General features: G+C 39.8%; 30 protein-coding genes (1 of these 30 running past the window's edge). 18 read left to right on the forward strand and 12 right to left on the reverse strand.

From position 1 onward, the window contains the following. On the reverse strand, window positions 1–451 hold the start of the coding sequence (locus FN809_RS06525; protein ID WP_142532684.1) for a SusC/RagA family TonB-linked outer membrane protein. It extends 2591 nt beyond the left edge of the window; only the first 451 of its 3042 coding nucleotides appear in the window; the start codon lies at window positions 449–451; its stop codon lies beyond the left edge, outside the window. A gap of 770 nt (window positions 452–1221) precedes the next feature. Between FN809_RS06525 and FN809_RS06530 the strand changes: the two genes are divergently transcribed. Then, window positions 1222–4035 carry a helix-turn-helix and ligand-binding sensor domain-containing protein gene (locus FN809_RS06530; RefSeq protein WP_185957474.1) on the forward strand — a complete coding sequence of 938 codons (2814 nt, stop codon included), beginning with the start codon at window positions 1222–1224 and terminating at the stop codon, window positions 4033–4035. Between the two features lie 148 nt (window positions 4036–4183). After that, window positions 4184–4666 carry a hypothetical protein gene (locus tag FN809_RS06535; RefSeq protein WP_142532686.1) on the forward strand — a complete coding sequence of 161 codons (483 nt, stop codon included), beginning with the start codon at window positions 4184–4186 and terminating at the stop codon, window positions 4664–4666. Window positions 4667–4906: 240 nt separating this feature from the next. Here the strand turns inward: FN809_RS06535 and FN809_RS06540 are convergent, their stop codons facing one another. From FN809_RS06540 to FN809_RS06580, 9 genes are all read right to left on the reverse strand, one after another. Next, on the reverse strand, window positions 4907–6100 hold the full coding sequence (locus FN809_RS06540) for a hypothetical protein (protein WP_142532687.1): 1194 nt from the start codon (window positions 6098–6100) through the stop codon (window positions 4907–4909). Then, complete coding sequence (gene mobA / locus FN809_RS06545; RefSeq protein WP_142532688.1) at window positions 6082–6690, reverse strand: molybdenum cofactor guanylyltransferase; 609 nt, start codon at window positions 6688–6690, stop codon at window positions 6082–6084. Before mobA ends, FN809_RS06540 begins: the two co-directional genes overlap by 19 nt. A gap of 20 nt (window positions 6691–6710) precedes the next feature. After that, window positions 6711–7226: a nucleoside-triphosphatase gene (locus FN809_RS06550; protein ID WP_142532689.1), complete on the reverse strand. Its 516-nt coding sequence runs from the start codon at window positions 7224–7226 to the stop codon at window positions 6711–6713. A gap of 13 nt (window positions 7227–7239) precedes the next feature. Further along, window positions 7240–7923: a respiratory nitrate reductase subunit gamma gene (gene narI / locus FN809_RS06555; protein WP_142532690.1), complete on the reverse strand. Its 684-nt coding sequence runs from the start codon at window positions 7921–7923 to the stop codon at window positions 7240–7242. 212 nt (window positions 7924–8135) lie between these two features. Further along, the gene (gene narJ, locus FN809_RS06560; protein WP_142532691.1) at window positions 8136–8732 is read right to left on the reverse strand and encodes a nitrate reductase molybdenum cofactor assembly chaperone; all 597 of its coding nucleotides are present in this window, start codon (window positions 8730–8732) and stop codon (window positions 8136–8138) included. Window position 8733: 1 nt separating this feature from the next. Continuing rightward, window positions 8734–10230 carry a nitrate reductase subunit beta gene (gene narH / locus FN809_RS06565; protein ID WP_142532692.1) on the reverse strand — a complete coding sequence of 499 codons (1497 nt, stop codon included), beginning with the start codon at window positions 10228–10230 and terminating at the stop codon, window positions 8734–8736. A 4-nt stretch (window positions 10231–10234) separates the two neighbouring features. Continuing rightward, on the reverse strand, window positions 10235–13846 hold the full coding sequence (locus tag FN809_RS06570; protein WP_142532693.1) for a nitrate reductase subunit alpha: 3612 nt from the start codon (window positions 13844–13846) through the stop codon (window positions 10235–10237). Window positions 13847–13957: 111 nt separating this feature from the next. After that, window positions 13958–14818, reverse strand: a complete 861-nt coding sequence (locus tag FN809_RS06575) for a cytochrome c (RefSeq protein ID WP_142532694.1) — start codon at window positions 14816–14818, stop codon at window positions 13958–13960. 206 nt (window positions 14819–15024) lie between these two features. Further along, window positions 15025–16317 carry an MFS transporter gene (locus FN809_RS06580; RefSeq protein WP_142532695.1) on the reverse strand — a complete coding sequence of 431 codons (1293 nt, stop codon included), beginning with the start codon at window positions 16315–16317 and terminating at the stop codon, window positions 15025–15027. 724 nt (window positions 16318–17041) lie between these two features. Here FN809_RS06580 and FN809_RS06585 point away from each other — a divergent pair. The 5 genes from FN809_RS06585 to FN809_RS06605 all read left to right on the forward strand — a co-directional run bounded on the left by FN809_RS06585 (window position 17042) and on the right by FN809_RS06605 (window position 22811). After that, on the forward strand, window positions 17042–18061 hold the full coding sequence (locus tag FN809_RS06585; protein ID WP_142532696.1) for a right-handed parallel beta-helix repeat-containing protein: 1020 nt from the start codon (window positions 17042–17044) through the stop codon (window positions 18059–18061). 17 nt (window positions 18062–18078) lie between these two features. After that, window positions 18079–19386 (forward strand): T9SS type A sorting domain-containing protein, encoded by a 1308-nt coding sequence (locus FN809_RS06590; protein ID WP_142532697.1) that lies wholly within the window; start codon window positions 18079–18081, stop codon window positions 19384–19386. Window positions 19387–19508: 122 nt separating this feature from the next. Continuing rightward, window positions 19509–20003 carry a DUF6252 family protein gene (locus tag FN809_RS06595; protein ID WP_142532698.1) on the forward strand — a complete coding sequence of 165 codons (495 nt, stop codon included), beginning with the start codon at window positions 19509–19511 and terminating at the stop codon, window positions 20001–20003. 155 nt (window positions 20004–20158) lie between these two features. Further along, entirely contained in the window at window positions 20159–21109 is a 951-nt protein-coding gene (locus tag FN809_RS06600) for a CsgG/HfaB family protein (protein WP_142532699.1), read from the forward strand. A gap of 25 nt (window positions 21110–21134) precedes the next feature. Beyond that, on the forward strand, window positions 21135–22811 hold the full coding sequence (locus FN809_RS06605; protein ID WP_142532700.1) for a hypothetical protein: 1677 nt from the start codon (window positions 21135–21137) through the stop codon (window positions 22809–22811). 153 nt (window positions 22812–22964) lie between these two features. On the opposite strand, the gene FN809_RS06610 is transcribed toward FN809_RS06605, so the two are convergent. Further along, complete coding sequence (locus FN809_RS06610; RefSeq protein ID WP_142532701.1) at window positions 22965–23507, reverse strand: RNA polymerase sigma factor; 543 nt, start codon at window positions 23505–23507, stop codon at window positions 22965–22967. Between the two features lie 185 nt (window positions 23508–23692). Here FN809_RS06610 and FN809_RS06615 point away from each other — a divergent pair, with 185 nt between their 5' ends. From FN809_RS06615 to FN809_RS06650, 8 genes are all read left to right on the forward strand, one after another. Next, a complete protein-coding gene (locus FN809_RS06615) occupies window positions 23693–24847 on the forward strand; it encodes a FecR family protein (protein WP_142532702.1) in 1155 nt (384 codons plus the stop codon). A gap of 103 nt (window positions 24848–24950) precedes the next feature. Further along, on the forward strand, window positions 24951–28283 hold the full coding sequence (locus FN809_RS06620) for a SusC/RagA family TonB-linked outer membrane protein (protein WP_142532703.1): 3333 nt from the start codon (window positions 24951–24953) through the stop codon (window positions 28281–28283). Between the two features lie 11 nt (window positions 28284–28294). After that, window positions 28295–29782, forward strand: coding sequence for a RagB/SusD family nutrient uptake outer membrane protein (locus tag FN809_RS06625; RefSeq protein ID WP_185957475.1), 1488 nt, complete (start codon window positions 28295–28297; stop codon window positions 29780–29782). An 80-nt stretch (window positions 29783–29862) separates the two neighbouring features. After that, on the forward strand, window positions 29863–30633 hold the full coding sequence (locus tag FN809_RS06630; RefSeq protein ID WP_142532705.1) for a DUF4843 domain-containing protein: 771 nt from the start codon (window positions 29863–29865) through the stop codon (window positions 30631–30633). Window positions 30634–30651: 18 nt separating this feature from the next. Continuing rightward, window positions 30652–32223, forward strand: a complete 1572-nt coding sequence (locus tag FN809_RS06635) for a PKD-like domain-containing protein (protein ID WP_142532706.1) — start codon at window positions 30652–30654, stop codon at window positions 32221–32223. A gap of 182 nt (window positions 32224–32405) precedes the next feature. Next, on the forward strand, window positions 32406–33815 hold the full coding sequence (locus tag FN809_RS06640) for a TlpA family protein disulfide reductase (protein WP_142532707.1): 1410 nt from the start codon (window positions 32406–32408) through the stop codon (window positions 33813–33815). A gap of 161 nt (window positions 33816–33976) precedes the next feature. Beyond that, window positions 33977–35767 carry a protein-disulfide reductase DsbD domain-containing protein gene (locus FN809_RS06645; protein ID WP_142532708.1) on the forward strand — a complete coding sequence of 597 codons (1791 nt, stop codon included), beginning with the start codon at window positions 33977–33979 and terminating at the stop codon, window positions 35765–35767. Next, window positions 35764–36606 (forward strand): S1 family peptidase, encoded by an 843-nt coding sequence (locus FN809_RS06650; protein ID WP_142532709.1) that lies wholly within the window; start codon window positions 35764–35766, stop codon window positions 36604–36606. The genes FN809_RS06645 and FN809_RS06650 overlap by 4 nt, the downstream gene beginning before the upstream one ends. 486 nt (window positions 36607–37092) lie before the next feature. Here FN809_RS06650 and FN809_RS06655 read toward each other — a convergent pair whose 3' ends face one another. Beyond that, on the reverse strand, window positions 37093–38964 hold the full coding sequence (locus FN809_RS06655; RefSeq protein ID WP_185957476.1) for an ATP-binding protein: 1872 nt from the start codon (window positions 38962–38964) through the stop codon (window positions 37093–37095). A gap of 660 nt (window positions 38965–39624) precedes the next feature. Between FN809_RS06655 and FN809_RS06660 the strand changes: the two genes are divergently transcribed. The 3 genes from FN809_RS06660 (at window position 39625) to FN809_RS06670 (ending at window position 42213) form a co-directional block, all read left to right on the forward strand. Then, window positions 39625–41040: a sensor histidine kinase gene (locus FN809_RS06660; protein ID WP_185957477.1), complete on the forward strand. Its 1416-nt coding sequence runs from the start codon at window positions 39625–39627 to the stop codon at window positions 41038–41040. Next, window positions 41037–41687 (forward strand): response regulator transcription factor, encoded by a 651-nt coding sequence (locus FN809_RS06665; RefSeq protein WP_142532712.1) that lies wholly within the window; start codon window positions 41037–41039, stop codon window positions 41685–41687. Before FN809_RS06660 ends, FN809_RS06665 begins: the two co-directional genes overlap by 4 nt. Window positions 41688–41787: 100 nt before the next feature. Then, window positions 41788–42213: a response regulator gene (locus tag FN809_RS06670; RefSeq protein WP_142532713.1), complete on the forward strand. Its 426-nt coding sequence runs from the start codon at window positions 41788–41790 to the stop codon at window positions 42211–42213. The last annotated feature ends 194 nt before the right edge of the window (window positions 42214–42407 follow it).

Genomic DNA, 42407 nt, shown 5'->3' on the forward strand with positions numbered 1-42407 from the left:
TTACGATTTGAACTCCTGCCACTTTGCCCTGCAACGATTGCATGGCCTGGCCGGATGGAGTTTTTACAATTTCATCGGCTTTTACCGTAGTGATGGATGATGTAAGGTCTTTCACTTTTTGTGTACCGTACCCTACCACAACCACCTCATCCATCATCTCAAGCGATTGTTCTAAAATTACATTAATAGTAGTTTGGCCGTTAACGGGTATCTCCTGGTTGTTAAAGCCGATAAAACTAAATACTAATGTTGCGTTGGTGGGCGCGCTTAGATTATAATTACCGTCAATATCGGTAATGGTTCCTTGCGTGGTTCCTTGTATGGCAATGGATACGCCGGGTATTCCCATATTATCTGTATCCGTTACCCTGCCCTGCACAGTTATGAGTTGCTGTGCACTTAGCATGGTGGACACTAACAATAGGGAAAGAACATAAATCGTTTTCTTCATGATGCTAGATTTTAAAATTATTTGCATGAAACAAATTTAGAGGAACGAAGTAGGCATGTCAATTAAATCACCACACTACAAACTCTCATTGTTAAAAAATGCAAAATGGGGTGTGCATAACTACCTCATCTCTTCATCTGTGTATGTTGTATGGCGTTTATAAATAGGGTGTTATGGTTTTGGTGATATGATATTTGATTATTAATATAAACAAAAAAATTGATGTTGATGAGGTGATTTTTTAGCCAAATAGGGAATAATTATTGGACATTTACCCAGTAGGTACAAAAAGAGTTAAATTTATAATGGTATAGTTAAAGCTTAATGTTTACACAAAAAGGAATATCTACAACGAATACAAGTGGAATATTCGACCCTGACGGGGCTTTGTTTAGGAGTAGTAATTTTTTATAAATAGGTGAATCCTTCGATACATGGGCAGTGGAACAGTAAAGGAATAATAGCCGACTATATTTTAAGTGTATATCACAGAAAGCACCTCTTTTGTTTGTATAATCTTGGTATGTGGCTTCTATTTTCAACTAACTCCATATAAATGATTTATCTATAGATATATTTATAATAGAAACCTACCATTCCAGGGGAGTCGAATATTGATACGCCAAAATAAAGATTATGACCAATGCATGTTGACATATTTAATTCGTAAGCGATGTAAGCCACTGCCTTTGCTATTATTATTTGGAGCATTATACTTATATTACAAACAAAATTTAACGTCCATTGCTAAACAACAAAAATATTCCTTCATGATTAAGCAAGTTACAGTCATACTCCTATTACTGCATGTATGCATGTTGTCGTGGGCCAATTCGGGTATTCTTAATTTTACCAAAAAGGAATACCGTGCGGCCAGTCAAAACTGGTCGGTAGCCTTCGATAGCAATAATATTGCTTATTTTGGTAACGGTACAGGCTTGCTTGAGTTTGATGGATTGGCCTGGCACTTGCATCCATCGGCCAACAACACAATAATAAGGACGGTGGCCAAGGGGGATTCTAACCGAATTTTTACGGCCGGATATCGCGAGCTGGGCTACTGGGAACGGGATAGTTATAATACACTCCAGTATCAATCTCTTACTTCGCTGGTAGATAGTCACTTCAGTTCTAATGAAGAGTTCTGGAATATTTTGGTTAGCGGCGATAAAGTATATTTTCAATCCTTTTCGGGGATATATATATACCAAGCGGGTACTTTCAGGGTAATTAAACCGGGCGGTTTTATTAATTATGCCACTACATCCGGAGGAGATGTGTATGTAGCCATTCAAGATAGGGGTATTTATAAAGTAATTGAAAATCAGCTAATGCCATTTGTAGAGACCGCATTTTTTGTAAACAAGAACGTTCGTTTTTTTGCGGAGAGTACAAAGGCAGGCTATTTTTTACTAGGTACAGAATCTAATGGTTTGTTTATTTACAACAGCCTGAATGGAAAAATAACAGTGTATGCCGCTCATTTAAAAAATTATTTTATTGAGAATAAAATTAATCGAGGTTTGCTTACCCCATCCGGCATAGTTGTATTGGGCACTATTTTAAATGGTATAATTGCTATTGATACAGATCAACAATTAGTTTTTGCGCACAATAAAGATGATGGTTTGCAAAGTAATACGGTATTGGGTATGGCACAAGATGCAGAAGAAAATATATGGCTTGCGCTGGACAGAGGTATTGATTTTGTGAGTTTTCCGGACAAAAAAGCGTATCGGATTGTACCAATCGAAAAATTGGGAGCTGTTTATACTGCCGCCCTTTTCAACGGAGACCTGTATATAGGTACTAATCAAGGGCTTTATAAAAAGTCCTGGCCCGGCCACGAAACTGATTTTACTTTAATACCCAACACACAAACTCAGGTATGGGATTGTAAGTTGTTGGGGGATCGGCTATTTGTGGGCCACAATTCAGGTACTTTTGTTATTGACGACCAATCCGTTAAAATGATATCTGAACAGGCTGGAGGATACAGCATTATCCCACATCCTACTCAAAAAGACAAGTTAATTCAAAGTACTTATGCACATTTGGAGTTGTATAGCTATGAAAAAGGTGCGTGGGAGTTTTCCAATACCATCAAGGGTTTCAATAATCTGATACGTTTTATTGAATTCGATCATCAAAATAATTTATGGGCCAGTCATCTTTACGATGGATTATATAAATTGCGGCTCAATAGTACATTGGACAGCGTTGTGAATGTGCAAGCCTATACTATCCATCAACAGGATGCAACGAATAAGATTAATGCAAGGGTATTTAAAATTGAGGGACGTTTGGTATTTACGACCGGCGACCTGCTTTATACCTATAATGATTTAAACGATTCCATCATACCCTATACCTTCCTAAATGAGCAATTGGGCGAATTTACCTCATCCTATAGGATCGTTAAAGGGCCGGATCATCGCTATTGGTTTATAAGTAATAGTAAAATTGGCTGTTTCGAGATTACACCCGGAAATGTGCGTTTAATAAAAGAGTACCCTGTCCGCCTTTTTGATAACCTCCTGGTTCCGCATCACGAAAATCTGGCGGTGCTGGATGATAAAAATGTGCTGGTTTGTTTGGAAAACGGCTATGCCCTATTAAATACCGACTCCTCAACCGGGGATGACCATATAGGTAAATATTCACCCTGGTTAAAGCATGTAAAAATTCAGAATAAGAATGGCAAAACCCGGATACTTCCCACCCAAAACGATATCGTAACCTTACCCTATAATTTTAATAACATACAGGTACAATATGCTTTTCCTATATTAAATGACGAGCCGGTAGAATTACAATATAAAATATCTGGTCTTCAAAATAACTGGTCAACGCTTACCGATAAGTCTACTTTGGAGATTAACCGCATTCCACAAGGCGATTACAGGCTAAGTGTAAAGGTAGTTAACCTTTGGGATAAATCGTCGCAGGTACATCATTTAGCATTAAGGGTAAAACCACCCTGGTACCAATCGTTCCCGGCCTTGGTAATTTATGCGGCCATTCTGCTTATTCTGGCTTTTGTATCAAAGAAGATTACCGTGCGTAAGGTAAAACTAAAAGAGAGCCATGCCCGCGAAGAAAAAGAGAGAGAGATTATAAAATTGCGCAATGAAAATTTGATGTCGGAATTAAGTTTTAAAAGCCAGCAACTAGCCAATTCTACAATGGGCATCATTAAAAAAAATGAATTTTTAATTTCACTCAAGAAAAAAATCAGACACCAAAAGGAAAATCTGGGTAATCGCTATCCGGATAAATACTATCAGGATTTAATATCCAAAATAGATCAAAATATTTCGGGTGATGACGATTGGCAGCTTTTTGATACTAATTTTCAACAGGCACATAAAGAGTTCTTCACCGAAATGAAAAAAGCCTACTCAAATTTAACGTCGAATGATTTACGCCTGTGTGCCTTTTTACGTATGAACTTAACATCGAAGGAGATTGCACCATTGTTAGGTATTTCGGTACGCGGGGTAGAGAACCATCGTTACCGACTGCGCAAAAAACTTGGGTTGGCTTCAGACGAGAATCTGACAGATTATATTTTGATGAAATAGTAGGGTTGATATACAAAAAATAAGAAGTGTTTTATCGTTGCCCTGCATATCACCACTTATCTTTTCATTCATTGTATATTTAATTTCTAAACTTAATGTGTACTTTCATGCCTTTAAAAAACTATGAAGATCTTAAATTAAGCATAGCATGAAACAATCTCAATTATCTCAAAAGGCAAATGATTTTTTTAAAAGTTTGACGATTATTTATTTTGCCATGTTAATGGGGCCAATTATTTTTTTATTCCTGGTGTTGTTTTTAAAATTATCAGGAGGACAAATTATTACGGACAAGTTTTCCTCCTCCTACGGCGTGATGGTTTTTCTTATCTCGTTTATTAGTGTCAATGGTGGAAGATATTTGTATAAGCGCCTTGTGTTACAGGCACAATCAAAAATGAACATTGGTGAAAAACTTAATGCTTACCAGACAAGTGTAATCATCAATTTAGCGTTCATTGAAGGAGCAGTGCTATTTTCAATTGTAGTATTTTTCTTAACCAGTCAAGTTTACTTTTTGTTGTTCACTTTAGTTTTGATTATGATTTTTTTGACCATAAAGCCCACCAGGCAAAGAGCTATAAAGGATTTAAAAATCAATTCAGAACAAATGGCTAAAGCTAGCTTTTGAATTTTAGCACCAAATAGTGCGAAATGGCAAGTGGTAAAAATAAAATGAATCAACTTTATGTTGAATCTTCCCGTACAATTTATCCCAACAACGAGGAATATCCTCACTTTTTAATGTGATTCTCCATTATTTTTCGTTTGCCTTAGTTTTATTGGCCTTGGTGGCTGCGAATAATTATGATAGGCGGAGTGTTGGAGAGGATTTTTGCAAATAACGGCTAGGTAAACCGGACGCTTCAATTTATTTATTGCTATCAATAGACCGCACCATGTGTTGATGCCAGCTATCTACATGTCGCAGGCTTAAGGCTATGGAGCGTGCCGGGTTTTTGATGAACTGGCCTGGTGAGGCTAAATTGCTCATTACCAAAGGAAGTATTCCAAAGGCATGATTAACAGATAAATATAGCTGGCGAAACCCGGATCGAAAGAATAGCTGTTGCATCAAGGGGGCTCGCAGTTCCGTGCTTAAGGCCGAAAACCCGGTAACCACTACCAGGGCACGCAATATCATAACAACTCCACCGGCCAGTGCTGTAAAGCGGCCTTCAATGCCACTTCCCGAAGTCTGGCCAAAGAACCAGGCTAATGCTAAAATCACCAGTAATTGCATCCAAAACAGCCATTTTTTTAATCTGTTTATGGCAAAGCGATAACGCCATACAATAAAAACAAACCAGAGCAAAGTTAAAATCAAGGCAGGCCAAAGGGTAAGTTGCCCCAATGCATATAATAAAAGGGGGATTACGACCACCAGAATACCCAAGAACAGCGTGGAATAGTTTAGCTCGTAAACAGGTTGCTCCCAGTGATGTTTTTCGGATTCGGTAAATTTGGCTACGCCATTGTATTGCTCCTTTCGGGCCTGCCTGCCCAGCACGTAGCCTGTAAATGCCGCCACTGCACCCAATACTGCATATCCAATAAACAGGCTTAATACAGCCCGTGCGGCTCCTAAGTTTATCAGCCCGATTTTTTGTGTAGCAAACAGAAACATCTCCTCATATATTTTAAAAATATCGAGCCCGAACATGAGGAATAAACGTACAGTTTTATGAATCAATGCTCCTACCAGGGCAAACATGCCTGCCATCAGGTAGCCCGTCAGGTTGCGTCCCATGATGCGAATAGTAAAATCCATAATAAAGCCCTCTAAGGCTATGGCCACCATGGGACCCAGGATAACGGCGCTGGGCGATATGGATTTCATAAGTGCCGTGATGAGTCCCGCACGCCAGATAATTCCGTATTTGGGCCATATCTGAAAAAAACCAATGACCAGCATGATGGAAATCAGGGTGAGGAAGGTGCCCGACAAAGGGATGCGTAAGTTGTGCAGAAAGCTGCCTGCAATAATTTCTATTCCCGCCCATAAACCTGCCAGCACCGAAGCTTTTATCCATTTGTCGTTTACTGTTATCGATCCTTTTGCCATAACTCGCGCATTGTTTTTAGTGTTCCGGGGGTGTTTACGTTGGTAAACGTATGAGGGCTGTAAAGCGGATGATGTATATTGATATGGACTTTGTTTACTGAAGCCAAGGAGGCCATCATTTTCAATTTTAAACTCTTTTGTTTTATCTGCTTTTCTATCAGTGGAAGTATGTTTTTATGATACACCGCGCACAGTAGCTGAAGCTGATTATCCGCGTCAACAGGTACTGTAATCATAGCATCATTTTCCATCGCTTGCCCCACGAGTTGTAGTAATAAGGAGGACGAAATGAGGGGCATGTCGCATGATACTACGATATTTAAGGGGGTGGTAGAGGCTTTTATTGCCGAGTATATACCTCCCAAAGGGCCGCAGTTGATATATTCGTCGGGTATCTGCGGCCAATGAATGTTAGGATAGGTACTGCTACCGGTGCTCAATAATAGGTTGGGCGTTAAGGCAGATAGCTTTTCGATCATCCGTGTAAGCATAGATTCCCCATTTAAACTTGCTTCTGCTTTGTTAAATCCCATGCGTCGGCTTTGTCCTCCTGCCAAAACAATACCCGTTATATCTGCCTTTGAAATCATAGGTGCAAATTAAGTAATTATCACCATAAACCATCTATCTGTTTAAAGGCTTTTAGGGGATCGTTAAAATCATGGGGATAAAAAACTGCCTTCGGCTCGATATTCCATTTTTCAAGTATTGCCTTAAGATGCTTTTTTTTACACGTAAATATTATCGGTAGAGGAGACTTAATAAGTTGCGTAAAACTTTTGGCCCAGAGCTCCTCCATAAGTTCGTAGCTGCCTATTTCATCAATAATTCCAATGTGGGGTGGGGTTTTAAGAAGCGTATTAATCCAGTTATTGCCAACTTCTACAGCATTAGTAAATAGCTTAAAGTGATGTGGTCTCTGATGGAAAGAGTCCACACGCTCCATTAAGTTTACTTTCTGATGGGTCTGTATATTTTTTATGGAATAGATATCGCTTTTCAGATCGTGTGCCGACACAAAACCTGCAACAATCCTACGTTTGGTTTCCAGTAAGTTGATAAGCTGGAGCAAAAAACTTGTTTTGCCACTCCCTTTTTCGCCGGCAATTATAAATATGGGCTTCATCTCCTGCTGTCGTTCATTTCACCTCTCTCTTTTTTTTAAAATTCCATACCACCAGCTGATAGGGCCGCCACAGGTATTCGAAGGGATACACCAAAAAGTGCATAAAGCGGGTAAACGGTATCATGCCCACCAGCACAAAAGCCGAAATAATGTGTATCTGCACCATTAGCGGAAGCTGTGTTACTGCCGCTGCATCGGGATTGAACACGAAAATAGATTTTAGATAGGGCGTCAGCACCAGGGCAAACCACGACGAGCCCCATCGGAAGAAAAAGGCGGTCCACAAACCGGTCACAACCTGAACCAACAGAATGAGGTAAACAAAAATATCCATACGCGTGGTTACAACATGCAGTCTCTTGGTTTTAAACCTGCGGATAATAAGCATCACAAGGCTAAATAATACAATAAGGCCAAAAGCAAAGGCCGTTATTTCGAGGATATACATACGTACAGGGACCTCGTTCCATGCCAGTACCGAATGGGGCAATAAAAAAGCGATCAAATGCCCAAAGAAAAGGAAAATAATACCCCAGTGAAAAGGCCTGCTCCCAAAATACAGTTGCTTGCTCTCCAAAAACTGGCTCGAAAGCGACGAAACCTGAAAGCCATAATAACGGTATCTGTAAATACTTCCCACCAACAACGAAAGGATAGCCATATATGGCAGCACGATAAAAAAGAATATTCCGTTCATAGTATTTTGGTTTAATCGTTTATTGTAAGATAATTAGGACTTCAATTCAGTCCATATAATATTTTTCAGGAGGCCCATTTGCCAGCACTAAACATCTGTTCGAGATTGAAAATGTTGATAATAAATTATCGTTTACATTACCTGTCCCGCCAAAGCGGGAGTCCGTATCATTTTTCCTAGGTATTTAGCGTTAGTAAATTTTTTAAGCTTCTCTATCCTTTTCCACACTTGGCCAAACATTCAAAACTCTTTGCTTTTTGCTGAGTGCTAAAATTAAATCGTTCAAACTCCGATTCGGGATAGTCATGCTCCATTATTTTTAATAAGGTTTGGAGCATTCCTTTATACACATTGTCGTCTGAACGAAAGGAGTCTATCATTTTTTCCAAAGCGGGTATCATCACCGAATAAACCAGTTCTTCGGCAAATACCTCGTCTTTTAGTTTTGGCAGCAGCGTAAGCATGTTGGGCAAATGGTCGGGGAGCTCGTGCCCACAATCGTTGTCGGCATTTTTTTGTTCCTGCTTCATGTTCACCAAAAAAACGCCCCGGTTATAATCTTCACCATAAAGCACATAGCCAATATCCAAATAACACATGGCCTGCACATCAAAAGTAGCGATATAATACTCTTGTTGGGAGGCGATTGTTTTGTTCTCAACGTGCTCCACAAATGCTTCGAGCTTTGGTGCCATTTCCGGAACGCGATGCGCCACAATCTTTTGCCAATCCTGTATAGCATTCCTCCTGTCGGAGCTAGGATAGCTGAATATTTGGGCCAAAGCCGTATAGTGGTTTAGGTTTGTCATATTATAATCCTCGATTTGGTTTTTTAGTGAATCCGAATCCCGTATTGCCTTTGCGTTCGTGTGTTTCTTCCAGCATCTCAATCGCCTCTTCGCGATGTGCCGGAGGAATTACAAAGCGGTCGCGCAGTTTGGCCAACGATGTCAGGCGGTAGATGTCATCAGCCACCTCAGCCGTCAGGCCGGATTCCAGCAAAGCCTTGTCCACCTCATTCCGATCCAGGTCGCCCACGGTTACGGCACGGCGGTGCATGCGCACGCTCATCAGCTTTTTAAGCACATTGCGGATGGTTCCTGTATTGCCCGCACTAAAAAGGCTGGCCAGGTATTGTAACGGGAGGCGCGAGTTATCCATATCTTCCCAAAGGTAGGAGCTGGCCGTATGGTAATGGTCATTTTCGTTCTTCTGTGCCATGGCAGGAAGTAGTGGCGGAACATAAAACAAGCTGGGCAAGGTACGGAACTCCGGGTGCAAGGGCAGTGCAATGCCCCACTCTTTCACGTATTTATAAACGGGTGATTTTTGAGCTGCCTGAATGCTGGAGTCAGCTATTCCGCATTCTTTGGCTTCGCGTATCACCTCCGGATCGTTGGGATCCAGGTAAATATCTAACTGTTTCTTTTGCAGGTCTTTTTCGTTGCACGAGGCCATCTCCTCCAGTCGGTCGGCATCGTACAGCATCACGCCCAGATAACGTATGCGCCCCACGCACGAGTGCATGCAGGCCGGCGCCTGATCTGTTTCGATGCGGGGATAGCACAGGATACATTTTTCAGATTTGCCCGTGTGCCAGTTAAAATATACTTTTTTGTAGGGACAGGCCGTAACGCACATGCGCCAGCCACGGCAAACCTCCTGATTGACCAACACGATGCCGTCCTCACCTCTTTTGTAAATGGCGCCCGACGGACAGGCTGCCACGCAGGCCGGATTGAGGCAATGGTTGCAGATGCGCGGCACATAAAACATAACCATCCTTTCCAACTGGAACATGGTTTCTTGTTCGGCAGGGCTCAGATCCTTCATGTTCACATCGTTGCGGGCATACTCGGGCGAGCCCCCCAGATCGTCGTCCCAGTTGGGACCCGCCTTGGGCGTTATCTTTTCGCCGGTAATCATCGAGATGGGCTCGGCAGTCGGCTGGTCGTCGCCTTCGGGGGCATCCAGCAGCTTACTGTACTGATAGGTCCATGGCTCGTAGTAGTTGTCCATGGTGGGCAGGTGCGTATTATGGAACAAGGTTTTAAGCCCCTTCGCCTTGCCAGCACCTTTCAGCCGTACGCTGTCCCCTTTCTTTTCCCACCCGCCCTTGTAGGCATCCTGATCTTCCCACTTGTGCGGGTATCCGGTGCCGGGCTTGGTTTCTACGTTGTTCCACCACATATACTCGGCCCCTTTGCGGTCGGTCCAAACGTTTTTGCAGGCAATGGAGCAGGTGTGGCAGCCAATACATTTATCGAGATGGAACACGATGGATATCTGAGATTTTATATTTTTCATGCGTTTAAAATTTGACTTCATCCATTTTCTGTACATATATAAAGGTATCGCGGTTAACGCCTACGGGGCCCCAGTAATTCATACCAAAGGTGAACTGTCCGTAACCGCCCACCAGCAGGTTGGGTTTAAGGTGTACCCTTGTTAAACTGTTATGGCCCCCGGCCCTCCTGTTGCCCCGGCTGGGCGACTTGGGCACCGAATAGGTACGCTCGGGCGAGTGGTACACAATACATATCCCCGGCGGTATGCGCGAACTCACGCAGGCGCGGGTACAATACACGCCGTTATCGTTCAGCACCTCTACCCAGTCGTTATCTTTAACGCCCAGGTCTTCGGCATCCTTTTCGTTCAGCCAGCAAGGCTCCATCCCCCTGCTCAGGGTGAGCATCCGCAGCGTGTCGCCGTAGGTAGAGTGGATATGCCATTTGCCGTGGGGCGTGAGTACGTTAAGGAGCTTGGCCCTGCCCTCTTTAATCGTTTTTCGCAGATCGCCGTACATTTCGGGCCGCGGCGAGGGTTTGTAGGTGGGCAGATGTTCGCCAAAGGAGATATAACCGTCGTGATCGAGATAAAAATGCTGTCGCCCGGTGAGTGTGCGCCACGGAACAAGATGTTCAATGTTTAGGCTATATGCCGAGTAGGCCCTGCCGTTTTCCATCAGCCCCGACCATATTGGCGAGTTGAGCAAGCGGCGTGGTTGTGCCAGCAGATCATTATAGGTACAATTTGATTCATCGTTTCTTGGTCGTAGCTTACTTAAATTCAGGCCGGTATTCTTCTCCATGGCCTCGTACGCCCGTTCGCTCAGCTTACCGTTGGTTAACGACGACAGGCGCAGCACAGCATCAATAGCCTGCACATCTTCTTTAATGGAGGGGTAGCTTCTGTCCCCAATCGTATTAACGTGCGGCTTGTTGGCCAGCAGTTGGTCGTAATAATCCTCACAGTTAAAAGAGGTGCCATGTGCCCCCAAACCGTTTCTCACATTATCGCCCAGGCTTGTAAATTTGTTATATAACTGCGTGTAATCCCTTTCAACCCTTACGATATTGTGCATGGTTTTGCCGGGTACCGGTTCGCATTCCCCGGCCATCCAGTCCTTAATTTCGGTTTGTGCAATCTCACCGCGCGAGTCGTGATTAATGGGTACGTTAACGATATCAAGCGTACTTCCGGGTAGGTGTACCTTGGCCACTTCGCTGGTAACACGGGCTATCTCGCGGAATATCTCCCAGTCGGTCTTTGATTCCCAAACAGGTGGGATAGCCGCCGCAAGGGGATGAATAAAGGAGTGCATGTCGGTGCTGTTCAGGTCGGCCTTTTCGTACCACGAGGCTGCTGGCAGCACGATATCCGAATACAGGGCGGAGGTATCCATCCTGAAATTCAAATCTACCACCAGGTCCATCTTGCCTTGCGGTGCTTCTTCCTTCCATTCTATCTCCTTTACAAATTCTTTGGCCACCTCATCGGCAATCTCGTTATGATGGGTACCCAAATAATGTTTCAGGAAATACTCATGCCCCTTGGCACTCGACATCAGGGCATTGCCCCGCCAGATATACCACACCCGTGGAAAGTTTTCCTCGGCATCGGGGTTGTTAACCGAATATTTGAGTTCGCCCGATTTGAGTTGACCAATGATATAATCCTGAATCCCCTTATCGCCGGTAGCACCAGCTTTTTTAGCTTCTTCGGCAATGTCGAAGGTGTTTTTATTGTACTGCGGAAAAAACGGCATCCACCCGTTGCGCACCGATTTGGCGATGAGGTCGGCGGAGTGTTGCGACGAGAAGTCGTTCTTGGGCACGCTGTTGTAATCGGCCTGGTTGCCATCGTAGCGCCATTGGTTGGAGTGCATATAGTGCCATATGGGCGACTGCTGAAAACGTGGCGGATTTTTCCAGTCTTTGCCCGACATGATAGCGCTCCACGAATCAACGGGAGCCAGTTTTTCCTGTCCCACATAATGGTTCATGCCGCCGCCGTTAACGCCTATGCAGCCGGTAAGCATCAGCGACATGGTGGCAGCCCGATACATTAAATTACTGTGGTACCAGTGGTTGATTCCCGCGCCTATTATCACCATGCACTTGCCCCTGGTGGCTTCTGCGGTGCGGCACCACTCCCGGGCAAACTGAAGCACGGTTCCACCGCTTATTCCGGTGAATATTTCCTGCCAGCCCGGGGTGTAAGCCCTATCGGTATCTGTAAAATCTTCGGGATAATCCCCTGCCATACCCCGTGCCACTCCATACTGCCCCATAATCAAGTCGTAAACAGTGGTGTAAGCTACCTTCCCTTTTTTGGTTTTGAGATAACGGACGGGCACCCCTCTTTTTACTTTTTTATTTTGCTCAAAATGGGTAAACTCCACTTGCAAAACTTCATCGTTCTTGTCGATCAGGGTCAGCAGCGGATTATAACCTTCACCTGTTTCGCCATCCTTATAACGGAGGTTCCAACTCCCTTTCTTATCCTGCCAGCGGTGCCCCGAACTTCCGGGCGGGCAAATAAACTCGTCTGTATCTGCATCGATATTTAAAAATTTCCAATCGCCGTTTTCTATATCGGCATACTTGTCAATACGATTGGCCCTGAGCAACTTGCCCGGTGTATAATTCCCATCCTCTTGCTTAAGCTCTACCAAATAAGGGGAGTCGGTATATTTTTTTGTGTATTCGATAAAATAGGGCACTTGATTTTCGTGATGCGCCTCTTTCAGGATAACGTGGGTTACGGCCATCCAAAACGCGCCGTCCTGTCCGGCATGGAGCGGCACCCACTGATCGGCATATTTGGCCACCATACTAAAGTCGGGCGAAAAAACCACCGTTTTGGTGCCGTTGTGCCGCGACTCTGAAAAAAAATGTACGTCGGGCGTACGCGTCATGCCCAGGTTGGCACCCATTACCGCCACAAACTTGGCGTTGTACCAGTCGGCACTTTCGCCCACATCGGTCTGTTCGCCCCATATCTCGGGGAAGGAATTGGGCAGGTCGCAATACCAGTCGTAAAAGCTCAGGTGTACCCCGCCAAAGAGCTGCAGGAATCTTGAACCCGCGGCAAAGCTCATCATCGACATGGCCGGGATGGGGGAGAAACCCACCACCCGGTCGGGCCCGTATTTTTTGGCGGTATAAATATTGGCTACGCCGATTACTTCGAGCGCTTCGTCCCAGCTGATGCGGCGAAAGCCTCCTTTGCCGCGAGCTTTCTGATAACGTTTTCTTTTCTCCGGATTTTGCTGAATGTTCTTCCAGGCCTCCATAGCATCTCCGGCTTTTTCTTTTTCCTCCCGGAACATATCTATCAAGGCACCCCTTACCATAGGATATTTCACCCGCACCGGACTGTACAGATACCATGAGAAAGAGATTCCGCGCTGACAGCCCCTTGGCTCGTAATGCGGAAGGGAATTCTCCAATAAAGGATAATCCAGCGCCTGCGATTCCCAAACCACGATACCGTCCTTTACATGGATGTTCCAGCTGCAACCGCCTGTACAGTTTACCCCATGGGTACTGCGCACAATTTTGTCGTGCTGCCAGCGGTTCCGATAAAACTCTTCCCAATTGCGGGCTTTAGGCGAAATCATATCTTTGATCCAACTCATTTGTTCCGGTTTTTACAGGTTTAAAAATAATTGGGCACTCTATCCTTTTCTATTTAGGTTTTTACTTTTTTGATTCAAGATTTGAAAATGGCAGTTCTCTTTTTTTACTAATTATTTAGGATATGACGGTACTTGACGGTTGTCGTACAGCAAGTAGATGTGAACCAGAAATATCATGGCCAACACAAATCCAAAAATAGAGAACATTAATCCGGAGCTTGACTTTACGGGGCTCTGACCATAGCGCTTATCTATTTCATAAAGCATTGCAACAAGTGATTCTATTTCGTCGTCGGACAGTTTGTTGTGGCGCAAAGCAACATTCATAACGGGGTAAGGAGGATTGGATAGGATGGCTTTGATACCGGCAGGACCGAGGCGGGTATAGGACTCGGTAAGGTTCAGGCTTAATTTTCCACCACCTAGTATCGCTTCGTAACGTACACTATGGCAGGCAATGCAAGCAGAGGCTCCGTTGGTGAATTTTTCGTGACCTAAAAATAAAGCTTCTCCTTTTTTTATCAATTCATTGGAGTAACTGATAAGAGCCGTGTCGCTGGCAGTTGTGACTATTTGTTTTGTGCTGTCAGTAGCTTGATCGCCACCAGCCAATTCTCTTGCTTCCCCCGAATCAACTTGACGGATATAATCGATGATGTTCATTATTTGAGCATCATTCAAATTATTATCGGGCATGGGCACCTTATTGTATTCATTGTGAAGGGCTACAGCTATTGGGTCGCCATCTTTTACCATTTTTTGCGACGAACGGATAAAGGGTATCAGCCAGTCGGTGTCCCGCCGTTCGTACACTCCACTTAAGTCAGGCCCCACCAACCGTCCTTTACCAATGGTGTGGCAGGCAGCACACGTGGCTTTATAATGTTCTTCTCCGCTGTTTTGCGCTTGCAAAACGGATACAATAAAAGCTAACAGCAGAAATACGGTAAGTGATAAAGAGCTTTTTATCATTTTTTCTGAGATTATAGTTAAACTAAGCTGTATGCGAATTGAAGTAATCTTTTACCAATTTAATGTTTTATTTTGATATGATGATAGCTTGTAAGTAGTTTATAATCATTCTAAAAAACTGCGTATATGGTTTTATATTTGTAATAAAGTACACCGTGTCGTTGGCACCATTTTAATAGTATATTTATTTATTGGATGTGCGCGTATTAAGCCATTTTTAAAACGCTATCGGCCTTAGCCTTGTTTTTAAGCAGTAGGTAAATGATGAACAAATTGATTGCGGCCAATACCACAAAAGCCACAAAGCCCCGTGCATAACCAATATGGCCGTATCCTTCTACAATAGCACCCATTATGGGGGGTAGGGCAAAACCGCCAAAAGCGCCCAATCCACCAATCCATCCTGCGGCACCTCCAACGGCTTTAGGCACATAAACCGGAACAAGTTTAAATACAGCCGCATTGGCTATGCCCATCCCTGATGCAAGTAATAAAACGGCAATCATGCTTATGGTAATGGAATGGCCAAATGATAAGATGGATGAGGCAAGCAGTATGGCAACCATAGATAGCATTGCAACTTTTTCGCCGCCAAGCTTATCTGCAATAGAACCGCCGGGAATACGGATGGCAGAAGCAAAGATGGAGAAGATAGCGGTAAACAAACCGGCTTTTATAGGTTCAAACTCTTGATAAATGCCCCAATAGGTAGGAAACCAAGCTGTTAACGCCAAAAAGCCACCAAAGGTTGTAAAATACAGTGCAACCAATGCCCAGGTATTTTTAATTTTCGCCGAATTAATCAGGCTGTCCTTAACACCTCCTAAAGGAAACATTTCCTGACCTTTTTGTGCAGCTTTTTCTTTTGCATGTTCACCGGACATTCCTTTTCTGCGGTATTGAAAATAATAGGCATCCACAGCGAGTAAACCATAAAGTAGTGTACCCAGCAACAAAAACAGAAACCAGGCAAAGTAGGCCGAAATAAAACCATAATAGCTTAAATAAATAGGAAGTACCACGGAAAAAATACCGGGAGCCAGATTTCCTATACCGGCAAAAGTACCCAAAGCCAAACCCTGCTTATTACGAGGAAACCAGTACGAGGTTTGCCCTATACCTACTGAAAAAGTAGCGATGCCACATCCACTCAAAAAACCAAAAACCAAAATAAGCGGATACAAACCCTCCAAACCATGGGGGTAGTTGGTGGCCAAAAGTAGGGTTACACCACCCAACCCTATCACACTAAGTAACATGAGGATAAAAAAAGGTTTTTTACCTCCCGTAGTATCCACCCAGGCTCCAAAAGGAATACGCAACAACGAACCCGATAGTGCCGGTATGGCAATGAGCAGCCCCAGCATCAGGGGCGTTAAATCCATCGCTTCTTTAAACTTAATGGCGGTAGGTCCGTAAAGTGCCACAGCGGCAAAACCAAAAAAGAAACCCATGGTGGTTCCCGTTAGTCCTCTTTTACTGTTTCCTTTAATTTTCATGATGTTGGCTTTAGATTAGTACATCTAAATTTATAAAATTTAAAGGGGATAGCTCAATGATTTCTAATTTTTTAGAGGGTAAAAAGGAATTTCAAGCAGGCTTTCGGGCTACCCGTCTTCCAATACATCCGGAACGAAACCTTTAGTCTGGCATTTTAATTTATGGGCAATAAGGAAACCCTATACAGAAGCCTGCCTCTTATGTGGTTGGCGACAACAGCCCTAGCAGTATTGGTTGGCATGGGAGTGCCAGTTTTGTGTAGATTGATTCGTGATATATAAAGAAAGGACTTGCTATCAAAGGGGCTTGTATCCTTTCTGTATAGGGCAGGTTTAGTTCTAAAATACGTTATATGTGTCTCTTTTATTTATATAGAATATAAAAAGATGTTAATGTCTTCTAATTGACTAATATTCTTTGTAACTTGTGTCGACCGTCTGAGAAATAGAGCTTTAGAACACCCTGTTTAATTAATATAGGTAAAAACGCAATGGTCAAATTCTCCCGCACCAAGTGTATATTCCATAATATAGGCTGCATCAGGGGAAGTCCCCTTTAATGTAGTTCATCCAAATTCATAAATGGTTTTCATCAGAAAATTTTTAAGGCACCTCACACCCTTTTGTATTGTATCGATATGGTTCCTGCCGGAAAGGTCGATTCTTCCAATATTATTTAACTCTCCCAATAAAGGGTATTGTTTCTTCTTTAAATAAAATCATCATGAAAACACTTTTTACTATTATTATCGTATTATTTTTATTTGCTTCCAGCGAGGCAAAGGTTGTTTACCTGAACAATGAACTCTCCGCACCGGTTATTTCCGAGAATTTATACACCAACTGGGCTGATGCTTATGCCGCTGTTTCTGCCGGCGATACCATTTATGTGTATGGTTCTAACTTTGACCATGGACATGTTAGCATTTCTAAAAGATTAACCATAATTGGTCCAGGTTACTTTTTAGATGAGAACCTCGAAACTCAAGTAGAAAAAAAAATGGCGCTTTTTAATTCGATTTCTCTTGAAACCGGCTCGGATGGTTCTGTATTTATGGGAGTTTCGTTAACAAGCAATGTATATGGTATAAAATTTAATAATATTGTAGAGAATATAACTATAGCAAAATGTTATATCTCTAATATAAGTTTTACAATATACAATGAATATGTTTATAATAACATCATCATAAAAGGATGTTACTTCTATTCTCGATTAGATGCAAATAATAACTACAACGGAGTTTTATCGAATTTGGTTTTTGCTAATAATATTATTAATGGAAGTTTTAGCGTAAATGAAGGATCATCGGGAATAATTTCCAATAATATATTTTTACATAATACATTAAATTTTGGAACATCATCCTCGTTTGAGATTTACAACAATATTTTTCTAAATACCAACACCAATAACTTTACTATCCAACCGCTCCCCGATGCCGCGGTGCATCATAACATCTCCCTGACTGGTGCTTTCGGAAACGACAACAACAACTTTATCGCACCGCTGAGCACACTTTTCAATACCGACGAGAATGCATCTACCGATGCCAAATACCAGTTGTCCCAAAACAGTCCGGCTAAAGGAGCGGGCAGTAATGGTTCAGATATCGGTGCCTTTGGCGGTCCTGTTCCGTATCGCTTATCGGGCTTGCCCAACCTGCCCAATATTTATGAGCTCTCTACCACCGGCCTGGTTTCCGGCGACGTATTGCCCGTTCATATAAAAATCAAACAATAAAAAGAAGGGGCAAACCAATGAAACGATATATATACATATTGTCCTTGTTTTGGGCAATTATAATGCATGTATCCGCACAAAATGTAACCCGGCTCGAATATAGCATCGATGCCTTTGTTGCGGAAGGAAAAGGAACCCCGCTGACTATTACCGGCGATAAAACGGAGGTAAATTCTTCTTTTGACATAGATATTTCCAACCTCGGGACAGGGGTGCACAGCATCTATTTCAGGTCGATGAACCAGAATGGTATTTGGTCCTTTCCCGTTAAAAAATCATTTTATATTGCCGAGGAGCCTATCACAGAGGGTATTGTGGCTATGGAATATTCAATAGATAAGAGGGTAAAAGAGGGGAGCGGTGAGCTGATAATGTTCGACGAAGCCTCCAATTGGATAAACAATAAAATGGATGTTGACATTGCACAGCTCGAAGCGGGCATACACAATATTTATTTTCGTGCCAAAAACAAACTGGGTACCTGGTCGTTGCCGGCAAGCAGGGCTTTTGTGGTGGTTGCACCGGAAACGGCCAAGGTTGAAAAGATTTTCTACCGGTTTTTTAACGAAGCGTACAAGGGAAGCTGGATGACCGCCGATGTTGATCCGGCACAAGGGCAGGTGGATTCAACTTTGGCTACTTCTGTGGCGGCATTGGCATTGGAGCAACAATACTCGGTTGAATTCTTTGCGCAAAATGATGCCGGGGTGCGGGGATTGCCTGCTTTTTATTCGCCCATCGATTTACGGGTGAATAAGGCACCACAAAGGCTGCACAATGCGCTATCCATTACCGTGATAGCCGGCAAATCGGGCGGTATTGCTATGGATACCGTTTTTACCGATGCGGACTTTGTTTATGGCGACAGTCTGGTTTATAAAATTCCGAATGCCGGAAGTATCGGCTTATCCGTCTTTAGTGAATGGACAAGCCCATCGCTGTTAAATATTGCCCCCGGTGAAGAGCACGAGGGCCAATACGACTTTTGGATAAAGGCAACTGACATACCCTGGGAAAGCGACAGCGTTAATGTACTACTGACCGTAACGAGTGCTACCGGGCTTTATTCAAAATCGAGGGATAAACATTTTAGTATTTATCCAAATCCCACAAAATCGTTTGTTACCATTAAACTTCACAGTAACAGCCTGGCAGCCGATGGTTACAATCTGAAACTTTACAACAGTATGGGGCAGTTACTTAAAACAGAATACGTTAACGATCCTGAACACCAATTGCATTTTCAGGATTATGCCAAGGGCTTGTATTATATAGTATTGCAAAACAACGCGTTTAGGGCGAGACAAAAAATTCTACTTAAGTAAAGGATAAAAGATTGTTTGCCCTGCCTATTGGCGGCGTGGAACGTTGTTCTTTGAGCAATGTTCCACGTAGTCAGTAGTTTGGGATAGTTACTTGAGGATAAATTGATTAAAAAAATTAGATTATGAAAAAGGTTAAGTTTATAATTTTAGCAGTTATAATCCTTTTGGGAATTACCATTGTAGGTTGTAAAAAAGATAATGATACCAATCCGGATATCGGTAAGGGTACGATGACAGCAAAGATTGACGGTAAAAATTTTTCTTCCACAAGTGAAGCGTCTGCGCGATATATTGAAGGTGTATTGCTGATTTCCGGGGTTAGCAAAACCGGTCAGATACAGCTATCTGTATATAACACTACAAAGGCAACAGGAAACTTTCAGATTGCAGATGGCAGTACAAATATGGGTATCTATATACACAGTAAAGATGTCAATGAAAATTATTACAGTTATGTGGATAATGGAACCGGAAATATTAAAATTATTGAATTTACCGGCAATGATGTAAAGGGGACCTTCCATTTTACGGCCGGTAATATCAATGGCGGCTCGGTAAATATTACCGACGGAACTTTTGATGTGAAAATTATAGCTACTGATATAAGCTACAATTAACAACCGGGTAATTATCCATTAGGATTTTTGAGCTATAGTGATTCGCAGGATTAATCGATAAAGACGTAAAATATCCTTTTGGATCGATTCGCTTAAATGATGATGTAAAGGACTTATATATTAACGATTTACAAACTTTAAAAAACCAGGAAATCATGAAAAAAACAATAGTATTTATATTAATTTGCTTTTTGTATGTGCCGGTTCATTTTACAAATGCGCAAATCAAATCCGATAAAAGAAGCGATGTGAAGATTCGGATGGAAAAAATAAAAGAGAAATGTAAAGACCTTCCGCTGGACGAACGTATTCGCGTGAGTGTTGCACGGTTTTCGGCCACAGCAAGTAACGCCCCAAGCGTATTGGGCGAGAACATGAGTACCATGTTTACCAATGCATTAAGCCAGGTGAATTGTTTTAACGTACTGGAAGAACAAAAAAACCTGGAGGACATGACAGGCGAAATTGATGCCTCCGGCTCAGAATATTTCGATGCCACAACCGGTATAGAAAAGGGCAAGATGAAGCTGGCACAATTAATTGTAACGGGCGAAGTTACCGAATATAACGACGCATCTACCGGTACAAAGGTGCTGGGTATCGGCGGGTCTGTATCAAAAGCAAGAATAGGGTTTATCCTAAAGATTATAAATCCGCGGACGCGCGAAATCCTTAAATCCACAAGCATCAATACCGAAAGTACCAAAGGCAAGTCGTTTAGGGTTAGTTTTATATCTAAAAGTGTCAGCTCAAACCCTGCTGTTGCCGACGCATTGGAGAAGGGAATTATCGCGGCTACAGAGTATCTTGCCGATGAATTGGATAATATCCCCTTACCATCGGATGAGGAACTGAACTCCAACTTTACAACACTGGAGGTTCATGGCGTATCTTTTTCCGGGAAAAGTACATTTCTTAACCTGATAAAAAACAATAGTGCTGTAGTAAAGGCCGAACTAGCCAGATATGCCGATAATACGGCTATTTATTCGGTAAGGCATACCGGCAGTACCGATGAATTAGCCACCATGATTGATGCCAATTATGGCGAGCAATACGAAATTACCGGGGTTCAGTCAGGTAAAATAGAGGTTAAAATGAAATAGGCAGCACAAACAAAAAGTAACCGTCATGATACAACTACGCGCATTAATCTCAGCTTGCTTATTCTTGTCTGCCCTCGTAATTAGTGGACAAACAATAGAGGATAATCTGCAATTCCTGAAAGATAATATTGGTTCGGTGCAGGGTAAGAAAACCGAATACCAACAAACATTCAGCTACGATGTAAACAATAACTTATTGCTGTCGCTGGTCATAGTTAACACTCAAAAAGGGGAGGAGCGCACCCGGCAGGTTAACGCCCTGGATTTGAATCCTTATCAAATACAGTTTGATCCCCATAAAGAGTGGGTAAAGATTACGGCCGGAGTATATGGGGGCAAGCGCCTGGTAATGGTAAAGGAAGATGGCGAGGTAAAGCACTACGATAAGCAGTTAGAGTTTTATGCACCGGGGATTGAACAAGCCCGCAAGCTTACCGATGCTCTGAAATCGGTGGCCCAATATGCCAAGGATCATATTCCCGATGCCGTGCCTGTTGACAATAATATGGCCGTCTTACTCGATGCCTTGCGAACCGGCATTACCAACGTGATGGTGGGCGGCGAAACCTATGCACAATCCTTTAATTTTGATGCGCAGAATAATCATATAGCTACTTTTGTGTTGGACGGTGCAAATGGCGACAAAATAGAGAGGTATACGGTGAACCTGTCAGATATAAACCCGCACAAAATCGATTTCGATACCAAACGTAATAAGGTGGTGTTGCCGCTAACAACAAAGGGAGGACGCAAGTTAATTGCATATTCCGAAAACGGTGAAACGGGTAGTTACACCCATGAATTGCAATTGTTGACGGCTACCGTGGAGCAGGCGCGCTTGCTGGCTGCACAAACAAAAGCACTGGTACATCTGGCAGAAAGCCGTGCAACAGAAGATTATACCACTTATAATTACGAAAAATGTGTACAGGTGCTAAACCACGAAGTTGGCGATGTGGTCATTAATCAGGATGCTTACGAGCAGGTATTTGCGATACAAGCCAACAATGGATCCGTGTTCACTTATTCGGTAGTTGATGTGTCGGAGGGTGAAAAAAAGGAATTTACGGTTAATGCGGCCGATCTGGGCAAGATACCTGCGACCTACGACACCAATAAAAACAGCGTTTTTGTAAAGCTTGCGGTTGCCGGAGACAGGGATCTGGTGCTGGAGAAAACAGATGGCACAAAATCCGATTACAAGAGTAGCCTGAAGATACGGGCACCGGATATTGAAACAGCACGACGCTTGGCTGGTGTTTTTACACGCTTTACTGCCTTAGCGCTGGAAAAAATGAACGCTGAAATTGCATTTGCTTCGGTGGTAGAAGCACGAACCTACGTATTGGAAAATATTGGCGAGGTGGTGGTAGATACCGATACGTACCGGCAAACGATGGCGCAAAAAAGCGAAGATGATTGCCTGTACAGTTTGAACGTGGAAGATATTTCTGACGACAAACGGTTTGAATATCAGTTTAACCTGAAAGATGTGGACGCGAACAAAATACAGTTTTTGACCCAAAAGGGGGAGGCACTGCTTACCCTGGCCATAAAAGGAGGCAAGGATCTGGTGCAGGTATTTGAGAATGGCGAAGCCGATAAGTTTACCCATGAGGTGTTCATCAAAACCCTTGACCTGGAACAAGCACGCAGATTAATGACGGGCTTACGCATGATGGCCGATGCTTGCAACCCATAGGGTGTTGTATAGCGTAGTTTTATACAAGCTTTTTTTGCTCCTTAACTTGGATAAGCCAAAACTATTATTGGCCTCTCCGGGATAGCGTTATAACAGTTGTACCTGCCGATGCAAGCAACCGAAAAATAGAAAAATAATAAATACGACACGCGGTCAAGAATCTTCCCACCGGCCTAATTGATCACGAAGACTTTTTAGGGCTCTTTTTTTATGTGTTTTCACGGTATTAACCGAGATGTTCAGGTCTTCTGCAATTTCTTTTTCCTTCCAATTATTGATTACACTTAATTCAAATACCTTACGCCCTTGCTCCGGCAGGTTTTCAATGGCTTTGTAGAGCCTATGGTGTACATTTTCCTCTACTACGGTTTCCTCAAATGTTTGTTCACTTAAATTGCTCAGGATTTTTTCGTGGTGATCTTCTTTTCGTTTAGTGTTACGTACATGATTAAACACGGCATTACGAACCGATGTATAAAGGTAGGATTCAAATGAACCTATTTCTGTAATCTGTGCTCTCTTTTCCCAAACCTTTGTAAACACCTCTGCTACAATGTCTTCAGATACCATCATATTGTTGATGTATTTCATAGCTACACCAACAAGTTTAGGATAGAAATCTTCAAATATCTCCTTAAAAACCCTTTCATCTCCTTGGGATATTTTAGTGATATGTTCCTGTTTGATGTTAAGCATAGATTCTGTCAAAAATAGATAAAAAATTAAGACTCATCCAAAATCAAAGATAAAAGAATGGTTTTAGCGAATTGGTTATTGGAAGAACTAAATTGTTATAGATATTAACTTTATTATACGAAAATGTAATTTAATGTCACCCCAAATTAATAAGTTGGTGTGTATCTAATATAAATCGGTATCATATGGATAATAGAAAAAAGATATATTCCTTAATTTATAAGCACCTTATCCGGCAGGCCAGCGATGATGAACTAAGGGATTTAGAGTTATGGCGTAAGCAAGATGCGAGTAACGAAGCCATGTACCAAAAGATTATTAAACATGAGCGCATCAATGCTTCTTTCAAGGTATATACATCTGTAGATACGGATGCCGCATTTACAAAAATAATGGCTCCTAAAGGAAAGAAGAAGGGCTTATTATTAACTTTCTTAAAATATGCAGCGGTTATTGCCATCCCAATTGTGTTAGGGCTAAGTATCTGGTTATTATCTAAACAACAGCAAGCTAGTGAAAGTATTAGTGAAGTGATTGTGCCCGTGAGTCAAAAAGCGCTGGTTGTGCTTAGTGATGGGAGTACAGTGGAGTTAGCTAATGAAAACTCCAGCGTACTGCTGAAGGAAGAGGGGGTTGTAGTAGGAAAAGATTCTTTGAATACTTTAGCATATACTTTCGTAGAGTCTAATGAGTTGATATATAACACTATAAAAATTCCCTATGGGGGCGAGTACCATTTGATATTAAGTGATGGCACAAGGGTGTGGTTAAATTCTGGTTCTAGTTTAAAATTTCCGGTCAATTTTATAGGGGAAAAAAGAGAAGTTTCTTTGCAAGGCGAGGCTTATTTTGAGGTGGTACGCAATAGCGAGAAACCATTTATTGTTCGCACCGGCCATTCAACTACCCGGGTGTATGGTACTTCCTTTAACGTGATGTGTTATGAAGATGATATGGTGGAACAAGTAACACTAATTGAAGGAAAAGTAGGATTTAACATTAATGGCAAACAGACTTTGTTACATCCGGGTCAGCAGGTGGAGCTATCCTTGAACAATTCAAAAGTCGAAGTAAAAAAAGTGGATACATCCATCTATACATCATGGACAGGCGGTGTATTAAAATTTAAGAATATGCCAATTAGAGAATTAGCCAAAAAACTGACACGTTGGTATGATGTTGATTTTTATTTTGCCAATAGTTCTGTGGAAGAGATAAACTTTACGGGGAGAATCGAGAAAACTGCCGATTTTAAATATTTTATGAGTTTAATAGAAAAAACAACCAATGTGAAGATATCTGTTGATGGCCGAAACGTAATGATAGAAGAAGTAAAATAAAAACCAAAGAATGCGCAAAACATTCTTTGGTCAATTAATTTAAATATTTGGGTTTGAGCCTTCGAAACTTAACCCAAAAGTATTAATCCTTAGCTACAAATGTATGAAAAAAAATCAGAAGTGGCATTCGCTCCTTTTAGAGCTCCCTAAGCCACGAAAATTATTGTTGACTATGCGAATTAGTTTTATTTTATTGTTTACCATTTTAGTTCAGGCTGCAGCCAACGGACTTGCCCAGAAAGTGCATCTTAATCAGACCAAACTCACTTACGAGCAATTATTTGATAAGATTGAAGCACAAACTGGAATAGCAACGCTGTTGAGTAATCGTGAGCTTGACCTACAGGAGCAAATTGTGATTGAGGGTCAGGATTTTGAGTTGAAAGAGCTATTAGATGTGGTGACCGGGAACACCGAGCTAACCTATGAGTTAGTGGATAATTATTTAATTATAAGACCATTAACAGCACAGGAGAAGACAAATATCAAAAATGCGCAGCAACCCGAAGAGAAAAAGATTACCGTAAAAGGTTCAGTTGTTGATTCTAAAGGCGAAGCATTAGTAGGGGTTAATGTTATTGTAAAAGAAACAAGGAGAGGAAGCATTAGTGATGTTGATGGTAATTACATTGTTACTGTTGATTCGGATGCCACCTTGCTGTTCAGCTTCATTGGAATGAAGGATCAAGAGGTATCCGTGCAAGGAAGAACAGTGATAGATGTGATTATGCAGGATGATGTAGAAGCGTTAAGTGATGTGGTAGTAACGGGATATTACGAGCGTGATAAAAGCACTTTTACAGGAGCAGCAGAAACCTTTTCAGGTGCCGAATTAAGGACGATTTCAACCTCTAATGTAATTCAGTCCATTGGCATACTTGACCCTTCTGTTGTTGTAATGGATAATAATATTATGGGGTCGAATCCCAACCATATACCCGAAATTATTATTAGGGGTACAACCTCATTAAATGCCTCCAATGAAGCCGGAATTAATTCACCACTCATAGTTTTAGATGGGGTGGAAACCACTATCAATGCTTTGTATGACATGGATATCTTTGAGATAGAATTGGTTACGATACTTAAAGATGTTTCGGCCACTGCCTTATATGGTGAGCAGGCATCCAATGGGGTTATTTTGATAACACGCAAAAAAACATCACAAAAGGAAGTACGCGCATCTTATAATTTCTCGGGTACGGCAGATTTTGCCGATTTGAGTCAGTATTCATTGATGAATGCGAGCCAAAAGCTTGAACTGGAACGTTTGGCAGGACTATACGATAGCCCCAATGGTGCATTGGATATTGAATACAATGAGAAACTGGCAAAGGTAAACAGCGGAATTGATACGGATTGGATAGCTAAACCATTACGTAATGCATTTTCGCAAATGCACACATTTAACGTAACCGGAAGAGGTTCTGGCATGTCGTACGGTATAAATGGCCGTTACGGACACACGAATGGTGTGATGAAGGATGACTTCAGAAAGAATATGAGTTTAGGTTTTTATTTCTCCTATAATCATAAGCAGAAATTAATAGCCACTTTTAGGGCCGATTATGACCAATTAAATACGCAAGCATCCAAGTATGGATCTTTTAATGATTATACCAGAGCTAACCCTTATGATGCACCCTACGATGAGGATGGCGAATTGGTGAAAGAGCTTTCGTATGGCTTAAATAATCCACTGTACGAGGCTTCGTTGTCCTCTTTTGGTAAATCAAAAACAAAAGTATTAACAACTTCACTGAATTTACGATGGAATATCAAGCCCGGCTTTTATATCACAAGTAATGGTTATGTGAGCAGCAACGATGTTCGAGCGGATAGCTTTTTGTCGCCTAACTCAAATACTTTTATTGCTGTTACCGATCCGGCTAAAAAAGGTTCTTATTCATTAAATGCGACTGATGATTATAATTTTTATCTAAAAGCGGCACTTAATTACAATAAAAATCTGGATGGGGAAGGTTCCATGTTATCTTTTAACCTTGGTGGTGAAACAAGGAAAAACAATACAGATCCGTATGGCTTTATTGCTCAGGGCTTTTTTAACGACATGTCGACAGATATGTCTTTTGCAACTCAATTTCCTGAAGGTGCAAAGCCAAGTGGCCAGCCGCTGGAAAGCTCAAGTATTGGTATTTTCTCGGCTGTAAACCTGACTTATCGTAACCGCTATTTTATGGAAGGATCTTACCGGATATCAGGCTCCTCAAAATTTGGCACCAATAAACGATACGCTCCGTTTTGGAGTATCGGTGCAGGATGGAATTTGCACAAAGAAAGTTTTCTTGATTTTGAATGGATTGATATTCTTCGCTTAAGGGGTAGCTACGGACATACCGGAAGCATTAATTTTTCGCCATATCAGGCCATAACCACTTATAGGTATTCTTCGGAGTTATCCAGCATGTATGGATATGGTGCCAGTCCAATTACAATGGGTAATGAGGATTTAACCTGGGAAACCACTAAAAGCACAAACCTCGGATTAACATCTACCTTTTTAAATAACCGCCTAAACTTAAATGTAGATGTGTATAAAAAGGTAACCATCGATATGATTGTACCCATTTCAATGCCTCCATCAACAGGTGTGGATGTGGTGAATAATAATGTTGGAGAACAGGAGAATGAAGGTTTTGAAGTCGCATTATCGTACATGCTTATTAACAAGAAGGACATCAACTGGAGACTAGGAGCCAATGCCTCACGGAATAAAACAACGCTTATTGATATTGGCAATACCCTTCGGAAACAAAACGAGGTAAATGCCTCAAACATGATATCCACCTCGCCATTAACCATGTTTGTAGAAGGCGAATCACCTACCATGCTGTATGCCGTGCCTTCTGCGGGCATTGACCCAGCAACGGGCCGGGAAATATTTATTAAAAAAGATGGATCATACACTTATCAATATGATCCGAAAGATAAGGTGGCCATAAATGATCGTAACCCAAAATTGAGAGGGGCTTTGTCATCATACCTTACCTATAAAAAATTCACATTAGGTATCAATATGACTTATTCACTTGGGGGATATATTTATAACTCAACCAGAGCGAGTAAAATTGAACAAATAAACCCCATGTTTAATGCGGACTCAAGAGCCTTTACCGATAGATGGAAAGAGCCGGGTGATGTGGTGGATTACATAACCATTGTGGCCAACGAAGATGGGATTGTGAATAACTATCACTCCAGCAGATTTGTGGAGAAAGAAAATTATTTAAACGCCTCGTCCATAAGTTTAAATTACGAATTTGATAGGGCTTTTGCCAATAAAATTGGATTCAGACGATTGAGTGCAGGTATGTTTATTAATAATGCGTTCCAGTTGTCAACTGTAGCACAGGAGAGAGGCTTGAGGTATCCTTTTGCCAGAGGATTTGGTTTCACTCTAAGTTCAACCTTCTAAAAATGATTAGTATGAAAAATATTTTAATACAAATAACAATTGCCATAGCTATCCTGACATTGGTTTCGTGTGATGATTTTTTGGACATTAATCCGGAATCAGAGGTGGTAAACGATGATATGTTTTCTAATAAAAGAGGAATAGAAGACGCTATATATGGTTTGTATGGTAAGATGAAGTCGCCTACTTTATATGGTGAAAATCTGGCCTGGGCTTATACCGAAGTATTGGCACAAAACTATAATGGGCCCAATGCACTTCCATATAACGATATTGAAAATTATAATTTTGAGGATGCTAAAAGTGATTTGGGGAGTATATGGCAAAAAGCTTATGAAGTTATTGGGCATGCCAATAATATCATTGTAAACCTGGAGGGCAAAGAGGCGGAATCCTACGAGTTATATCATTTGTATCTGGGCGAAACATACGGTATCAGGGCTTTTCTGCATTTCGACCTTATTCGTTTGTTTGCACCGCACATAGAACAAGAACCTGAAGTAAAAGGTATTCCGTATGTAAAGAGTTATTCCTTCGAACATACGGACTTCTCAAGTGTCTCCGCTGTATATGATTTTATTATACAGGATTTAAAAAAGGCGCAGGAATTATTAAAGGCAGATGATGAGTATGTGCAGTATCCCAGAATATTGGCATCGGAATTAAACGAAGAATTTTTGATGGGCCGTCAATTGCATTTTAATTACTATGCGGCCACGGCTACTCTTGCAAGAGTTTATTGGATGAAAGGTGATTTGGAGAAGGCTAAAACAGAAGCATTAAAAGTAATAAATTCCACTAAGTTTCCTTTGGTAAAGAAAGATGAGATTGTGAATTTGATTGCCGGGCATCTCTCACCAAAGGAATCAATATGGGGCTTATTTTCCACGGATTACTTTAACACAACAGAAACAAGATTGTATCAATCTACCTCTTGGGCCTCCTTTTCGCCTTATGACCCAAGTAGTGGAGGTAGTTATTTAATGCCATACAAATCAGTGTATGCACAGTACCAGGGCGAAAATCATGGAAACGATGCACGTTTAGGATGGTTTAGGCCCGCTGTTGAAGGCGGCATATCGCCTAACTGCCTGAAAGTAGTAGATGTAAAAAGGATTAATTCCGGAGAAGGATCGGATGCAGGGAAGGAGCTGATAGAAGGCATTAGCATGATTCGTATACCGGAGATGTATTATATTGCTTCTGAAGCCGAACTGGAGGCCGGGAATACAGAGATGGCAACACAGCTGATTGATGAAGTATTGCAATCCAGAGGAATGACCAGGTTGGCCGATCGTATCCCTGCACTAACACTTGATATAGATTTATTGTACAATGAACGTCATAAAGAATTGTTTGGAGAGGGACAACGCTGGTTCGAGATGAAAAAGAAAAACATGGATATTGTTTCGAATGCCGAAAATAAGATTATTCCTGCTTCGAATGATGTGTACGTGCTGCCAATTCCTATTGAAGAATATGAATATAGAAATGACTAATTTTTCAATGTGTAGTAATGCCGGGTGCGGGTTTATCTAATCAACCGGCCTTTAAATGTCATTTAAAATAAACTTTAAACATGAAAATACAAGTATTAAATATATGGATTAGCATCGTCATGATTATTGGATTTTCAGCATGTGAAAATACCGATTATCTAAAATACGATCTGGAGCAGAAAGATGGGGTTTTTCTTAATTACACGGAAGAATCCGATTCAATGTTTTACAATTTTGGATTTTACGAAATTACAGAGAAAACAATTGAAGTGCCTGTTAATTTAATAGGCATGCCACGTGGGTATGACCGCGAATTTAGTTTGTCCGTAAGCAACGAACGTTACGCGGATGAATCTGCGGTTGCAGCCACCGAAGACTACTATGAAATACCTCAGAAAGTACTTCTTAAAGCTGATTCAATAAGTGCAATGGTGCCCGTTAAACTTATCAGACATCCGGATCTGGAAAATGTAAGGGCGATTATCACATTCAATATTGAAGCTACAGAGGATTTAGATGTTAAAGGACATGCTGAATTTACCATCACTTTTGATGATAAAACACCGGAAGAACCTAACTGGTGGACCGCATTCGACATGGGGGAATTCACTAAATTTAAAGGGCAATTGTTCTACCGTTATTTCTGGGAAATGGAGCAAAATCAAAAATCTATTTATGATGCGATTGTTAAGCGTTGGGGTAAGTTCCTGGATATAGAGCCTAATAATTGGGGTGATAATCCGCTGTTTGTTTATTATATCTCATTTAATAAATATGTGAAGCTGCGTATGTGGGAATATTCGGAGGCGCATCCCGAATTAGAATTAAACATTCAAAAACCAACTATTTAATTTAAAATCCAGAATGTTATGAAAAACTATATATTTTTATTGTTATTGCTTTTCTTTGCATATTCCTGCGCCAAAGATGATTCTTCGTTATTATATCCTGTAGATAATCCAGATTTTTCATTTATTTCTATCTCATCGCCTACCGATAGTTTAAGTGTTGATTTTGGTCAGGAGTTTGAATTTACACCCGAAGTAACACAGAAAATAAAAGGCAAAAGCCTTGTTTATGAGTGGTCTGCATGTTTAAAAAAGGATGGCGTAAAAAATGATTCCATAGTTATCGGACATACGCAAACGCTTCAGTACGCATTTGAAAAAATGGGAACCTACGACTTGCGTTTGGAGGTTAAGAATGAAGATTACAGCGAGTTTTATACCTGGCATGTTGATGTTCGTGTTTATGACGAAGGATACATGGTGGTTGGAATGAATGAAGCTGGGCAAGCAAATATTGCCTTTGCCCGTATTTTATCCTCAACAGATGTACTTGAAGGCAAGGAGCTGACTTTTGTGTCCGATCTGATTGGAAAAGTTAATCCTGAGTTTGATATCCGGGATGTTATCCATGTAAGAAAATCGATTCTTGCCTGGGGGAGTAGCGATGCCTATCTATTTATTTTTTGCAAGGATAATATTTATATCGCAGATCCATTGACGTTCGAAATTTTTGCTGCCGTAGATGTGGGCGGTACAATACCTGGTGCCAGGATATCAAAAGTTTCGATTATGGATACCTACACTACAGGCGGTACTATATTTACAGAAGATGGTCGGAATTTATCTTTCCAGAAATTAGAAATGTTGCTCTACGAGAGTGTAAACATTTCAGGTACATACGATGGTTTTTATGGTAATCTGTTTTATACCAGGGGTTCAAATATGGATCTTGCCTATGTTAATGTAGATTATCAGGCATCTAAGATTTGGACCACGATATTTTATCATGCCGGCAGTATGCCTGTTAATAATACCACGAACAATGTTGAACCTTATGAAGATGATTTCAGGCCTAATGACTATGCGGGACGTGACATTGTAACCGTTGGGCGAATGAATGGAGATTACTTTGGGGGAACCAACACTAATTTTTGGGCAATTGCAACAGATAAAACAAATGCTAAAGATGTAAAAATTGTTGAGTTTGGAGCAGATTACGCGGCAGGTATCAGCACAATAAACGCTTATGAGTATGTAGCCGATGAAGAAATCACTTTGCCTATGCACACTGAATTGATAGCAAATGCCAGATATGCTTCTATGTATTACAGTAAGGGTGGTGAAATATTTATTTGGTATCCCGGTAATATACCACCTCATAACCATTTGCCAAAAACGGCTGCAATTACTTTAGATGGTAATAAAGAGGTAACATGTATGTCGGTAAGTTATGATATGCGCGAGTTGTATGTCGGGGTCTACGATTCAGATGCAACAGGCGATTTGAAAGGTAGCTTGTATATCTACAATTGTGCAGATATTGGTTCGGCTGCTAATTTGCAACCGACCCGAAAGTTTGAAAATATTACTTCGCGCCCCGTTCAGGTGCTTTATAAACCAGAGGCATGGGGTATATATAATTCGGGCGATTAATCAAATTCAGTAATCCAATTACAGCTTGTTTTTTAGCCTGTAATTGGATTAACATTCTGCTTTACGCTCCAATATAAGGTTTGTAAAGCTTATAGTTCACCTATAGAATAAAAAAAACAAAGCCATTTCAGTCACAAAGGCAACAATCTGTAGTGGCTTGTTGCAAAAAACAAATTTTAATTATGAAGTTATTTATAACAGCAGTATTCTTATTTATTTCTATTACTGTTTGCAAAAGCAACGATAACAATAGTACTTGTAAAGTAAAAGTCAGTTTGGAAGATAGTTTAAGGATCAACGAAATGGAAATTTCTGTGATTCATCAGAAACTGGATGATAATCAATACTCATCCGAAATGTTTAGTATAAAACAAGGAGAGGAGTATAAGCTCAACATTGAAAGAACTTGTGGAGATTTTGATGTATTTTATTTTTATTTTGCACATAACGATTGGAGAGATTATGTTAATGTATATGTAGAAAAGGGTATTGAGCTGGAGTTGAATTTTTACGTGGAAAACAACCGGGTAAAGCTGGATAGGAGTAAAATTAACGACCAGAATGTTTTAGCACTTTTACAGTATGCCGACTTGTTAAACAAAACAGGGCGCGAAATATGGTATGGTGAATTTTCAAAAGCGGAGTTTCTTACCCGATCTGATATATACCTTGATAGAACAGAGGAATTCCTTACCAATACTAATGGTGTTAAGGATGATGTAAAAGCTTATCTTAGATTTCTGGGGCAAGCCAATTATTTAAGCGATATTGGTTCAATTCCTTATGCATATAAATTTAGATTTAAAGAAAGTGCACCGCTTGACTTTGATACCAAGCATAACGCCATTGATGTGTTTAATAGCCCTTTTGCAGAGTTTTATGGTAGTGCAGCCGGCATGATTGTTCGAGAAGTACAGAATCAGAAAGAATTAAAGGGGTTAACCGCGTTTAATTTAGCCAATCAACAGATAAAAATCGTTAAGGAAAGGGTAAATAACCCAACACTACAACAAGTAGCTATTGACATATTGCTTGAAGCTTTTAAAAAAGAATTTAAGGGTGATGTTAATTTCGAGAAAAAAATAGACGAATTTAAAAAGTTAGCACAGAATATTACCAACAAAGAGGAAAGAGAAAAACGGATTATGGAGGTGGAGAACCTTAAGTATTCAATGCCCGGCGCCGAGCTGCCTAACTTTTCAATGCTTGATGCCAATGGTAATTTAGTTAATTTAAGAGATCTTTTAAAAGGACAATATATTTATTTCGATCTATGGGCCTCATGGTGCAAGCCTTGTAGAAAAGAGATACCGGCCCTTAAGCAATTAGAAAAAGATTTTGAAGATAAAAATATTTTGTTTGTCGGTGTTTCTTCCGATAAAAAGGATAATATCTGGTTAAAAACATTAGAGAAAGAAGGACTGCATAATACCCAATTGTTGGATGTTGATAATAAACTAGGCAAAAGTCTTAATGTAACTGGTATTCCTCGATTTTTGCTATATGGTCCTGATGGCAAACTAATAAATAGTAATGCCCCGCGACCAAGTAATCCCCAAATACAACAATTTTTAAACAGATATGTACAATAAAATTCAAACGAGCCCCCGAAGGATCGGGGCCGGCTCCCGATGAAAGATCGGGACAGGTTATGAGAGTTTTCTCTCACACTACCTGGCCCGTCAATGCGGGAAGGGAGCTTATTAATGGCGAGACCATCAAATACCAATAAAGGTCAAATATTTATAATGAGATGAAAAAAATTATAGCACTAATTGGCATTATAGGCATACTATCAGCTGTAAATATTAATGCTCAAAAAAGCAATATAAAAGTTCTGGTTGTAGCACATAATCCAGCCAAGGAATATGTAAAAAGCTACAGTGGACCAATGCCGGGTGAAAGAATAAAAGAATTGGCGAACAAACGAGGTGAAGAGTATAAAAAGTTCTTGAGTGAATATTTTAAGAAGGTAGATATTGTAAATTCAGATGAATATAAGGCCGCTATGTCTGATGCTTACGATGTAACAATTCTCGACGATTTGCCTGTGCCTATTGATACTTTGGATTTTGGTTTATACAGAAATGGGAAAAGTATTGTATATGGAGGAGAACCATTGATGTATCCCAGGTATTTGCCCGAAGATTTTGACAGGGCTTTGATCGTAATAGGAGATCAAACAGATGACTTGGGCTATATGATTCCGTCTAAACTGATGACCCAATGTCATTGTATTGAATTTGGATATGGCTATAATACAAATACTGAGCATACTATTTTTAATGCACCTCTTAAGGTAAATTTGGATTGGGTTAAAGTAAAAACCCCTAAAAATTTCAAGAAGTATTACTCCGGTGTAAACCTGCCAGACGAAATAGATGTATGGTGGGCACAAACCGAATCATCAGGCGACCGAAAAGGCTATTGGGTTGGCCAAATCCTCGTTGGCCTTGGCTTTGATGATTCACCGGACAGTGAGTTTATTTCCAGTAGCAATAGTATTAAGGATATTAGTGGAATGGCATTAGGTCGTAATGGCAATATGTTTCATTGGGGCTTTTCTGCTTCACCGGCATTTATGACCGAGCAGGCAAAAGAAGTTTTTGTGAACACCATCCATTATATGGCTAATTTTAATGGTAAATCAACTATTACAAATTACAAATCCAACAGCCGCCTTTGGGCCAATGAATGGTGCTACAGAAAAACAAAGCAGCTTTTAGATACGGAAAACGAATATACGCCAACAGGTGATGCTGTAATCGATAGTACCTATCTCTATTATAAAGATAACTATCCCTATTTCTATATAGATGGGATGGGGGTGATGCCAATAGTGGATGAAGAAGCAAAATCGTTGGGCATAGCCAATAACGATATACAGCTTATAGAACAATGCATTAAAATGCTTGGGAAAGGCAAAGAAACAGAAAAAGCCTTACGTCTGTTGCATCGCTATACCAACTTTAATTATACCACTGCTAAGGATTGGAAAAATTGGTACAAGACCTATAAAGACTATCTGTTTTTTACCGAACTGGGTGGTTATAAGTTTATGATTGATACTTACAATAATCCTGAACTTAAAATACAGTTGTCTACCGCTGATAAAACAGAACCTAAGGCGCGGCTTGTTAACAAGGTAACTAACCACGAAGACGAGATTTTAAAGATAGAATGTAAACTTTTATCCGGTACACAAGATAACTATACCGTAGAGTTAAATCTTGATATTAAAGACGGCTGGCATATATATGCCGATATGCCGGAGGATGGGATTTTTATTGAAACCAAAATTAGTTTCGAAACACCAGAGGGTATCGTACTTAATGGATCGTTAAAAAAGCCCAAAACACATAAGTATGACGAAATGGAGGGGGTAACATTATACCAAGGGAAATCCTTATTTACGCAAAGCATAAGTTTAGATAAAAAGAAGTACAACGGCGCCCCAATTGTATGCAAGGTCTACTATCAGGCTTGTGATTCATACAAGTGTAACCCTCCTGTAGAACAACAATTAAAATTAATGGTTAAATGAAGATAAAATACAGATTACTCCTGGTTTGTATGGTTTTTATTTACAGTGCCTCCTATAGTCAGGTCGCTCAAATGGTACAAGACCAGGTAATTGAATCGCAACTGCTAAAGGCTGCTCTTGATCTAAAAGCTAGGGGGGATTATGTAAAACCTCAGGAGCTGGAATCGCAGGTTAAATCAAGAGTTGGTAAGTTAAAACTAAATAGTGCTGTTGGGGCAAGTGCCAACAAAATAGAGGACTATTATGAGGTACAAAAGAACAAAACCTTAATTATTGCTCGATTATGGAATCAGCCGGATGGGCAAAGCAATATTTTATATAAAAGCTGCGCTTTCCCAATCACTAGCGATGGGGTCTGCGTGACTAACCATCATGTTTTTCGTCTTCATCCCGAAAAAATGGAGGATATACTATATATCGTAATGGACTATGAAGGGAATGTATATGAAATAGAAGAGGTGTTGACCGGTAGTTATCAGGACGACATGGCTGTGTTTAAATTAAAAGGTGAGCCCAAAATGAGTCCTGTTGCAATAGGCCGGGAGCCAAAGGTTGGCGATAAGGTTAAACTGGTCAGTCACCCGGCAGGTAGTTATTATTATTATAGCCAAGGTTATATCACACGTAGCTACTGGTATGCCGATAATAAAAGTAAACGGATGAGCATGACGGCAGATTTTTCATTGGGAAGTAGTGGTGCTCCAATTTGCGATATCAATGGAAATTTAGTAGGAGTTGTAGCCAATACTTACTACCTGCCAATGGGGCAAAACCCTCAAATTATCGTCAAAGAGTTTAGTCCGGTAAGTAATCTTTTTAAGTTGATAGGAATAGACTAAAGGTTATTGGCCTAGTAAAACAGATTTAGCTTACATCCAAAAACACACCTAGTATTAAATTATAGGTTTGTTTAACACAAAGTACATCGTTAAGCTGACTTGACTTTTCTTATTTAAGGATTGCTGGGATGGAAGACCCTCTCCAATGGACGGTCTTCCATTCTATGCAAGAAAGTTAAGGTTTAATGTTGAACTGCCGTGTTTTTTAGGGTACCTCCTGATCCTGTGCTTGCTACTAATGCGAAATCACGGGCTATCGTTTTACACCCCGGAACGTAACTGTATAATCGGAGTATTTGTATATCTTTCAGTGATAATCAGAATCAAATAGGATTTAGATGCCATTAATCTTAAGCTATGAATCAAGGCGGTCAAAATGCTCTTTTTTATTCTTTTTGAGGGCATACTTCCGAAAATCTTCCGCTAATAGGGATAATCATCCGCCGTAATTAAAAACAAACCTTAAACTGGCCATCGTAGATAGGGTTATTTTATTCCTTTACATTCATAGGGCAATGAAAAAATAAAAACAGTTTCATTACTCAAGGTCTCCACCCAAATATCACCACCAAACGCCCCCATAATCTTTTTTGAAATGGACAATCCTAAACCAACCCCTGAATTGGCAAGTGTTTGATCATTATGAATCTTAACAAAGGGTTCGAATATTATTTGTTTTTGATGATCAGGTATACCTCTACCCGTATCCGAAACATAAAATTTAATTGTGTCATTGGCTACCTCACAACCGTACTTTACCTCACCTTTATCTGTATTTTTAATCGCATTATTTAGCAACTCATTAAACACTTGCTTTAACAATAGTGGATCAGTATGTATTTGTTCTGTAAAATTAGTCGCTAATGGTATATGTGACAATTTAAGCCCCCTTTTTTCTACTCTATCATAAAATGAACTATAAAGTTCTCCGAAAAACTTATTGATATCAATAGCAACGATTTGAGGCTGAAGAAATTCGGATTCTATTTTTGACATGTGCACAAGATGGTTAATAATTTCAAGCAACTCATGTCCTCCATTAATTATTTGTTTAATATATTTAAGCTGAAACTCTCTACTGTGATCTTCAAGCTCTAATACTTGAGAAAAACCAATTATACAATTCATTGGTGTGCGTATCTCGTGGCTAATGTTTGACAGAAACGATTTGGTTAAACGTTCACTTTTTGAAACTTTGACTATTGCTTGTTCTAATTCTGCATTTAGTTTAGTCAAATTTATCTTATCATCAGCCAGTCGTTCATTTGCAAATTTTAAACTTTCAATGGTTTTCGATAATTGAATCTGCATTGATTTGACAGACCTGGACAAATCTCCAATCTCATCGTTTCTTTGAGTTAAAGAGTCATCAATTGGTTGGTCTAAGTTTCCTTTAGCCAGCCTATTTGTAAGCCAACCAATACGAGTAATAGGAACAGTTAAATTTTTTGCCAATGAATAGGATAAAAAAATGGTTAACAAGAGAAAAAATAAGCCTAACCAAATTGTATTACTCTTAATGACTTTTAGTACGGTTACTAAATCTTTATGAGGAACCAACATAATTATGGTATGCTTTGTTTTACCAAGCGGCATAACAGCAACTTCATAAGATTCGCCGTTAAACTTTATTTCGGGCAAAAGGTGAAGTGACTGCCTATTCAAAAAATACTCACCTTTTTCATCAGGTAGAAAATTATAAATGGATTTATTATACTCATTTCGATTCTCAGAAAGTTTAATAATCCCTTCCTGGTTTATTAACCATATTTTACTATTAGGTGAAAACTTGTATTGCTCAAATTCACTTATTAATATGGAAGGATCAAATGCAACAGATGCAACTCCTACAGGTTCAGTTATATCTCCAATCATAACATTGATAAATAATAATGTTTTTCCTAAATTCTCGGTAAAATCCAGGTGAAAAGCAATTTTTTCTTTCTCTTTAATGAATTTAAAAAACCACCTGTCATCCGGATCAGAATCGGAAATAGAATCGAATAATTGATTGTTATCTTTCCAGTAATGGTTCGTACTTTTATTGACGATGGAAACCATTGCAAAGCTTTGAACCTTCTTTATCCAATCTAATTTTGATAAAATTTGATTTCTAAGTTCTTCATCTTTTTCATCTTCTATAAACCATTGTATTATAGTGGAGTCAGAAGCTAATAACTCTGCCGTAATAATTGACTTTTCAAGAATCGATTGAAGGGATGACTGAGACGCTTTCAGATCAGTAATGAGTTGTTTGCCACGGATTTCATTTATTAAAGCTTTTTTTACCGCGAAATAATGAAAAACACCAAGCAAACAAACAATAAAAAGAACAAACACGCTTATTTTAATAAACATCAAATTGTTAATGCTTTTAAAACGATAGTTTACAATCTTCGTTATAGACATAGTAATTAAAATAATTGATGGTTGTAATAATTGATATTTAACTAACTAAACAATACTTTTGATATCATACCAAATGCAAATATACGCTATTTAAAGTCTTTGGTTTCAATATGTAAATTGAGATAAGATTGCAATATCTAGTATAGTGCGTAGCAGTAGACCGGGCATTCTGTTTTTTTCGGACACCCGATCCGGTTTTATTCGGGTGCTTTTTTGGACTGGCAATACGATTGCTAAACAAAAATGTGCGTAAATTTACCACATACGAAAAATATACTCCTACCTCAGGTTACGATCTCTATAATATACAAAAGAAGCACATTGTTTTTGAGTAAAACAATATCACAGAAATATTCAATATTTTCAACTGAACCAACTTTCTTTATTTTCGTTATATATCTTTATATTAGGGGTTTTTTTAAAAAAAGTATACTTGAACTTAGGTCTAACATACGCTGGTATTTTATCTTCTTTTGATACAGTTAAAGGAATATTATTGATTTTACATTTTTAATATATACTCTTTTAATTGGCCCATTGTATGTATATGGCATTTATTATCACGCCTATACTAATATTCCTGTGTCCTTAATCAATGGCCTCATCCTGATGGGATTTGTAACTATCACTATTTTTAGTAAAAAGATTCGGCTAACAATAAAGAAAAATGTACTCTTATTTATATTAGTATATGGTATACTGTCAAGCATTTATAGCTTTGGAATTTTTGGTGGTGCAGAATTTTTTATGATTCTAATATTTGGATTATCAACCTTTTATTATTCAAAATGGTTTGCGATATGTATCAACGTGAGTGTAGTCCTTTTCTACCTTACTTTCATGATATTATATACGAACGAAGTATTAATATACACTGTTTCACCAATCGAATCAGCCAGCAATGGAATTATATGGCTGTCAGACCTTCTGTTAACATTTATAACTATAGGCATTGGTGGTTACGCTCTAAATAAAACCTTTTTAGCTTATAGTCAACAGGTGAAAGAAAAAATAGAGAACTCGAAAGATATGCATCACACCATCGAGAACCTACCAATCCCTGTTGGAATAGTCAATCGCAATAAAGAAATTGTTCTTGTTAACAAACAATTTAACAAATACTTTGGTTACAAGGATAAGGATATATTAACATTTAATGATTGGCTGCTTAAGGTATATCCAAACCCGATAGAACACAACCGTAAAAAAGAAGAAATTGAATTGTTAATGAAAAAAGGATTCGAGGAGCAGCAGGCTGACCCAATAGAATACCCTAATTTACTAACAAACCACAACAAATTAAGAAGTTTAGAAGTACATCATACAATAATTGGGGATATGGCCATTTGTGCATTCATTGATTTAACAGAAAGGAAGCGGCAAAAAAGACTGCTCGTTGAAACAATGATGCAGGCAGAAAAAAAAGAGAATGCCAGAATTGCCCGTGAATTACATGATGGTATAGGCCCATTACTCTCCACAGCAAAAATCTATGCCCATAGTGTAGGCAATAGTTGTGTATGTAATATGAATGACGAACGTTTAGAACGTTTAAACTACTTATTAGACAACTCTATACTTGAGATAAGAAATATAATCAATAACATTGGCCCCCAAATATTAGAACAATATGGCCTATCAAAAGCCATTCAGTCATTTATCGACCATATTCAACCCGTATCAAATATACACTTTGAGTTTAATAGTGGCAGTATAAATGTTACCTCCGGGCTTATTGAATTTGCGATTTATAGAACCTTAATCGAATTAATTAATAATTCAATAAAATATGCCACCCCAAAAGTCATTTCTATTAATATGATGCAAAGCTCAAAAAAATTTAAACTCAGATATAAGGATGACGGAATAGGCTTTGATTATAAAAAGGTATGGGCAAAAGGCTTTGGTCTTGAAAATATAAATAGCAGAATAGAAAATATAGGTGGTAATGTAACGTACACAACATCAATTGGCAATGGTGTTTGTGTTGATATTCTAATACCACAAAAGAGTATAGTTGTATGATTAAAATTGTTATAGTTGAAGACCATGAAATGGTACGCGAAGGCTTAAAAGTACTGATAAATCAATGGTCTGATATGAATATTGTTGCCGAATATAGTACCGGAGCCGAATGGCTTGACAATATCGGAATGATTGAAGGTGATGTGGTTTTAATTGATATTAACATGCCAAACATGGATGGTTTAACAGCTATTAGCCAAGCTTTAACGATAGATACAGCTATTAAAGTAATTGTGTTATCCATGCACAATGACAGTAATTATTTTAGAGAAGCATTTGTTGCAGGAGCAAAAGGCTATTTACTTAAACAACTTAGCGCTCAAGATCTTGAAAAAGCCATTAGAGAGGTTTATAAAGGAAATACTTATTTTTCAGACGAGTTTTTATTAAAAGTTGCAAAAAGCATAAAAAGAGGACAAGATAAATCAGTCGAAACAACTAAGGGTAATATTTCGCTTTCTGACCAAGAGCGTCAATTGTTAAGAAATGTTTGTAAAGGATATACGAACAAGCAGATAGCTGAATCTATGTTTTTAAGCGTTAAAACAATAGAAAGTCAAAAATCAAAGCTAATGAAAAGATCTAACTCGAAGAATAATGCCAGTTTAATTGTGTGGGCAATTAAAAATCAAATTGTGGATTTATAGCACGGCATTAGGGAAAACCCTTGATGCAAAATAGAATTTTCCCTACACAAATATAGGGAACTCATGCAAACTTATTTGTTTCTATATCGTTCAATTAGTCATGAAAGCAGAAGAAAGTTATAAGGTAATTATTGCCGATGATAGTCATTTATTTATCGAAGGTATGCAATTACTTTTTGAAGAGTTGCCACAATATGAAATAGTTAGTATTGCACACAATGGTAACGCAATTTTGAATCATCCCGATCTGGCATTTATTGATTTATTACTATTAGATGTTAATATGCCCTTGTTGGATGGCATATCGGCAGGACGCCAAATAAATTTTAAATATCCTGATTTAAAGATGGTGGCGATTACCTTAAATAGTGATCAGGTTTATTTGGAACAGCTCATTCGTTCAGGATTTAAAGCTTTTATAGACAAAGCTAAAATTACAACACATTTAAGTACTGTTTTAAATAAAGTGATGGATAATAATTTCGTTTTTCCACAAGAAATTTTGTCTAACCTAATTCCTGAATAATACATCGGCATCCCCCTAAAATTATTCATAATTAATCATTCTATATTTCCTGGGATAATACGGCTAAAATCTATTCAATATGGATTTCAGAATAATGAGTGGATATTCCGGAGCAAGCTGACCCCCTTAGCAAACGTTGGTTGAAGTCATGAATTTAGCATGACATTCCGGCGGATGCTGACCCCTTAAAGTGC

The organism is Saccharicrinis carchari (assembly GCF_900182605.1).
In the GTDB taxonomy this organism is placed as follows: Bacteria; Bacteroidota; Bacteroidia; order Bacteroidales; family Marinilabiliaceae; genus Saccharicrinis; species Saccharicrinis carchari.

Coding starts and splice junctions, on each gene's coding strand:
- FN809_RS06530 (WP_185957474.1), top strand. CDS start 1,222: ATGATTAAGCAAGTTACAGTCATACTCCTATTACTGCATGTATGCATG.
- FN809_RS06535 (WP_142532686.1), top strand. CDS start 4,184: ATGAAACAATCTCAATTATCTCAAAAGGCAAATGATTTTTTTAAAAGT.
- FN809_RS06540 (WP_142532687.1), bottom strand. CDS start 6,100: ATGGCAAAAGGATCGATAACAGTAAACGACAAATGGATAAAAGCTTCG.
- mobA (WP_142532688.1), bottom strand. CDS start 6,690: ATGATTTCAAAGGCAGATATAACGGGTATTGTTTTGGCAGGAGGACAA.
- FN809_RS06550 (WP_142532689.1), bottom strand. CDS start 7,226: ATGAAGCCCATATTTATAATTGCCGGCGAAAAAGGGAGTGGCAAAACA.
- narI (WP_142532690.1), bottom strand. CDS start 7,923: ATGAACGGAATATTCTTTTTTATCGTGCTGCCATATATGGCTATCCTT.
- narJ (WP_142532691.1), bottom strand. CDS start 8,732: ATGACAAACCTAAACCACTATACGGCTTTGGCCCAAATATTCAGCTAT.
- narH (WP_142532692.1), bottom strand. CDS start 10,230: ATGAAAAATATAAAATCTCAGATATCCATCGTGTTCCATCTCGATAAA.
- FN809_RS06570 (WP_142532693.1), bottom strand. CDS start 13,846: ATGAGTTGGATCAAAGATATGATTTCGCCTAAAGCCCGCAATTGGGAA.
- FN809_RS06575 (WP_142532694.1), bottom strand. CDS start 14,818: ATGATAAAAAGCTCTTTATCACTTACCGTATTTCTGCTGTTAGCTTTT.
- FN809_RS06580 (WP_142532695.1), bottom strand. CDS start 16,317: ATGAAAATTAAAGGAAACAGTAAAAGAGGACTAACGGGAACCACCATG.
- FN809_RS06585 (WP_142532696.1), top strand. CDS start 17,042: ATGAAAACACTTTTTACTATTATTATCGTATTATTTTTATTTGCTTCC.
- FN809_RS06590 (WP_142532697.1), top strand. CDS start 18,079: ATGAAACGATATATATACATATTGTCCTTGTTTTGGGCAATTATAATG.
- FN809_RS06595 (WP_142532698.1), top strand. CDS start 19,509: ATGAAAAAGGTTAAGTTTATAATTTTAGCAGTTATAATCCTTTTGGGA.
- FN809_RS06600 (WP_142532699.1), top strand. CDS start 20,159: ATGAAAAAAACAATAGTATTTATATTAATTTGCTTTTTGTATGTGCCG.
- FN809_RS06605 (WP_142532700.1), top strand. CDS start 21,135: ATGATACAACTACGCGCATTAATCTCAGCTTGCTTATTCTTGTCTGCC.
- FN809_RS06610 (WP_142532701.1), bottom strand. CDS start 23,507: ATGCTTAACATCAAACAGGAACATATCACTAAAATATCCCAAGGAGAT.
- FN809_RS06615 (WP_142532702.1), top strand. CDS start 23,693: ATGGATAATAGAAAAAAGATATATTCCTTAATTTATAAGCACCTTATC.
- FN809_RS06620 (WP_142532703.1), top strand. CDS start 24,951: ATGAAAAAAAATCAGAAGTGGCATTCGCTCCTTTTAGAGCTCCCTAAG.
- FN809_RS06625 (WP_185957475.1), top strand. CDS start 28,295: ATGAAAAATATTTTAATACAAATAACAATTGCCATAGCTATCCTGACA.
- FN809_RS06630 (WP_142532705.1), top strand. CDS start 29,863: ATGAAAATACAAGTATTAAATATATGGATTAGCATCGTCATGATTATT.
- FN809_RS06635 (WP_142532706.1), top strand. CDS start 30,652: ATGAAAAACTATATATTTTTATTGTTATTGCTTTTCTTTGCATATTCC.
- FN809_RS06640 (WP_142532707.1), top strand. CDS start 32,406: ATGAAGTTATTTATAACAGCAGTATTCTTATTTATTTCTATTACTGTT.
- FN809_RS06645 (WP_142532708.1), top strand. CDS start 33,977: ATGAAAAAAATTATAGCACTAATTGGCATTATAGGCATACTATCAGCT.
- FN809_RS06650 (WP_142532709.1), top strand. CDS start 35,764: ATGAAGATAAAATACAGATTACTCCTGGTTTGTATGGTTTTTATTTAC.
- FN809_RS06655 (WP_185957476.1), bottom strand. CDS start 38,964: ATGTTTATTAAAATAAGCGTGTTTGTTCTTTTTATTGTTTGTTTGCTT.
- FN809_RS06660 (WP_185957477.1), top strand. CDS start 39,625: ATGGGATTTGTAACTATCACTATTTTTAGTAAAAAGATTCGGCTAACA.
- FN809_RS06665 (WP_142532712.1), top strand. CDS start 41,037: ATGATTAAAATTGTTATAGTTGAAGACCATGAAATGGTACGCGAAGGC.
- FN809_RS06670 (WP_142532713.1), top strand. CDS start 41,788: ATGAAAGCAGAAGAAAGTTATAAGGTAATTATTGCCGATGATAGTCAT.